Here is a 55862-nt window from a genome sequence, read left to right as displayed (position 1 = left end):
TTCGAACAGGCTGTCGAACGTGGCGGTCCGGGTGCGCAGCAGCGTGTCGCGCATCGCTGAAAGCGCCAGCTGTTCGGAGCGGTCCTCGGCCACCATCACCAGCGATCCGTCCGGCATGGGCTGCGCGACGATACGCAAATGCGTGCCGTCCGACAGCGTCCAGCCATCCTCCTGCGGTGCATCGCGCAGGAACCATCCGCGCAATTCGGCGCGCCATTCGGGAAAGTCGCGTACTTCGGGCAGGCGCGCCTTGTCGCGCGCCATGTCGAGGAAGCGGTCGAAATCGGGCGGGTCGAGTTGCGCCGCCGCAGGCAGGGCGAAGATGCGCTGGAAAGGCTGGTTGGCGAAGGCCAGGCGCTGGTCGGCATCGAACTGCGCCACACCGACAGAGAGCTGGTCGAGCATGGAGCGTTGCGCTTCGCGGAAGGCGCGCAGGGCACGAGCCTGCTCTTCCATTTCCTCGATATCGATGGCGTAACCGGCCACGCCCTCCTCGCCCAGCGGCAGGTCGCTGACCCGCAAGGTGCGGCGCTGATTGCCGATGGTGGCCTGCACGATGCGTTCCACCGGCAGGTCCTTGTCGCGCGATTGCTTGGCCACTTGCGCAGCCGAAAGGCCGTCCACCGGCTCGATCAGCTCGACCTGTTCTTCGACCGCCGTCGCCGCATCCTCGGCCTCGACCGCATCGACATAGGCGCTGTTCACGAGGCGCAGTTTCATGTCGGGTCCGCGGAACCACATCGGCATGGGCGCGGCCTCGATAAGTCCGACAAGCGCGGCGAAATCGTTGCGGGCCCGCGCAGTTTCGGCACGCAGGCGGGAGAGTTCTCCCTGGCTTTCGGAGAAGTCGAACCACCAGATCAGCGCGGATCCGGGAGGAGCGACGGCAGGATCGGCCTGCTGTCCGCGCAGGGCGAGGCTCTTGGTGGAGCCGCGCGGAGTGATGACCATGCGGAAAGGTGCTGCGGTCTTCTGCGTCCGCCGGATCGCCTCGCGCAATTGCTCGAGATCTTCCTCGATCAGCCCGGCATCGCCTGAGTTGAGCTCGCTGACGAAGCCCGGCATGCGGGACAGCCCAAGCCACGCTGCCAGCCTCTCCGGCCCCTCGATCCGCCCATCGCCGCGCACAAGCATGGGAATGGCCGGGGAGTCGTCGATCATGCGCCCAAGGCGCCTTGCCGCCGAGCGCGCCGCCCGCGCCTGTCTTGCGCGTTTTTGCGCGGCGATCACCACCCACACGGCGCCGAAGGTCCAGCCTGCGAGGAGCAGGCCGACAAGCGCCATGGCTGATGGGGAGAGTTCCATGATGTGACAGCTATTGCCGGGGGGGCGGCGATGCAATGGCAGACGGGCGAGACTCCACGAATGTGGAGCCCCGCCCGCCGGTTTTCACGCAGTTACGCGTATCAGTAGCGATAATGCTCGGGCTTGAACGGCCCTTCCACCGGAACGCCGATGTAATCCGCCTGCTTCTGGCTCAGCTTGGTGAGCTTCACGCCCAGCTTGTCGAGATGCAGCGCCGCCACCTTCTCGTCCAGGTGCTTGGGCAGGACATAGACGTCGTTCTCATACTGCCCGGGATTATTGAACAGCTCGATCTGCGCCAGCACCTGGTTGGTGAAGGAACAGCTCATCACGAAGCTGGGATGGCCGGTGGCGCAGCCCAGGTTCACCAGGCGACCCTTGGCAAGGATGATGATCTGCTTGCCATCGGGGAAGGTAACGATGTCCGTACCCGGCTTGATTTCCTTCCAGTCGTAATTGTCGAGGGCGGAAATCTGGATCTCTGAGTCGAAGTGGCCGATATTGCAGACGATGCTCATCGGCTTCATCGCCTTCATGTGCTCTGCGGTGATGACGTCTTCATTGCCGGTGGTGGTGCAGAAGATGTCGCAGCGCTTCACCGCTTCTTCCATGGTGACGACTTCATAGCCTTCCATCGCCGCCTGCAGCGCGCAGATCGGGTCGATTTCGGTCACCATCACGCGGGCGCCGCCATTGCGCAGCGAATCCGCAGAGCCCTTGCCCACATCGCCGAAGCCGGCGACGCAGGCGACCTTGCCGGCGAGCATGGTGTCGGTGGCGCGGCGGATGGCGTCGACCAGCGATTCCTTGCAGCCGTAGAGGTTGTCGAACTTCGACTTGGTCACACTGTCGTTCACGTTGATCGCGGGGAAAGGCAGCTTGCCGGCCTTGGCGAGCGAGTACAGGCGGTGGACACCGGTGGTCGTCTCTTCGGAGACGCCCTTGATGTTCTTCACACTCTCGGTGAGGTAGCCGGGCTTGCGCTTGATGAATTCCTTCAGCGCACGCTGCATCTCGATTTCTTCGGCGTTCTGCGGCTCGGGCATGGTTTCGCCAGCTTCGATCCGCGCACCCCAAAGGGCGAACATGGTTGCATCGCCGCCATCATCGAGAATGATGTTGGCAGTGGTGTCATCGCCCCAATCGAAGATCTTGCCGACATAGTCCCAATATTCGGCCAGGCTCTCGCCCTTGATCGCGAAGACGGGGATGCCCTGGTCGGCAATGGCGGCGGCGGCATGATCCTGCGTCGAGAAGATGTTGCAGGTCGCCCAGCGCACTTCGGCGCCCAGCGCCACCAGCGTTTCGATCAGCACGGCGGTCTGGATCGTCATGTGCAGCGATCCGGTGATGCGCGCGCCCTTCAGCGGCTGCGAGGCACCATATTCCTCGCGCGTGGCCATCAGGCCCGGCATTTCGGTTTCGGCAATGGCAATCTCGTCCCGGCCATATTCGGCGAGGCTGATATCCTTGACGATATAGTCTTTTTCGGCAGCGGCAGTGGCCACGGTCACTTCTCCTGACTCTCTGTTGGGTGAAGCGTCGCCGGGGCTCCATGCAACGCGTTTTGCGGGAACAGCACATAATGAGGTGCGCGCCGCGTAACAACCCCGCCCTTTCGGTTGCACATTGCGGCGGCTCGCCTATCTGTGAGGTCGGACGGGGGACAGGAGGATTATCCCACATGACGATTTCCAAAGGTGACAAGCTGCCCGACGTAGCGCTGGTGAAAGCCACGGCGGACGGGCCGGACAAGGTACAGAGCGGCGATTTCTTCGCCGGCAAGAAGGTGGCGCTGTTCTCCGTGCCCGGTGCCTTCACCCCCACTTGCTCCGCCAAGCACCTGCCCGGCTATGTCGAAAAGGCGGCCGAGCTGAAGGCAAAAGGCGTGGACGAGATTGCCTGCACCGCGGTGAACGACGCCTTCGTGATGGGCGCATGGAACGATGCTTCCGGCTCGTCCGACATCACCATGCTGGCAGACGGCAATGGCGATTTCGCCCAAGCCGTGGGCCTGACGATGGACGGCAGCGGCTTCGGCATGGGCACGCGCGGCCAGCGCTATTCCATGATCGTGGACAATGGCGTGGTGACCGAGCTCAACGTGGAAGAGCCCGGCCAGTTCAAGGTTTCAAGCGCGGAGCATATGCTCGGCCAGCTGTAAGCCCGAGAGCTTCGGAAATTTGCGATGGCGCGCCCGCGGAAAACCCGCGCGGCGCGCCCTTAGCGTTTGAGGCGATAGCTGACGAAGGCGATCCGGCTACTGTCAGGTGACCAGCTGGGCACGTTGATCGTCCCCTGCCCGCCGAACAGCCGCGTCAGGATCACCGGCTCCGCGCTGCCATCGGTCGGCAGAAGGCGCAGTTGCACATCCTCTCGGTTGGGCGGATGGTCGGTGAGCGCGATATCCTCGCCGAAGGAGATGTAGGCGATCCAGCGCCCATCGGGCGAGATATGCGGGAACCAGTCGCGCCGCGCCGGGTCATGCGTCAGCTGCACCGGATTGCTGCCATCGGCATCGGCGCGCCACAGTGCCATCGCGCCTGAGCGAGTGGAGTTGAAATAGAGGTGCCGTCCATCGGGTGAATATTCCGGCCCGTCATCGACGCCCGGCGCCACCACCAGCGGCGATATCTCCCGCGTGTCCACATCGGCGGCCCAGATGTCGTAGCTGTCGTCATTCGCGCCCACGCGGACATAGGCGAGCGTCTGCCCGTCAGGCGACCAGCCATGCCAGTAGCTGCGCGCATCGGGATCGTTGACGATTTCTCTCACCGGCTGCGTACCGTCGAGCGTCACGATATGGATTCTGCTGAGATTGTCCGGCTCGATCTGGTCGGAAATGACCATTTGCGTGCCATCGGGCGAGAGGCCGTGGTCGTTATTGTTGTCGACATGCCGCCCGGTATCGATCTCGACGGACTCGCCGCCACCGACGGGGATCGCATAGATCCGACCGCCCGAATTATAATAGAGCGTTTCGCCATCGAGCGACCAGTTGGGCGCCTCGATCTTGCCATCGAAATGGCGGATCACGCGGCGCGATTGTGCGCCGCCCACTTCCATCAACTCGAGCGTCGCCTCGACCTGCGCCGCGTAGCCGGTGTCGGGCACATAGGCGAGTTGCGGGACGTCCAGCGTGACGTCGGAAAACATCGCAGTTTCACTCACCGCATCGTCATGCGCGGAGACGGCGAGGCCGACCAGGTATGGCGCCTGGAAGGGAATACGGAAGCTGCCGCCGGCATGTTCCAGCGCGCCGTCCTCACCCTCGACCGAGAAATAGACGAAGTCGCCTTCTCGCTCGAGCCGCACGGCCCCGCGATGCGGTCCGGCAGAGGTGATCTGCCGCGTCGGCCCGTCCTGCACTTCGCGATATTGCAGCGCCACCAGCCCGTCACCATGCACCATCACATCGGCATAGGGAGAGGCCGGCGTGAGGTTCTGGCGGATCATCACCCCTGCCTTGCGATGCGGGTCGCCGCCCTCGCCTTCGAAGGCGATATCAGCAGAGATGTGCAGATCGCCCGAGCGCTGCGTCCAGGCATAATGGAAGACGTCCGCCTCGCCCCAGATATTCGCCCCGCCGCCGGTGATGCGATAGCTTTCGCCATCGAGGGTCACCGCGCCTTCGTGCGACGGTTCCCCGATATCAGCATGGTCATCGAACTGGCCCACCGGTTCGGCCGCCAGTGGCGACGAAAATCCCCAAGCCACAGCTGCGGCAACAAATGCAAAGCGCATGATCCCCTCCTCCAAGGAGCAGGGATGATAGCGCTACCACACTCGTAAAGCGAATCTGCTCAGTCTGCCCACTTCACGTTCACGCCCAGGCTGTCGATATTGGGCACGAAGTTGGGATGTGCACGGCGGATCGGGTCGGCATCGAGGATGGTCGATTCGCCGTCGATAGAAGCCGCGACCATCAGCAAGGCGATGGCAACGCGGATGATATAGGGGCTGGTCACCGTCCCCGGCACGAGGTGGTTGCCCCCGAAGGTGATTAGCCGGTGCGGATCGCACAGCAAGGTATGCGCGCCGAACAGCGACAGCTCGGTATGCCAGGTGAGGCCGCCTTCGTAGACCTTGTTCCAGAACATCGTCTGGCCCTTGGCTTTCACGCCTAGCGCGATGAAGATCGGCAGCAGGTCGGCCGGGATATAGGGCCACGGAGCAGCCTCAACCTTCGTGGTGATGTGGCTGGTGAAGTTCTGCTGCACCACCAGCTCGTCCGGCGCGTTAAGGCGCGAGAAGCCGTTGGCGTGTTCCACATGCGCACCGAATTTCTCGAAAGTGCGATCGATCAGCATGAACATTTCGGGCTGCGAATTGCGCACCGAGATGTCGCCGCCGGTAACGGCCGCCAGCGCGAGGAAGGTGGCAACCTCGTGGAAATCCTCCACGAAGGTGTAGTCCGCCCCGCCCAGTTCGGTCGCACCTTCGACCTTCACCGTGGAGGTGCCCTTGCCGCGAATCTTCGCGCCCATCAGCTCGAGGAAGGTGCACATTTCCTGCACATGCGGCTCGCAGGCGGCGTTGACGATCTCGCTGGTCCCGGTGGCGCACAGGGCGGAGATGATGAAGTTTTCGGTGGTGGTGACGCTGGCATATTCGAGCCACATGCGCGTGCCCGGAACCTTGCCGCGATTACGGAAGACGATGTTCTTGCCCTCGGTGGACGCATCGGCCCCGAAGGCCTTGAACACGGCGACATGCGGGTCGATCTCGCGCGCGCCCAGCGTGCAGCCCTTCACCTCATGCTCGAGCCGCGCCTCGCCCAGACGCCACAGCAGGCCGGGAATCATCATGATACTGGCACGCATTGCCTGCGGCAGCGTGGCGCGGGCGCTCATCGAAATCGTGGAGTGGTCGATCTCCAGTACCTGGGCCGCCTTGTCCCATTTCACCGTGCTGCCCAGCTCCTGGAAGAAATCATGGATGCGCTGGACATCGGTAATTTCGGGCACGTTGCGCAGGGTGATCGGCGCATTGCTGAGCAAAGTGGCACACAAGATCGGCAGAACCGCATTCTTGTTTGCTGATGGATCGATTTTTCCCTGCAGCTTCTGTCCGCCGCGCACGTGAAGTGCCGTCATTTCCTACCTTTCAAACAGTTCGATGGCCGCATGCCGGCTCAATAGCCCATCAGCTTGAGGACTTCCTCACGGCTCTTTGAATCGCTGCGGAACAGGCCCATCACCCGGCTTGTGACCATGTTGACGCCCGGCGTACGCACACCGCGCGCGGTCATGCAGGCATGGCTTGCCTCGATAACGACAGCCACGCCGCGCGGTTCCAGATGTTTCCAGATGCACTCCGCAACTTCGGCGGTCAGCCGCTCCTGGATCTGCAGGCGACGGGCATAGCCGTGCAGCACGCGCGCCAGCTTGGAAATTCCGACGACATGGTCATTCGGCAGATAGGCGATCGCCGCCTTGCCGATGATCGGGGCCATGTGGTGTTCGCAATGGCTCTGGAAGGGGATATCCTTCAGCAGCACGATCTCGTCATAGCCGCCCACTTCCTCGAACACGCGGCTGAGGTGGTGGCTCGGATCCTCGTCATAGCCCTGGCAATATTCCTTCCACGCGCGCGCCACGCGGGCCGGCGTGTCCACCAGGCCTTCGCGATCAGGGTTGTCGCCCGACCAGCGGATCAGCGTGCGGATCGCGTCCTGGACATCCTCGGGAACCGGGATTTTGCCGTCCTGCCCGTCAATATCGCAGCTCATTTGCCTTGTCGTTTCCTTGTCAATCTTGCCCTGGCCCTCGCCAATAGGCTGCCCGGACGAAAAAGGCCACGTTTGCGCGGCATTATCTCGAACAGGTCGTCGGGATCCTCGGGATCGAGCATCTGGCGATCGGCCAGTTCGGCTTCAAGTTCGGTGGGTTCGGGTGGATGTAACGCACGCAGCTGGCAGCGCCGCCCGCCTTCGAGCCGGGCGATCATCGCTGCCATCGATCCGGCTTCGCGCAGCATGGTCTCGCATTCGAGTTCCCCGATCGCGCAGTGTTCGGCCAGCAGGGATATTCGCAGCTTGCGGATCTGCTCTTCCGCATGGCCGTTGCCCGGCCGGTTGCAATCGATGAACACGTCGCACTCGCTGTCGAGGCCCATCGAGCGGTTGTTGAAATTGGCCGAGCCGACGCGGAGGATTCGATCGTCGACGATCATCAGCTTGGCATGGACATAGACCGGCGTTTCACCGGTATAGGGTACGTAGAGGTGGAATTTCTCGTTCTGGTCCAGCTCGCGAATGGCGGCGACGAGCCGCGCGCGGGCCGGGCCCATGGCCACCTGTTCGAGATAGCCGTCCGCCTCTTCCGGATGCACGACCACGATTTCCGGCGGATCAGGTTCGGTCAGCCGTTTCGCCAGAGCCTCGCATATGGCGCGAGAGGCGAAATACTGGCTTTCGGCATAGATAAAGCGCTGCGCTCCGGCGATCTGGCGGGTGAAGAGCTGCTCGATCTCGTCGATCTTGGGATCGTCGCCATATTCCGCCATCGTCCGGGCAATGCCGATCTCGACATTCTCGAAATGCGCGACCAGCCCATCGGGCCAGGCCGTATCGGGTGATTGCTCCGGTACGGAGAGCGCCTTCCCGCCCGCCCGCCGCCAGCGCGCCCTGCCCAACTCGCCCAGCGCGGAGGCGACATCGCCCTCCATCACCATGGTTACATCGTGCCATGGCCCATAGGGCTTCCCGCTCGGCTGCCGCCGACGATTGTCGTCTTCCAGGTGATCGCGCGTGTCCCAGCGCCGCGTGGTCATGTCGATGCCGCCGCACACGGCAAAGCGATCGTCGATCACCACGATCTTCTGGTGGTGACAACATCCGACCGGATGCGCGGTGTCGAATTTGAAGTCGATCCGGCGAATCGGCCACCAGCGCATGAGATCCATCATCATGCTGCCGCGGCCGGCGAACTTGATGACACCGTAACTCCATTTGAGGATGCGGATTTCCAGCCCGTCGCGATGGCGCGCCAGCCAGTATATGAAGCTGCCCAACCGGCGGGGGTAATGCTTGCGCCAGCCCTTCTCCCACCAGCGCCGCCCCTTGGAGAGGTGGATGCGCGTATCGAAATCCCACCCGATCAGCAGGATTCGCTGCCGCGCCTTGAGCATCGCCTGCTGGATCAGCTCGAAATAGTTCTCGCCATCCACCACCAGCGTGGCGCGCGTGGCCTTCGCATAACGCCAGACACCGGGCTCGACCGATGAGGGGTCGAGCCCGGTGTCCGTCCTGTTACGCTGTGCCGAGTTGTCGCTCGTCGGCAAATACCTATTCCTTGGCGTCTTCCATCTTTTCCGGCGTCACCTTGGCATCGGCCTTTTCCGCCTTCTTCCGGCGATCGAAGACCTCGCGCATGTGCTGCTCGTCCTCATTCGTAAGCTCGTTCTCGAAATCGGGGAAGTGGTCCTCTTCCTCTTCATCGATATGGTGCAGGTAATCGTGCTTGAGCTGCTTGAACTTGGTCAGCCAGGCGCCAGAGGACATGTCGGTGGCGGCAAGGTCGTTGAGCATTTCCTCGATCTCGTGATGCTCGGCGACGGAGTGGCGCGTCTCGTCCGTGGTCGGGGGCTTGCGCATCATCGTTGAATAGAGCGCCTGCTCCTCGGCGGCTGCATGGCTCTTCGCTTCCAGCGTGAAGCGCTCGAACAACTCCTTGCGCTCCTGGCTCTCGCCATGCGTTTCCTCGAGCTTGTCGAGCAGCGCGCGATGGCTGTCGTGGTCTTCCTTCAGTCGGGCAAAAATATCGGTCGTGCTCATGGGCTCTTCCTTTGATTGCGTTTGGCGAATCAATGGATGGGACGCGCACGCGTTCCGGATTTCCGCGACGAATGGACTAAAAGAGGTGGTGGGTTGAGAGGAGGCCGGGCAACCGAATCCGGGCCAGAAACTTTACAGGCCGCCCCCGCTTTCGCGGAGACGGCCTGTAAAATGGCGCGCCCGAAAGGATTCGAACCTCTGACCCCCAGATTCGTAGTCTGGTGCTCTATCCAGCTGAGCTACGGGCGCGCTTGGAGGGCGCCACATAGGGGGGCTGGCCAAGCTTGGCAATAGCTATTGCGCCATTCTTTTTATGAGGTCGCGATCCATTGGCGCCAGCGGCAGTTCGCCCGCCTCGGCAAATGTGAACCAGCCCCACTCCTGATGCTCCAGCGGACGAATTTCACCGCTCCAGCGGCTGCAATCGTAAACAAACAGTACAGTTGCGCCAAACTCGCCTTCGTCGGCCAAAAGGCCGGGCGTAAGCGACGCCGGATCGATCGTGATCGCGAGTTCTTCCGCAATTTCACGTGTCAGCGCAAGTCGCGGAAATTCATCACTTTCTACCTTTCCGCCGGGTAATTCCCATAACCCGCCATGGTGCTTGTGCGGAGGCCTTTTCTGCAGCAGCAGGCGGCCGGATTGATCGCGCAGGGCGAGGGCCACGACCGGCATCCATGTCGGGTTTTTTTCCACTTGAAGAGCCTCTCTCAACCTTTCGTTAGGAATTGTGGCCAAAAATAGTGAGCATCCGATCTTGAAAGGATGCGTTCAATGTCTGCCACAACGACCTTTTTCAACCTGCTCAAGGACGAACAGGGTGCCACGGCTATCGAATATGGCCTGATCGCTTCGCTCATCGTTATCGCGATGATCGGCGGGATGACCGCTTTCGGCAATTCGGCAATGGCGATGTGGGATCGCGTCCAGACAGCGGTTTCGAACGCTCGATAGAGTTTAGGACTTTATCAATCTTTCGATCTTAGACCTGCGAGTGTCCGAAGCCGGGGAACCGATCGGATCGGGTACCGAAGACTTGAAAACCAGGAGACTGACATGACTTTCTTCAAGAACATGCTGCGCGACGAAGAAGGCGCGACCGCCATCGAATATGGCCTGATCGCCGCTCTGATCGCTGTTGCTGCCATCACCGCCCTGCAGGGCGTTGGCAACGAGCTGAACACCACCTTCAACAAGGTGTCTGAGCAGCTCTCGAACGCCAACACCTAATGGCGTGACCCCGAACGGGGTCTGAGCAAAAGACAGGGGCGGCAGGGAAACCTGCCGCCCTTTTCTTTTGCCCGCAGCGGATAGTTGGCGGGCACGAAAAAAGGGCGCTGCCATTGCTGGCGGCGCCCTTTTGCGTTGACATATCTGGCTCAGTTGGCGCGAACGACGATCTTGTATTCGCGGCCCGGCACCACCGTGGCATCGCCAAACAGGCCATTGAGCACCCGGAAGCGCGCTTCCTGCCCGTCGGAATAGGCCATGCGGCGCGCCAGCGTGGCAACCGTGTCGCTGCGGCCTGCGGTGACGATGTCGATCCGGCGCGGAACTACCTGCCCGGCCTCTGCCGAACTGATACGGCGCATGGAATTATACATGCCGTTGAAAGTCCCGGCCTGGCCCGCAGGCGTGATCGACTGGAAGTGGTACGCCTGGCCATTGCCGAAGTCATAGGCGAAGACAGTCACGTCCACCTGCTGCTGCCCATTGTTCACGCGGGCAGTGCCATAGGTGGCGGGAAGGCCGTTGACGTTGGCCCGCTGCACGGAATCAGGGGCGATCTGCTGCTGGTCCCCGCCCAGTGCGCGGAAGACCGCGCGGACATAGCTGTCGAGATTGCCGTCGAACGGCCCGGTGGTCAGCTGCGAACGCCCGGCATCGCCGTTCACCGATACCGCACGCGTGCCATTGACCATGTAGAAGCCCTGCGGCGCGGTGAAGCGCAGGCGCAATTCGGGGTGGATGAAATCGCTTCCCTCGATCATGCCCTGCGCGGGATCGTCGCCATAGATCAGGCCATCGATGCGGCGCATGAAGGTCTCGCGATTGACCACGCCAGTGCCGCCGCCGGCCTGCGCCAGCGCGTTCTGCACGCGGCTTGCCGGATCAGGGTGGGTCGAGGCCCATTCCGGGATCGTCGCATTGTCGCGGCCCTGCAGCTGCGCATCGAGCGAGTTCTGCGCCGCCAGGCTCTGCAGCAGCGTTGCCATCGAGCGCGGATCGTATCCGGCGCGGGTGAGATACTGCACGCCCAAATTGTCGGCCTCGATCTCCTGGTTGCGCGAATAGCTGAGCGTCAGCAGCTGCGAGCCCTGCAGCGCACCGCGCGCGATGGTGTCGCCTAGCGGGCTGTCGCCAAGCAGCACGCTGGACAGGATCGCGATGCCGAGGCCACCCAGCTGGTTGCGCTGCGCCGCTGCCTGCCGGCGGGCGGAATGGCGCGCAGCGACGTGGCCAATCTCGTGGCCCAGGACAGCGGCCAGCTCCGCCTCATTGTTCATCAGGCCAACGAGCTGGCGGGTGACATAGACATAGCCGCCCGGCACCGCGAAGGCATTGTTGACCGAGGAATTGAGCAACGTCACATCAAAGGCATCGGGTGAAGTGGCGAGGCCCGACTGCACGGCAATCCCCTGCCCCACATCCTCGACATAGGACGCGTAGGGCCCGCTCATCTCGCCACCGAATTCGGCGATGAACTGCGGGTGATACTCAGCCCCCTGCTGCGCTTCAGCCGCGGTGATGGGAGAGCCCGGGGCGATGTTGGCACCAGGTATCGTGGCGCAGGCCGCCATGGCCAGCGATGCTGCGCTCGCCAGCGCCAGACGTGTGAATTGCGATTTGCGGATAGAAGGCATCAAGGGCTCCCAGTACGACCATTATCGGAACCCATGACTGGCCCGATATCCCTCTGAAAGCAACTCGTTGGAACGGCTTTCGTTCCGCCTCGCTAGCGAGCGAGTCCTTCGCCGATCGCCAGGAAGCGTTCCTCCCGCATCGCGCGCAAAGTATCCGCATCCTTGCCGGCAAGCGCGTCCAGTTCTTCGCCAATGGCTTGTGCCAGAGAGGCAGCCGCTGCCGGGGGATCGCGATGCGCGCCGCCCACGGGCTCGGGCACGATCCGATCGATCACGCCCAGGCCCATCAGGTCCTGCGCGGTCATCTTCATTGCCTCGGCCGCCTGCGGTGCCTTTTCGGCGGTGCGCCAGAGGATGGAGGCGCAGCCTTCGGGCGAAATCACCGAATAGACTGCATGTTCGAACATCAGCACGCGCTCGGCGCTCGCCAGCGCCACTGCGCCACCTGAGCCGCCCTCGCCCACAATGGCCGCAACCATCGGCACGCCCAGCGCCAGGCAGGCTTCGGTCGAGCGGGCAATGGCCTCGGCCTGGCCGCGCTCTTCGGCCTCGATGCCGGGAAAGGCGCCCATCGTGTCCACCAGCGTCACCACCGGCAGGCCGAAGCGGTCGGCCATTTCCATCAGGCGGATCGCCTTGCGATAGCCCTCCGGCTTCCCCATGCCGAAATTGTGCCGCATGCGGCTTTCGGTGTCCGAGCCCTTCTCGTGCCCGATCAGCATGACCTTGCGCCCGTCGATCGTCGCTAGGCCGCCCATGATCGCTTCGTCATCGGCGTAGAGCCTGTCACCGCCCAGCAGCGTGAAGTCGCTGAACATGTGCTGGACGTAGTCGCGAAAATGCGGGCGCGCGCCGTGCCGGGCCACCTGCGTCTTCTGCCACGGCGAGAGCGAGGCATAGGTGCTGGCGAGCAGCTCCGCGCTCTTCTTTTCGAGCCGCGCCAGTTCCGGCGAAATGTCGACATCGCCATCTTCACCGGCGGCGGTGCGCAGTTCGGCGATCTTTGCTTCGATCGCGGCGACGGGCTTTTCGAATTCGAGATAGGAAATCATGGCAATCGCGCTAACCGGACCGGGCGCGACCTGCAAGAGGATGTCGCTCGTTTACAAGTGCAACCAATCGCGCTGAATCGACATGCGTATAGATCTGCGTGGTGGCGATATCGGCGTGGCCGAGCAGTGTCTGCAGTACGCGCAGGTCCGCCCCGCCCTCCAGCAGATGCGTGGCAAAGGCATGGCGCAGCACGTGGGGAGAGACCTTTTTCGGGTCCAGCCCGGCGCGAATCGCAAGCTCCTTCACCAGCTGGTAAAGCCGGATGCGGCTGAGATGCGTCTTGCGCGAGGGGAAGAGGAAGGGGGCATCTCCCGTGCGCACTTCCATCCATCGCGCGATTGCCGCCTGCGCCCGGCGCGACACGGGAACCATGCGTTGCTGCGAGCCCTTGCCGGTGACGGTCAGGAACGGCGCATCGCGCGGCACCGCGGAGAGCGGTAGCGCGACCAGTTCGCTCGCCCGGAGGCCCGAGCCGTAGAGCAATTCGAGGAGGGCGAGGTTGCGCAAAGCCTCCGGCCTGCCGCTTTCGGCTTCCAGCTCAACGCGTTCGAACAGCGCTTCCACCTGCGCATGCGTCAGGATCTTTGGCAGCGGACGACGCGCGGCAGGGCGCGGTAAAGCAGGCGACGGATCGTCCCGGCGCATCCCTTCATCGACGAGGAAGCCGTAAAACTGGCGCAAGGCGGAACTCTTGCGCGCGACGCTGGAGGGGGCGAGGTCCACCCACTTCCCGGCCAGCGAACCCAGCTGCGCCCGATCCGCCGTCAGCAGGTCGCCCAGCAGTTCCTCCGCTCCTTCGAGGTCGCGGCGATAGGCAGCGAGCGTATTGGCAGCAGCACCGCGCTCGGCGGCAAGCATGGCAAGGAAAGTGTCGATTGCCGCGGAGATGGCCCTAACCCCGCGCCACTGCCTCCGCCGCGATCATCCGCGCCTCGGCGGAAAGGCCCGCGGCGTTGAGCGCGCTGACGATATGGTAGAGGTGCCGCGCGGTCATCCGGTGCCAGCCATCGCCCTGCATGCCGACACCCGCCAGCAGCGCCACCAGCGCCTGGTTGCGATAGCGCCCGGCCTGTCCGATCCGCTCGCTCCACGCGGTCTGGCGGTTGAAATCGATGCCAAGGTCACCAGCCAGTTCCCCGACAACCGCATTGTCGAGCCGGCCCAGCCCGGCAAGCCCTGCCAGCAGGAACTGTGTCTTGCGCGATTCGGCGCTGCTATCGTCGGACGCGAAGGTCCGGAAAGCGCCTTCATCCACCGCTCCACTCGCCGGATTGGCGAGTGCAAGTAGCGCCCAGCCCAGCGATCCTTCCTCGACCACATCGGCCCAGCGCATCGCATTGGCATCGAGACCAGCGCTGAGCATGGAAGCGAGAACGGGGCCGGCGTCGCCCGCCAGCGCTTCGGTGGCGGGAAGGCGCGCGGCGGCATAGGCGGTCAGCACCATGCGGCCGTAATTGACATCCTCGCCCCACAATCCGCGCATCACTGCGATCCGCGCGGCCGGGTCCTCTGCGACATAGGCTTCGCGCAGGGTCACGGAGGGAACACGCTCACCCGCCTCCACCGCGTCGCTGGCGTAAAGTTGCGAATAGAGATCGACCATCGCCCGCGCGGACAGGATTCCGCGTTCGGCGGCTCGGTCGGCGGATTGCACGCGTTGGGGAAGCGGCGTGGCCGGGATCGTCGCCTCGAACAGGTCGAAGCGCGCAGGCGCATCGGCGCGCAGGGCATCCGGCAATTCGGTGCCGAGGGCGCGGGCCATCGCGAGCCGCCACGGGGTGAGTTCGTCCACACCGTCCCACTCGATCGTCACGCCGCGCCCGCCATCACCGGCGGCGCCGGCGAAAAGCTGCGCCAGGCGCACATCGATCTCTTCCGCCTCACCCGTGCCCAGTGCGCGCTGCAAGCGACGGTCGGCGGCGCGTTCTTCACCGCTGAAAGCATCGCAGATCGCCTGCGTCAGGGTCCATTCCCCACTCTCCAGATGCTCGGAATGCAGGCGCGAGATCGGGCATGCACCCAACAGGTCGCCGGTTTCGACAAAGGCGGTGAAGGCCGCTGCGCTCAGCTCGGGCGTGTAATTGCCGCCATCGACGTCCTGCACCAGCGAGCGGGCAATGCGCACCTCGCCCATCCGGTTGAGGAGAGCGGCGCGCAGGGCGGCGAATTCGGCCGGGTCCATGCCGTCTGGCGCGTCCATGCGGCTCGCCAGCGTGCGGCGCAGCAGGATGTGCCCCCAGCGGGAAACCAGCGGCCCACGCGTTCCTTCGAGAGCCGATCGGACCAGCGCGGCGGGCTGCCCGGCCAGGGCGCGCGACGGAAAGCCGCCCTCGCTGCTGGAGATGACGCCGATGCGCTCCATCGCCCGGCGCGCCATGGGCGGCACGTCGAATTTGGGGCGCAGGCCCAGCAATTCGTTGATCTCGCTCTCGTCCATCTCCTCAAGCTCAGCCAGCGAAGGGAAATTGGCAGGCAGATCGATATCGGCGATAGCAGGCGTCGGGGGTGCGTCACCCGGGAGGGGCTGTATCACCGGCGCAGAGGTCTCCCCCGGAGCTGGCGCCACCGGAGCCGGTCCCGGGGCCGGCTGCGCCCTGGGGGTTGGCGTAGGCGCTGGCGCCGCAGGAGGCGGATCATTGAAGATATCAGGCAGCAGGTCTTCGGGCTGGGCCATGGCCAGCGAGGAGGAAAGCGCCAGCGCGGCGCCCCCCAGCATCAGCATGCGCTTCATTCACCCGGCTCCGGCAATTGCACTTCTTCCACGATCAGTCGCTGCTCCTCTCGCCCGCCATCATACCAGGCCAGCGCCAGCACGGCGGCGGCCAGAACGGCAAGGGCGATCATGACACTCATCAGGCGTTTCGACACCAATTCCTCGATCCCGGCCCGTCGATAGCAGGCTCAGCAAACTTGCACCGGCGGTTAGCGCAATTATAGGCCCAACGGCAATGAACAACGCGCAACCATCCGCGGGACAGGGGCCCGACGATGCACGGGTCAAGGCAATCGCCGCCCGGATCGACCGGCCATTGGTGCTGGTGGGGATGATGGGCGTGGGCAAATCGACCATCGGCCGCAAGCTGGCGCAGATGCTTTCGCTGCCCTTCCACGATGCCGACGATGCGATCGTGGAAGCCGCGCAGATGGAGATTGCGGAAATCTTCGACCAGTTTGGCGAGGCCTATTTCCGTGATGGAGAGCGCCGGGTGATCGCGCGCCTGCTCGATGGCGGGAAATCGGTGATCGCAACGGGCGGCGGCGCTTTCGTGCAGGATGAGACGCGCGAGGCTATTCGCAAGAAGGCACTGACCATCTGGCTCGACAGCGATGTCGATACTTTGGTCGAACGCGTCAGCCGCAACGACAAGCGCCCGCTGCTGCGCGGCGGAAACGTGCGCGAGAAGGTGGAGGCGATGAAGGCCGAGCGTGAGCCTTTCTACAGCCAGGCGCAAATTCACGTGATGAGCGATGCCGGCCCGCATGGCGCGGCGGTGAACCGTATCTTGGAGGCTCTCGAGAAATGTCTGTAACCCGCGTCGAACTGGCCGGACGCTCCTATGAAGTGCGCGTCGATGGCGGATTGCTGGCCGACGTCGCCAACCAGTGCGGGCCGCTGCTGCGCAAGAAGCGCGTGCCGGTGATCACCGATGCCAATGTGGCGAAGCACTGGCAGGAGCCGGTGGCGAAATCGCTGGAGGCCGCCGGGCACGAGCCGCGTTTCCTCGTCCTCGATCCCGGCGAAGGCAGCAAGAGCTGGGCCGTGCTCGAACGCGTGATGGACTGGCTGCTCGCCGAAGAGGTCGAACGCGGCGATCATATCCTGGCATTGGGCGGCGGCGTGATCGGAGACCTCACCGGCTTTGCTGCAGCGATCCTGAAACGCGGCTGCGGCTTCATCCAGCTGCCGACAACTTTGCTGGCGCAGGTCGACAGCTCGGTTGGCGGGAAGACCGCGATCAATACCAGTGCGGGCAAGAACCTTGTTGGCGCTTTCCACCAGCCCAGCCTCGTCTTGGCCGACCTGGACACCCTCTCGACCCTGCCTCAACGTGAGCTAGGGGCCGGTTACGCCGAGGTGATCAAATACGGCATCCTCGGCGATCGCGCCTTCTTCGACTGGTGCGAGGATAACGGCGCGAAGGTGATGGCGGGCGACCGCGAGGCGCAGGAATATGCCGTGACCGAAAGCGTCAAGGCCAAGGCACGCATCGTCGCCGAGGACGAGCGCGAGACCACCGGCACGCGCGCCCTGCTCAACCTCGGCCACACATTCGGCCATGCGCTGGAGGCGCAGACGGGCTTTTCCGACCGCTTGCTGCATGGCGAAGGCGTGGCGCTGGGGATGGTCCTTTCTGCCCGCTATTCGGCGCGAAAAGCTTATATTTCACAAGATGATGCCGCACGTGTTACTGCAGCAATCTCAAGTGCGGGCCTGCCGAGTGAAATTGCCGCGCTGGGCCTCAATTGCTCGGGCGATGCGCTCGCCGCGCATATGCTGCATGACAAGAAGATGGATGCGGGCACCCTGCCCTTCATCCTGCTGCGGGACATCGGAGAGGCATTTGTCGACAAGCAGGTAGAGCTAAGCGATGTCTCCACCTTCCTCGGCGAGCAGCTACAGGCGCATTAGGCGATAGCGGGCTGCAGGTCCGTCACCGCGAAATCATCGAAGGCCGCTTCCACCAGCAGGTGGCGGTGGCATTTCTCCGCCTCGCGGCAATAGCATAGCAGGCAGGTGACCCGCTCCAGCGCCAGTGCGCGCAGCTCAGCCATTGCGGCCAGCGCCTCGGGCAGTTCGAGCTGGCCGGAATAGACTTCGCGCAAGGTTTCCCGATCGCCGCGCCGTGCAGCCGCCCTGCCCTCCGGCGGCGTGCCAAGGTCGCGGAAATGGCGATAGGCGATGCCCTCCTCCGCCAATGAGGCAGCAAGGTTGCTCTTCGAAAAGCCCGGCTTGCGCGACTGCGCCCGCGCCCTGACATCGGCGAGCAGTGTAATCCCATGCTCCTGCAGCAAGGCGATCAGCCCCGGCTGCGTCGCCTGCTGGTAGCCGATGGTGAAGAGCTGCGGATTGGCCATCGCCTTGGCGGCGCTACTTCAGCAGCACCAGTTCCTCCGCCATGCTGGGATGCAGCGCCATCGTGTCATCGAAGGCCTGCTTGGTCAGCCCGGCCTTCACGGCCACAGCGGCCACCTGCAGGATTTCCGGCGATTCCGGCCCGATCATGTGGATGCCGAGGATCTTCTCCGAAGCCTCATCGACAATCATCTTGTAGTGGCCGCGCTCCGCATGCGGGTTGAACATGTTCTTCATCGGCCGGAAGTCGGAGGAATAGACCTTCACATTGCCATACTGGTTCTTGGCGTCACGCTCGGTCAGGCCCACGCCGGCGAGCGGTGGCTGGGTGAAGACGGCGCTGGGGATGTGATCGTAATCCACCGTGCGTGGATTGTTGCCGAAGACGGTGTCGGCAAAGGCATGGCCTTCGCGAATGGCGACCGGCGTCAACTGCACACGGTCGGTCACGTCACCCACGGCATAGATGCTCTGGCATGACGTGCGGTTGTATTCGTCGACCTTGATCGCGCCTTTCTCGTCCATTGCGACGCCGGCGTTCTCAAGCCCCAGCCCGTCTGTCTTCGGCTTGCGGCCGGTGGCGATCAGCACCTGGTTTACGCGGAGCGGATTGCTGTCTCCAAGGTCGACCAGCAGGCATCCATCATCGGTCTTCTCGACCTTCGCAATCTTCGAGTGCATCTTGAAGTTGATGCCCCGCCCCATGGCGATATGCAGCATGCGGTCGACGATCTGCTCATCGTAGCTCCTGAGGATGCGGTCGGTGCGATTGACCACCGTCACTTCGCTACCCAGCGCATTGAAAATACCGGCGAATTCCATCGCGATATAGCCGCCGCCGACCACCATCAGGCAGTTGGGCTTCTCTTCCAGGTGGAAGACCTCGTTGGAGCTGATGCAGTGCTCCACTCCGGGGAAATCGGGCATGGCGGGCCAAGCGCCCACGGCAATCAGGATCTTCTTCGCCGTCACCTCGCGTCCCGAGGCGAGCTTCACCGTGTTCGGCCCGGCAATGCTGGCGCGTTCGGCGAACAGGTCCACCTCATGGCTCTGGAGCGTCTTTTCGTAGAGTCCCTCGAGCCGGTCGACATCATTGTTCACGAAGTCGCGCAAACGCTTCCAGTCGAAGCTCTTGCCCTCGATATCCCAGCCATAATTCTCCGCATGGCCCAGCTCCTCGGCGAACATGGAGCCGTAGACGAGCATCTTCTTGGGCACGCAGCCGCGGATCACGCAGGTGCCGCCGACGCGATGCTCCTCAGCCACGGCCACTTTCGCGCCGTGGCTGGCGGAGATGCGCGCCGCACGCACGCCGCCCGATCCGGCACCCATTACGAAGAGGTCGTAGTCGAAGTCTGACATGAAGCTGGCCCGTTCCTGTTGGATGAGTGGCAATGGAATGCCTGCGCCATATGGCGGCAGTGCATACGCTTGCCAACCGCGAGCGCTTACCGCGCCGTGCTAATCAGCTTTCCAGAAACAGGTTGAATTCGCGCAGCAGCTCGAAACAGCGCATGTCGAGCAGCCCGAGGCGATCGGGGCGCAAAGCCGCGCGATCCTGCAGCATGCGCGTGATCGCATCCTCCATCGCCTCGCTCATCGCACAGGCGGTACCCAACACGTCGGGCTGGCGCTCAAGAGGCTGGTCGAACAGGAATTCGACATCTTGCGGATGGAAATCGAAGCCGAGGAAAACGATGCGCGGCGATGCCGCGATGGTCTGGCGCAGGCCCGCCAGATATTCCTTGTGCTCCTTGCGTTCGGAAGCGGAATCGATGCTCGCGACCAGTTGCTTCAGATCCGAAGGTTCGGTTTCGCCCCACTCGACGCCGCCCTTGCCGGTTGCCCAGGGCAGGTGGCCAGCAACGCCCAGCGGGTGGGTGATGTTGAGCCTTTCGGAAACCAGCTCGCGCGCCTCCACCAGCGTCATGCCGAAAGCCATGCCGATCATATGCGGCAGGAAATGTTCGAGCGAGCGGTCGCGGTTGAAACTGACGATCACCAGGTTCTCGAGGCAGCGGGCAGCTTCATCGCGCGGCACACCATTGGTGATTATCCGTCCGACCTGGAACAGCCAGTTTTCGCTCCCGCGCAACGGCAAGTCACCCTCCACCATCGGCTCGGCCTGCAGCGAGCAGCGGCTCTCCGCCTGCAAGGTGAAGGTCGCAATGGCGAGCTTGATGACGGAGCTGGCATGCGGGTCATGCGCGAGCTGTTCGAGCACGAGGTCGATCGAATCGGCAATGCGCGCGGCGGTGCGCACTTTTTCCGCAGCCTCCATCAGCTCGTGATGCTTGACCTTCGTCTCGATGGCATAGGCCTCGATCCGCGCCGCCAGCGTCTTCATATCGTCGGTTTCGAGATCGCTGCCGAGGCGGCGGAAATCGAGCGCCTGCACTGTCCGGCCGAGCATCTCACGCGCATCGGGAAGATCGATTTCCCCGGCAGCGCCAGGGCCCACGACGAGCGCGGTCTTGGTCCTGATCATCGGCCTGTGCGCCCCCGTATTCCTGCTCATTGTTCTGGTGAATGAGCGGGAAAGGCTAATCTCTGGTGGTTAAGATTTGCCCGTCGCGAGAAGGTAAATACGCCGGTAGGAAGACCGGGGCGGCTACTCGGACAGGCCGGCAGCCTTCAGCAGCGCCTCGGTACTGGCATCGAAGCTCGCCTCGCCGCCCTCGATATCCTTGGCCATCTTCTTGCCCAGCTCCACGCCGAACTGATCGAAAGCATTGATGCCCATCAGCACGGCATTGGCGAAGGTGCGGTGCTCGTGGAAGGCGATAAGCGCACCCAGAGTCTCAGAATCAAGATCGTCGCACAGGATGGTGGCCGAGGGGCGATCGCCCGGGAAAGCGCGCGCCGGGTCCTTTCCATCCGCGCTCATATTCCCGCCCGCCATCAGCGCCGCGCCTTGCGCGAAGCAATTGGTCAGCAGGATCTGGTGATGCGCGGGGTCAAGCTCGTCGCCCGGCGCGATGCTGGCGATGAAATCCACCGGCACCAGATGCGTGCCCTGGTGGAGCAGCTGGAACACCGCATGCTGCGCATCGGTGCCCACCCCGCCCCAGGTGATCGGAGCGGTGGGGAAATCGACCGGTTCTCCCTCGGCAGTCACGCGCTTGCCGTTCGATTCCATCTCCAGCTGCTGGAGGTAATCAGGCAGCAGGCCAAGGCGTTCGTCATAGCAGAACACTGCGCGCGTCTCGCAGCCGCGCAGTCGGGTGTAGAGCTGGTCGGCAAAGGCGGCGCGCAGGCAGACATTGTCGCGCCCCTCCGTGTCGCGGAAATGTGCGTCCATTGTCGCCGCGCCCTGCAGCATCAGCTCGAAATCCTCCCACCCGATGGCGACGGCAATGGGAAAGCCGATGCTGGACCAGAGCGAATAACGCCCGCCTACGCTTTCGGAGAAAGGCAGGATGCGCGTTTCGTCCACGCCCCATTCCACCGCCTTTTCCGGCGCGGCTGTGAGCGCGACCACACGTCCCGAGGGATCGGATACGCCGTTCTGCGCCAGCCATTTCAGCGCGCTTTGCGCATTGGTCATGGTCTCGATCGTGGTGAAGGTCTTGGAGGCAACCGCGATCATCGTGGTCGCCGGATCGCAGGCGGCAAAGGCCGCTTCCAGCGCGACACCGTCGATGTTCGAAACCACATGCACGTCCACCAGCGAAAGGTCGCGGGACAGCGCATCCACCGCCAGCGCCGGACCGAGCGCACTGCCGCCAATGCCGATATGGATCAGGTGTTTCACCTCTCCCAGCGCGCCTTCGTGAATGGCCTCGACCAGCAGCTGCATGCGGGCGCGCAGGGCTTCGGCTTCCTCAACCGAACTGTCCTTGCCCACGCCGCGCAGGGCGGAATGTTCAGCGGCGCGGCCCTCGGTGGGATTGACCACCTCGCCCGCAAAGAGCTTGCGGCGCATCTCATCGAACTGGCTCGCCTCGGCCAGCTCCTCGAACTCGTCGAGATAGAGATCGGTCAGGTGGGTCTTCGACCAGTCGAACAGGATGCCGCCCTCATCCAGCTCCACCCTTGTCGAGAGTTTTTCCACCCGCTGCGGATCATCGGCGAACAGCTCCAGCAAAGGCGGATCGCGATGCAGGGACAGCTTCTTCCAGACGGGCGCGCGCGGATCGGACAAGGACATGCTCCATGGTTCGGGTTTCGCCCCATGGGGTATGCGCTTGGTCGATCAAAGCAAGGGGGCAATGGGCATTTTTCTTGACGTTGCCCCTCCCCGGCAACAAGACCGCGCCCATGAACGAGAACATCCGCGAGATCGAGCCGGCTGAAAGCGCGCCGGCGGCGAAGGAAGAGAACAAGGAAAGCCTCGGCAGCTTCGCGTGGTTCTGCGTGAAGCTGGTGATCATCGTGCTGATCTTCCGCAGCTTCTTCTTCACCAGCTTCAATATTCCCAGCGAAAGCATGATGCCGCGCCTGCTGGTGGGCGATTACCTGTTCGCCGCCAAATGGCCCTATGGCTATTCCTACCGCTCGCTGCCCTTCAACGCCCCGCTGCTGCCTGAAAGCCGCATCCTGGCCGATACGCCTGATCCCGGCGACATCGTGATCTTCGAGCATCCGATCGACGGCAGCGACTATATCAAGCGCGTGGTCGGCGTGCCGGGCGACACGATCCAGTTGGTCAACGGCGTGCTGCACATCAACGAACAGCCGGTCGGCTTCGAGCAGGTGGAGGATTTCGTGCTGCCCATCCGCCCCGATGGCCGCTGCCGCTATGCCCGTTTCGCCGCGCGCGAGGACGATGGCACTTTCGTCTGCCGCTACCCGCAATTCCGCGAAACGCTGCCCAATGGCGTGTCCTACAACATCCTCGATTTCGGGCTCGAACCGCAGGACGTGACCGCGCCCGTGGTCGTGCCCGAGGGCCACCTGTTCCTGATGGGCGACAATCGCGACAACTCGCTCGACAGCCGCTTTCCCGCCGAAGCCGGGCGCGGCATCGGCCTGGTGCCGGTCGACAACGTCGTTGCCAAAGCGAGCCTCATGTATTTCAGCACGGACGGCAATGCCGAATGGGTCAAGCCATGGACCTGGTTTACCGCCGCACGCTGGAGCCGGATGTTCCGCGGCATATGACCAAGCTCGATCCGGCATCGAGGGACTGGCTGGAAGGGCTCGGTTTCACTGTCACACAAGGTGATTTGTGGCATGAGGCGCTGACCCATGGCTCCACCGGCGATGCGCGCGATTATGAGAGGCTGGAATTCCTCGGCGACCGCGTCCTAGGCCTTGCCATCGCCGAATGGCTCTATGCACGCAACAATGGCAGCGAAGGCAAGCTGGCGCAGCGGCTGAACGCGCTGGTCAGCAAGCAAGCCTGTGCCGAAGTGGCCCGGTCAATTGGCGCGTCCGACCATATCCGCCTTGGCCGCCAGGCGCGCGACGATGGCGCGCATGACAGCGACAATGTGCTGGGCGATATCATGGAGGCGCTTCTCGGCGCCGGCTTCATTGACAATGGTTTCGATGCCACGCGCGACGTAATCCGCGTGCTGTGGAATGATGCGGTGGAAGGCCATGTCGGCCACGCCAAGCATCCCAAGAGCGCGCTGCAGGAATGGGCAGCAGGCAACCAGCGTCGCCCGCCTGAATACAAGGTCGTGGACCGCTCGGGGCCTGACCACGCCGCGCGTTTCACCGTGCGCGTTAGCGTGCATAATGTCGGCGAGGTTGAAGCCACGTCCGGCTCCAAGCGTGAGGCGGAAGCCGAAGCGGCCAAATTGTTCATGGAGAAGTTCGGGTGATCCTTCGTCAAGCTCAGGAAGATCGGATATGACGAGTTGCGGCCTTGTCGCGGTGATCGGCGCGCCCAATGCGGGCAAGTCCACGCTGGTCAACCAGTTGGTGGGGCAGAAAGTCGCCATCACCAGTTCCAAGGCGCAGACCACGCGCGCGCGCCTGCTGGGCATTGCGCTGCAGGGCAAGACGCAGATCATCCTTGTCGACACGCCCGGCATTTTCGAGCCCAAGCGTCGACTCGACCGCGCCATGGTGAGCGCGGCATGGGAAGGCACCACCGCCGCCGATGCAGTGCTGCTGGTGGTCGACCCGATGAAGCAGCGCCGGCATGAGCTGATGCCGCTGATCGAGGCGCTGAAGAACCGGCCCGAACGCAAGATCCTCGTCCTCAACAAGGTCGATGCCAGCGCCAAGGAACCATTGCTCGCCCTCGCCGAGGAACTCTCCGGCGAAGTCGATTTCTCGGAGGTCTTCTTCGTTTCCGCCCTCACCGGCGATGGCGTGCCCGAACTGAAGGATCACCTGGCAGGCCTGATGCCCGAAGGCCCGTGGCATTATCCGGAGGATCAGGTCTCGGACGCTTCAGAGCGGTTGCTCGCCGCCGAAGTGACGCGCGAACAGCTTTACCAGCAGCTGCATGACGAACTGCCTTACGACTCAGCCGTGCGGCACGAGAGCTATACCCAGCGCAAGGATGGCAGCGTCGAAATCCGCCAGCAGATCGTGATCGCACGCGACAGCCAGAAGTCGATCGTTCTCGGCAAGGGCGGCAGCCGCATCAAGGCAATCGGCGAGGCTGCGCGCAAGGAATTGTCCGAAATCCTCGGCGTTCCCGTCCACCTCTTCCTGCATGTAAAGGTCGAGGAAAACTGGGCCGAAAAGCGCGAAATCTATGAGGAGATGGGGCTGGACTGGGTGCGCTAACCCGCCTTGCTCGCCCTGAACTGATATCGCGTCAGGCTGCACAGTGCCGCCACTGCAGCAAGCGCGCAGGATACAAACATCGGCACCGGTCCCATGCCGAGACCGCCCGCGAGTAATATGCCGACCGCCACCGCCGCCAGCGTCTGGCCCAAAAGCCGCGAAGTGGACATGAGGCCGCCTGCCGCCGCCGCCCGGTCGCGCGGGGCACGGCCGATCAGCAGGCGTGTATTGGGGGCGAAGAACAGGCCGAAGCCCAGTGCGGTGAAGGCGAGGCGCAGGGCGATGCCCGTCTCGCCCGGATCATCGGGCATGAAGGCGAGCAGCAGCAGTCCGATAATGGCGATGCTCATGCCGGTGACGCCCAGCTTGGTGGCCGCGACCCGGTCGCTCATCCAGCCCGCAAGCGGGGATACCACTAGCATGGTGAGCGGGAAAGGCAGCAATAGCAGCCCCACCGTCTGCGGGTCGTAGCCCATGCCTTCCTCGAGCCGGAAAGGCAGTGAAAGCATCAATGATCCAGCGGCGATGAAGCTCGACATACCCGCCAATGCGGACAGGCCAATCACAGGTTTGGAGAGTAGATCGACCGGCAAAACGGGTGCGGGACTCGCCTTTTCCCTCCGCACGAGTCCGACCAGTGAGACCACACCGGCAAGCGCGAGAAGCACGCCGACCGGCGGATAGCCATGGGTGCCGAGCTGCAGGCCGCCGATCACCAGCAGCATGGTCAGCGCACTCCATACGGAGCCGAGCCAGTCGTTTTTGCGATCCTGCGGCTCCGGTTCAGGCAAGGCTTGCCCCAGTAGCAAGCTGACAATGGCGAGAGGCGCGGCAGCAACGAAGACCCACTGCCAGTCAAGGTGCCCGACGATATAGCCGCCCAACGTGGGTGCCAGAGCGGCCGAGGAGGCGACGATCACGCTATTCACACCCAGCCCCGCGCCAAGGCTCTTCGCCGGATATATCTGCCTCAGCATCGCCGCCGATACGCTCAGCGCCATGCCGGCGCCGATGGCTTGCAAGGCACGCAACAATAGGAGGAGGGTCAGGCTGTCAGCAAACAGGCACAGCGCCGATGCCAGCATGAAAACACCCTGCCCGTATTGATACAGGCGCCGGTGGCCGATCCTGTCTCCCAGCGAGGAGAAGGGCAGCAGCAACATCACCAGCACGAGCTGGTAAACGGTGACCACGTTGGTGACGACCGAATTGCTCACCCCAAGCTCGCGCGCGATCGTCGGCAAGGCGACATTGGGAATCGAGCCGTCAATGACGAGCAACGAGGTTCCGAAACTGATTGCGATAATGGCCCACCAGCGGCGCGGCGTGGGCAAACCGGGGTGTGTATCGACGTGCTGGGATGCGGCCGCGTCTGTGCGCGTTGGTATGTTGGCCGCCTGATCCATCAGCCGCCATCTGGCGTTTGATTCAGACAAACACAAGAGGCGATGACCGGGATTGCCGTGCGGCGCTCCCAGCCCGGGGCTTCGCTTAGCCGGAGCTTTCCAGCTTCAGCAGCTTGGCGCGCAGCTGTGCTTCGTCGAACGGCTTGACGATGTAGTCGTCGGCGCCGGCGGCGATGCCCTCATGAATATCTGAGGCCTGGCTCATCTGCGTACAGAACACCACGGTCGGTGCCTTGTGCGTGGGAATGGCGCGCAGTTCGCCGACGAATTCGATGCCGCTCATCACCGGCATTTGCCAGTCGGTGAGGACGAGGTCGGGCATGTGCTGCTTGCAGCGGGCGAGGCCCTCCTCGCCATTTTCCGCCTCGACAACGCGATAGCCAAGGCTAGCGGCGATCTTGCTGGCGACCTTGCGCACGACACGGCTGTCATCGACGACCAGGCAGGTCTTGCCGCGGCCGATTGCCGGAGCAGTCCCGCCCTGCCGTTGCGCTTTCGCCTGGCGCACGATCTCGTCCGTATCCACCGAATCGGACGACCCGGCGCGCGGTGCAGGACGAGGCTTGGCGGGCTGTTCGGCCTGCGGGGTGCGCTGGCGCGGGGCCTCCGCTGCCGGCGCATCCTTTTCCTCTTCGAACTCCTGTAACGGATCGACGATACCGGGATCGCGCTCGCGATTGGCGTCGGCGATCTTCTGCGCCAGCGTCTTGCCGGCGCCCGGATTGTCGTTCTGATTGGCTTGCGGACCCGTTGTCCGTTTGATCAGGTTCCGAATGGTTCGAACTCCCCTCGCATTCCGTCCATCTCGAACGGCGCCGGATGCGCGCCTTCGCCAGGAGTGATCCTTACATGGATATAGGGAACCCACAGGTCGCCAAAATCCGCCTTTTGGTACCAAACATCGAGCACGTCGAAGCTGGCCCACATGCCGTCGGGACCGCGCAAGCGAAGCCCTTCGCCGATGCGCGGCACAGCAGCAAACCGCAGGCGCTCCTGCGACTGATTGGTCTCGTTCTGAACTTCGATTTCAATCACGGAACCCGTCCTAACCTTGCAGGACGTTCTAGCCGCAAAATATTTACCAAATCCCCAACGCCGTTAAGGACCTGCACGATTTTTCCGGCGGGACGGCCGGAATTTCCTATTTCGTCGCGGCCGCCTTCTTGGCTGCAGGCTTCTTTTTCGCCGCCTTCTTGCGCCCCTTCTTCTTCGCGGGTCCCTTGGCGGCACGTGCCTTGATCAGCTCGATCGCCTGCTCCTCGGTCACATCCTCCGGCTTCACATCCTTGGGGATAGTCGCATTGGTGCTGCCATCGGTGACATAGGGCCCGTAGCGGCCCGGCATCACCTTCATCTCCCCACCCGAATCGGGGTGCTCGCCGAAAGTCTTGATCGGTTCCGCCTTGCCGCGCGAACCGCCCTTGCGATTGGCGGCCTCTGCGAGCAGCGTGACCGCCGCATTCATGCCCGTCTCGAACACGTCGCGCGTCGATTGCAGGCGTGCATATTTGCCATCGTGGCGGAGATAGGGGCCATAGCGCCCGATGGCGGCTTCGATCGGCAGGCCCGTTTCAGGATGATCGCCAATGATTCGCGGCAGCGCCAACAGTTTCAGCGCCCAGTCGAGATCGAAATCGTCGACATCCTTGGGAATCGAGGCACGCTTTGCATCCTTGCCCTCGCCCAGCTGTACATAGGGGCCATAGCGGCCGGTCTTGCGCTCGACGTCGAGACCCGTTTCCGGATCCTGCCCCATCACCGTGTCGTCCGACCCGTCGCCATCGCCTGGCTGGCCGAATTTCCGCCGGAACGTGCATTCCGGATAGTTCACGCAGCCGATGAATGCACCATAGCGACCGCCGCGCAGGTGCAGCTCCCCGCCCTCGCGGCCCTGTTCGGCACATAGAGGGCAGAAGCGCGGATCCTTGCCGTCCTCGCGCGGAGGGAAGAGATAATCGGCGAGGAATTCGTCCAGCACCTCGGTCACTTCGGAGGGCTGGCGCTCCATGACCTCGTCGCTCTTCGGCTTGAAATCGCGCCAGAAATCCTCGAGCAGCTTCTTGTATTCTGCACGCCCGCCGGAGACCTCGTCCAGCTCGTCTTCCATACCCGCGGTGAAGTCATAAGCAACATAGCGGGGGAAGAACCGTTCGAGAAACGCCGTCAGGAGCCGTCCCGAATCCTCTGCAAAGAAACGGTTTTTCTCCATCCGCACATAGGCGCGGTCGCGCAGGGTCTGGATGGTGGAGGCATATGTGGAGGGACGGCCGATGCCGAGTTCCTCCAGGCGCTTCACCAGGCTGGCTTCGGAAAAGCGCGGCGGCGGCTGGGTGAAATGCTGCGTCGCCTCAACCGCCTTCTTCGCCGGGCAATCGCCCTTCGCCATCGCCGGGAGCAGGCCGTCTTCGTCCTCCTCGCGCTTCTCGTCGAAGCTTTCGGAATAGACGGCCAGGAAGCCGGGGAACTTGATCACCTGGCCGGTTGCACGCAGCTCGTGCTGGCCGGTGCCATCGCGCAGGGTGATCGTGGTGCGCTCCAGCTGCGCAGCTGCCATCTGGCTCGCCATCGCGCGCTTGAAGATCAGGTCGTAGAGCTTGCCCTCGTCACCCGAACCCGCACGGTCGCGGCCGAAATCGGTGGGACGGATCGCTTCATGCGCTTCCTGCGCGTTCTTCGCCTTGCTGGCATAGAAACGCGGCTTTTCAGGCATGTAGTGCCCGTCATAACGATCGGCGATGGCCTTGCGGCAGGCGGAAATGGCGCTGCCATCCATCTGCACGCCGTCCGTACGCATATAGGTGATCGCGCCCGCTTCGTAGAGCGACTGGGCGCAGCGCATCGTGTGGCTGGCGGAGAAGCCGAGCTTGCGCGCGGCTTCCTGCTGCAGCGTGGAGGTAGTGAAAGGCGGCGCGGGATTGCGCTTGAGCGGCTTGGTCTCGACGTCCTCGACCGTGAAGCGCCCGTTCTCCACCGCCGCCTTCGCCGCTTCGGCCATGCCCTTGTCGCCGATGGAGAGGCGTTCCAGCTTCTTGCCATCGAAGCGCACCAGGCGCGCGTCGAATGCCGTGCCATCCTGCTCCATCTTGGCGACGACGGACCAGTATTCCTCCGGCTTGAATATCTCGATCTCGTGCTCGCGCTCGCAAATCAAACGCAGAGCGACCGACTGCACGCGGCCCGCACTCTTGGCGCCGGGCAGCTTGCGCCACAGCACGGGCGAGAGGGTGAAGCCGAACAGGTAGTCGAGCGCGCGGCGGGCGAGATAAGCGTCGATCAAATCGGTATCGAGACCGCGCGGCGCCTTCATCGCATCGGTCACCGCCTGCTTGGTGATCGCGTTGAAGGTAACGCGCTCCACCTCGTCAGGCAGCGCCTTGCGCTTCTTCAGCAGCTCCTGCACGTGCCAGCTGATCGCCTCCCCCTCGCGATCGGGGTCGGTGGCGAGGATCAGGCGGTCGGCCTTCTTGGCCGCATCGGCAATCGCCTTCACCTGGTCGCGATTGCGCTTTTCGGCATAGACCTCCCAGTCCATCGCGAAATCCTCGTCCGGCCGGACCGAGCCATCCTTGGGCGGGAGGTCGCGGACATGGCCGTAGGAGGCCAGGACCTTGAAGTCCTTGCCCAGGTATTTCTCGATGGTCTTCGCCTTGGCGGGCGACTCGACGATAACAAGCTGCATGATGTAAAAAGACTGTCCCTACACGTGTACGTACGCGCGAGGGTGGTGCGGCTCGTCAGGATTCGTCAAGCGGTCTTGTATCAGGAAAACACCTCACCCACCTGCTCGGCACCTTCACTCACCGCGCAATAGATCGCGATGCCCAAAGCTATGGTGATTGCGTTGCCCGCAGCCTCCATGAAGGCGGAAACGATGCCCAGCAGCGTCGCGCCGAACAGGCCGAACACCAAGCTTATGATGCCGCCAATGATGATCAGGCCGATGATGAGTACCAGCGCGGCCAGGAAGATGGTCCAGCCATGTCCCTTTGTCGCATCCCAGCTGGCCGAGAGCGAATCCACCACACCGCGCTGTTCGCCGATCACGAAACCCGTGGCAGCCGACCACCGCACGAGCAGGAAGATGCCGGGAACGATCAGCAGGACGAAACCGATCACGATGCCGATGCCTGAAAGGATTGCCATGCCCAGATAGGACCAGAAGCGATTCTCGTCCGACCTCAGCCGGCCCCGCGAGCCAAGGTAACGCCTGGCAAGCCAATACGAAGCCACGATCATCGCGATCAGGCCGATGAGTTCGAACAACCCGCTGCCGGGGCTGTCGTTCGCATCGACCATGAACCCCGTCGACAGATCGAACTCTTCGACCGATGTCAGTCCCGTCGCGACACCCAGCGCACCGATGCCACCTATCACGAGCACATAGAGCAGCGCGTCACGCGAATTGTCCCGAATGAGGTCCGTCATCGACGTGAGCAGACCACCTACATCAACCGATTTTGCCATTCCAATCCCCCCTTCAAAGCACGAGGGATACACGACCACCCGCGTGACGGGCAAGCCGCCCGGAAATCTCCAGCTCGAGCAGCGCCATCTGCACGGCACCCGCGCCCTGCCCGCTCTGGCGCACGATCTCGTCCACCGGCACGGGCGCGGTGGTGAGGAGAGCGGCGATGTCACCGGGGTCGGCAGCTTCGGCATCGGGCTCGAAATCGCCGAGGTCGAAAGGCACGGCATGTTCGCGGAAAGTGGAGCGCGGCGTACCGTCGAAGGAAGAGAGCAGCTCCACCACATCATCGGGTGACTGCACCAGCACCGCCCCTTCGCGGATCAGCCTGTTACACCCTTCGCTGCGCGGTTCGAGCGGGCTTCCGGGGATCGCCATGACCTCGCGCCCCGCCTCGCCCGCCAGCCTGGCGGTAATGAGCGAGCCGGACTTGGGCGCGGCTTCCACCACCAGTGTCCCGGCGCTGAGCCCGGCGATAATGCGGTTGCGCTTGGGAAAGAGCTGGCCGCGCGGTTCGGTGCCCGGCGGCTCCTCGGCAATCAGCAGCCCCTCGCTCGCCACCCGCTCCTGCAAATCGGCATGCTGCGGCGGATAGGTAATGTCGATGCCGCTGGCGATCACGCCGATCGTGGCGGGCAGCGCGCCTTCATGCGCTGCTCCGTCGATGCCGCGAGCGAGGCCGGAGACGACCGTCAGCCCCTCTGCCGCCAGCGCCGTGGCAAATTCGCGCGCCAGCTTCACGGCCGCGGCGGAGGCGTTGCGCGCACCGACCATGGCAACGCAGGGACGTGCTGCCAGCGACAAGTCACCCCGCACCGTCAGAATCGGCGGCGACCCGTCGATTTCGCGCAACAGGGCGGGATATTCCGGCATGTCGTGAAAGAGGTAACGCGCGCCGGCCTTGCGCACCGCCGCCACCTCCGCCTCGATCCGCGATCCGGGTGCGGCGCGGTACTGGCGTTTCCCCTTTGCAGCGAGGTCGGGCAGCGCATCAAGCGCAGCCTGCGCATTGCCGAAACGGGCCAGGAGTTGGGCGTAGCTGACGGGGCCGATATTGGGAGAGCGGAGCAAGCGGATGCGGGCAAAGGCCTCATCCTGACCAAGCGTGGCCGTCGCCATCACTTCTTGCCGCCGATGCGCGGTTCGGTCCCCTCGCGCAGGCGCTTCAAATTCTCGCGGTGGAGGAAGATCACCAGCACCGCGATGGCGGTAAGGACCGGCACGAATGCCATGTAGCCCAGCACGGCAGCGGCAATGGCAGCGGCGACCACCGCGCTCATCCCGGCCACCGAGCTGATCCGCAGTGCCGCCAGCAAGCCCAGCCACACGGCGGCATAGGCCAGCCCAATGGGCCATGCGATGCCGAAGGCGACGCCCGCATTGGTCGCAACGCCCTTGCCACCTTTGAACTTCAGCCAGACCGGGAAACAATGGCCCAGTACTGCGCCCAGTGCGGCGAATGGCACCCCTTGCGGAAAGTACCGCCAAGCGAGGAAAACCGGCAGGAACCCCTTGGCGAGGTCCAGCAAGAGCGTTCCCGCAGCCAGCCACTTGCTGCCCGTGCGCAGCACATTGGTCGCGCCGATATTGCCACTGCCGATCTTGCGTACATCGCCCTTGCCCGCCGCCATGGCCAGCAGCAGGCCGAAAGGGATAGATCCGGAAATGTAACCGAGTAGAAGCGCGTAGAGCCAGTCCATGACCCACCCATAACCGCTGGTGCGCTGATTGGCAGTCTGAATCTGATCCGCGCCGGAGCAACGCGGCGTTAAAGGCGAATGGTACCAACCGACCGCACTTTGGTTTGCCGCTCGTTCCGCCTATCGCTGCAAGCATGGACGAGAGGACACCCATCAACCGCCTGACTGAGCGGGAGAAGCAAGTGCTGCGCGCTTGGCTGCAGCACAAGACCGCCAAGGAAATCGCGCTCGACTTCGGCATTTCATACTATGCGGTCGAGAAGCGGCTGAAGATGGCGCGCACCAAGCTGGGCGTGAGTTCCTCGCTGGAAGCTGCGCGGCTGTTGGCCGATGCGGAAGGGTACCAGCAGCCGGTAGCCCAGTCGCCGGACCTCGAAACAGCGACCCTTCCAGGCAACAGGTGGTTCTCCAGACCACTGGCATTGGGAGTTATGATCATGACTATTTTGGCAGCCGCCCTTCTTGTTTTCAGTCAGCAAGGGGGCACTGACGCCGCCGTGTCGATACATGAAGCTGCCGGGACGACACAGGGTAATCCCGGCAACCCGTCGGAACTCCAATACGCCCCGGCCACGCCGGAGCGTGTACGCGAATTTGTGCGCGGCATGTTCGACAGGCAGGACAAGGACGGATCCGGCTATATCGAGCAGGAAGAGGGACCAGAGTCGCTGGTCATTGTCGGCTCCTCGGAGACGGGCGAGCCTCTCGCCTTCGAAGAGGCCAACATCACTGAGCGGCTCGAAGGCGAGGAGGCATGGGCGCGGTACCTCGCAGATTCCGACACGGACGGCGATGGTCGTGTCAGTCACGAGGAATTTGCCGGCATAATTCTTCCGCAGTTCCTCGAGCGCGGCATTCCCTTGCTGCCCGCAGATTGGGAAAGCCGCCAGTAAGAACCTCCGCTTGACGGTCGGCAGGCCCTCGGCCATCGCTGCGCGCCATGGTCGATCCTGCCGCCCCCATCCTGATTTTCGATTCCGGCGTCGGCGGGCTCAGCGTGCTGGCCGAGGTGCGCAAGCTGCTGCCCGATGCGCCGGTGATCTATGTCGCCGACCAGGCCGCCCTCCCCTATGGCGACAAGACCGAGGCAGAGATTGCTGCACGCGTGGCCGGACTGCTGGGAAGGCTGGCGGAGCGTTATCACCCGCGCCTGATCTGCATCGCCTGCAACACCGCGTCGACCATCGCTCTCGGCATGGTCCGCGAGGTGCTGGAGACGCCGATCGTAGGCACCGTGCCCGCGATAAAACCCGCTGCCGAAATGACGAAGACCGGTGTGATCGGCCTGCTCGGTACGGCGGCGACCATCCGCCAGGCATATGTCGACAATCTCGAAGCCGAGTTCGCCTCCGACAAGACATTGCTTCGGCATGCCGCTCCCGAACTGGTCGGCGCGGCCGAACTGAAGCTGCGGGGCGGCACACCCGACCCGGCCATCTTTGCGCGGGCCGTTGAAGGACTTCGCGCGCAGGCAGGCGGCGCGGATATCGACACGGCCGTGCTCGCCTGCACCCACTTCCCGCTGCTGGAGGATGAACTTGGCGCGGCTTTCGGTGGGAAAGTGAATTTTGTTGACGGAGCGCAAGGTATCGCCCGTCGCATCGCCTATCTCACGCAGGGCCAGTCATTCGACCGGCAGCAACCCGACTTTGCAATCGTGACCGGTGATAAACACGATGACCCTGCTCTCCTTCAAGCGTTCGAACCCTACGGAATCGCAAAAATCTGCTCACTGTGATGCGAATCCTTCGCAAACATCGTTCTTTAAACCGCGGGCCGGATTGACTAAGTCCGCCGGGACTCGAGGCCGCGCACCTGAAAGCGGCGCTGATCGGACAAGTACGCTGAACTACGACCAGATATTCGACCAGGCGATCGACCGGCTGCATGCCGAGGGGCGCTACCGCGTCTTCATCGATATCTTGCGCAACAAGGGCGCCTTCCCGAACGCGCGCTGCTTCGCCGGTCATAACGGCCCGAAGCCGATCACCGTATGGTGCTCGAACGACTATCTCGCCATGGGCCAGCACCCCAAGGTTGTCGCCGCCATGGAAGAGGCGCTGCACGATGTCGGCGCAGGCTCCGGCGGCACGCGCAATATCGGCGGCAACACGCATTACCACATTCAGCTGGAAGAAGAACTGGCGGACCTGCACGGCAAGGAAGCCGCGCTGCTGTTCACCAGCGGATACGTTTCCAACGATGCGACGCTGTCCACCCTCGCCAAACTGCTGCCCGGCTGCATCATCTTCTCCGATGAGCTGAACCATGCCAGCATGATCGCCGGGATCCGCAATTCGGGCTGCGAGAAGCGCATTTTCCGCCACAACGATGTCGAGCATCTTGAACAGTTGCTCGCCGCCGAGGATCCGGACGTGCCGAAGCTGATCGCATTCGAAAGCGTCTATTCGATGGATGGTGACGTCGCCCCGATCCACGCGATTTGCGACCTGGCTGATAAGTACAATGCCCTCACCTATGTCGACGAGGTCCACGCCGTGGGCATGTATGGCGACCACGGCGGCGGCATTTCCGAACGCGACAATGCTGCCCATCGCATCGACCTGATCGAAGGCACGCTGGGCAAGGCATTCGGCGTGATGGGCGGCTATGTCGCTTCGAGCCGCAAGGTTATCGACTGCATCCGCTCCTATGCACCGGGCTTCATCTTCACCACCTCGCTCAGCCCCGTGCTGGTGGCGGGCGTGCTGGCAGCCGTGCGGCACCTGAAGCAATCGAGCGTCGAGCGGGACGGTCAGCAGGCCGCGGCCGCTTTGCTGAAGCAGAAGTTCCGCGATGCCGGCCTGCCGGTGATGGACAGCACCACGCACATCGTCCCGCTGATGGTGGGCGATCCGGTGCGCGCCAAGAAGATCAGCGACATGCTGCTCGCCGAATATGGCGTCTATGTGCAGCCGATCAATTTCCCCACCGTGCCGCGCGGCACGGAACGCCTGCGCTTCACGCCCGGTCCTGCCCATACGGCGGAGATGATGGACGAGCTGACGCAGGCTCTGGTGGAAATCTGGGATAGGCTGGAACTGGAACTGCAGAAGGCGGCCTAGGCGGCCTGCCCGTCACCCCAATGACAAACTGATCTGCGTCAAAGCGGGCTCGCCACGACCCCGCTATCCCTCGACCATGGCCAATGGGCTTGCGAAGCTCGTCGGCCCGACCAAGGGGAGAAACATTATGAAACGGATCATCGCTACGCTTGCGCTTCCGCTCGCCGCCCTGTCGCTCGCGTCTTGCCAGCAGGAAGCGCAGGATGCGGCCGACGCAGAGGCAACGGCGGGCCTGCAGTCGCTACCGGTCAGCATAAATGCCTCGATGGTCGGGATCATCGACCAGTCCGCCGACTTCATCTGGGCCGTGGGCAATGGCGACATGCCGCGTGATGACCATGACTGGGACCAGGTGCGCGGCGCCGTTTACGACATGATCCTGGGCGGCCAGATCATCAAGGTGCCCGGAACCGGCGAATTCGACGAACAATGGGCCAACAATTTCGACTGGCGGCAGCATTCCGATGAGCTGACGCAGATCGGCCAGGACGCCTTGCCGCTGGTCGAGGCGCGATCCGAGGATGTGGAGGCATGGCGCGCCATCGGCGACCGGCTGGTAGAGAACTGCCTCGCCTGCCACGAGCTGTTCAAGCCCGACGTGCCCACCCAGGGCATCCTGCACGAATCCACCGAGCGCGAATCGCGCGGGATCAGCATTTTCGACTGATCGCCGATACGGCTGTTGTGAACGAAGGGGCTGGAGGCGATCTCCGGCCCCTTTCGCTTGTCAGCGCAAGCTCACCACATTGTCGCTGGCAGGCGTCGGGCGATCGCCGCGATAGAGGCTGAACATCGGTTCGTTCTCCACCACATAGCCCTGCGTCGCGCCGAAGCCGTTGAAACGCGTCTGCATCGCCGCGCCATAGGCGCCAAGCATGCCGATCTCGATGAAATCGCCGGCCTGGATATCCTCGGGCAGCAGGAACGGGCCCTTCATGTAATCGGCATCGTCACAGGTCGGGCCGTAGAAGGAGAATTCCGCGACCGGCTGCAAAAGGTCGTCCTCAAGCGCCACGACCGGAAAGCGCCAGTCGACATGCGCGGCATCGAATAGCGCGCCATAGGCGCCGTCATTGATGTAGAGTTCGTTCCCGCGGCGCTTTTCCACCTTCACGATCAGGCTGGAATATTCGGCGCACAGCGCGCGGCCCGGCTCACCCCAAAGCTCCGCCGAATAGGAAATCGGCAGCGCTTCGAAGTGGCGGTGGATCTGTGCGAAATAGTCTTCCATCGCCGGCGGATCGAGATCGGGATAGACGCTGGGGAAACCGCCACCGACATCCACGATGTCCACGGTCACAGCCGCCTCGGCAATCGCGGCGCGCACGCGTTCCAGCGCCTGGACATAGGCAAAGGGCGTCATCGCCTGGCTGCCGACATGGAAGCAGATGCCCAACGCATCGCAATGCTGGCGGGTTTCCTGCAGCAGCGGCGCTGCATCGGCGAGGTCGACACCGAACTTCGCTGCCAGAGAGAGCTCGGAATGTTCGGAAGAAACGCGCAGGCGCACCAGCAGCTGCAGGTCGCTTGCTGCTTCGCCCGCCTCATTGGTCGTCGCGTCGACGATCTTCGCCAGTTCTTCCAGCGTATCGAGGCTGAAAGTCCTCACGCCATGGGTGAAATAGGCCTCGCGAATGGCGCTGGAGGTCTTCACGGGATGCATGAAGCACAGCTTCGCTTCCGGCAGGACTTCGCGCACCATGCGCACTTCGGCGATGGAGGCGACGTCGTAATGGGTGATGCCCGCGTCCCACAGGATGCGAATCAGATCGGGCGAGGGATTCGCCTTCACCGCATACATGGCGGTGCCCGGAAACTTCTCGGCAAAAAAGCGTGCTGCCCGCGCCGCGGCATGCGGGCGGTTCAGAATCACTGCCTCATCCGGCGAAAGGGCGCGGACTACAGCTTTTGCGTCGGGATAACTGTGCAATTCAAGGGACCCCCAGAACGTTAGTACTCACAAGCTGCCTTGCGGTTGGAAGTCCCCTTGGGGCAGCGGAAGCGCGGCATATAAGGAGGCGGATGAATGATGCAATAACAAAACGCATGGTCTTCCCACGCATCATTCGACGAAGTGTTCCGAGAAAATCAGAAGGCGACGTCCGGCACGGCCTCCACCGTGCCCTTCTCACTGTCGTCGAGCCGGTGAAAATCGGCTTCGCGAAAGCCCAGAATGCCGGCGAAGAGCACCGCCGGGAAGCTCTGAATCCCTGTATTGTAACGCGAAACAGCAGCGTTGAGCGCGCGGCGCGCGGCGGCCAGCTTGTCTTCTACATCGGCCAGTTCACGCTGCAATTCCTGGAAGTTGGCGGAAGCCTTGAGGTCGGGATAGGCCTCGCCCAAAGCCAGAAGGCGGTCGAGCGCGACGCGAAGCTGCGCCTCATTGCCCGATTCCAGCGCGCCCTGTGATGCGGTGTTGCGTGCGGAAATCACCGCATCGAGCGTTTCCTGCTCGTGCGCGGCATAGCCCTTCACCGTGTTCACCAGGTTGGGAATGAGGTCATGCCGCTGGCGCAGCTGCGCATCGATATCCGCCACGCCCTGGTTGACGTTCTGACGCAGCGCCACAAGCCGGTTGTAGATGCCGATGAGCATGATGCCCACCAGGACGACGACGCCGATAAGAATCCATTCCATAGGAAGCCCCCTGCCCTATCCCTGTTAACCGAAAGTGTGCCATTGATGTTGCTGGACGGGAAGGGGGAATGGCGGTGATCGAACGGCCGGACGTTGACGCGCTGCTGAATGGGGAGCTGGGCGACTGGCTGCGCGAACAGGCCGTGGTGCGCGACGCGGCGCGTGAAAAGAGCAATTCGCGCTTTGTCCTGTCCGCTTTCTTGGTGTTGCCACTAGCCGCCTTCCTGCTGTTCGGCCCCGCCCTCGACGGGCAGCTGAAGCTATGGATCATCATGGGCACCGGCGCCGTAGCTGCCTGGTGGAGCTACCTTCCGCGCGCGAAGGCGGTGAAGGAGACCAAGGAGGGGATCAATATCGCCCTCGCTCAGGCTCTCGGCCTCGATTACCAGCACGATATCGAACCCGGCTTAGGGTTCGAACGCGCGCAGCACTTCAAGATGGTGCCGGGTTTCCAGCGCTCCAGTTTCGAAGACCTTTGGAGCGGGGAAGTAGGCGGCCGCCGCTTCACCCTGCATGAGGCGCATTTGCAGCAGAAGCGACAGAGCGGGAAAAACTCCCACTACGTCACCGTCTTCCGCGGCCCGGTGATGACGCTCACCTTCGACCGGCAGTTCCACGCCACTACGCTGGTGGAACGGGCAAAGCGGCACAAGAAGTTCGGCTTCTTCGGCGAGAAGGACAGCCTCGGCGTGGCGGGCCTGGACCTGCAGAAGGCGGACATGGTCCATCCGCGCTTCGAGGACGAATTCACCGTTTACACCACCGACCAGGTGGAGGCACGCTACCTCGTCCATCCCAGCTATGTCGAACGGCTGATCGCGCTGGAGGAGGCGTTTTCCGGCAAGAAGGTGCGCGCGCTGTTCCACCAGGGCGAACTGACGATCGTGCTAGAAACATCCAACATGTTCGAAAGCGGAAATATCGATGCAGGCCGCGATCGGGAGATGATCGAGACCTGCATCGAACAATTCATGTCGATGGCCGACCTCGCCGCTTCATTGAACGAACCGGCGAGGGGCTAAGCTCCGCTGAATCACGCCATTGCGAGCGGCCAAAAGTCGCGAAGCAATCCAGGTCCGGACCGGATTGCTTCGCTACACTCGCAATGACGAAAGGATTTTCCCGAGCCTACTTGTCGAACAGCTTGGCCCAGCGGCGCTTCTCGCGCGTCTTCCAGTGCTCGCGGTGATAGGCGTCGGAGGCCAGCAGCGGCATGACCGAGCCGGCCTCGGCAAAGACCATCTGTTCGATCCCGGTGTTGACCTTGCCCCAGCTCGCCGCTTCCTGCAGCGTGGAAGAGGAGCAGGCACCGTCGCGTACATCGGCGACGGTGATCTGCACGGCATATTTGTGGACCGCCACGTCTTCATGGCCCAGGATTTCGGCGCAAACGACCGTATCCTGAATGAAGTTCTTCGGCACGCCGCCGCCGACCATCAGCAGGCCGCTTTCGCCCGCCTCGATCTTGATGTCGGTGAGCTCGCGGAAATCGGCGATCGCATCGATCATCATGTAAGGCTTGCCTTCCTTCATGCGGTCCACCTGGTGCTTCACCAGGCCGAAACCGGCAGAGGAATCGACGAAGGCCGGGCAGAAGATCGGCACGTCATGCTCATAGGCGAGCTTGACGAGGCTGTTCTCCTTCTTGCCGTGCTCGACAAGGTACTTGCCCATCTCGCGGATGAAAGCGCGGCTGGAATAGGCCTTGGGCTCCAGGGCATTCGCGATCTTGTTGATCGTGAAGTCGCAGTCCTGCAGCTGCTCCTCGTCGATATAGGTGTCATAGATGCGGTCGATATAGAGCGAGCGCAGCGTGTCGTCGTCGGGGATTTCCAGCGCCTGGTAGTGCTTGTGGCCAAGGCCCTCGAAGAAATCCATGTCGACGATGGTGGCGCCGGTGGCGACCACGCAATCGACCATGTTATTGCGGATCAGCTCTGCATAGAGGTCCATGCAGCCACCTGCACTGGTGGAACCGGCAATGACGAGGAAGATGGTGCAATCCTTGTCCTCCAGCATCTGGTTGTAGATGCCGGTGGCGCGCGCGAGATCGCGGCTGGTGAAGCTCATCTTGCCCATCGAATCGATGATCGGGCGCGCATCGAACTTCGTGATGTCGATATGCTCGACCTCGGTCGAAAGCAGTTCCTTCTTGCGCGTGTCGTTGATCTTCGTGTCGGTCATTGCATTCCTCCGGTCCACTGCCCGGACAATGGACCCAAAACAGGCTGGTTCCCGGGATGAAGGGCGCGCCCGATAGGCGCTGGCGCGTGTCGCGTAAACATGTATTTCGCAATTGTGATGACGAATGCAAACCAGCTTGTGCTTCCGACAGCCGAAGGCGTGGCCCGTGCGGCAGCGAAAATCGCCGAAATCCTGCCTCCCACGCCGCTGCTGCCGGTCGAGCATGAGGGCCGGAAATTCTGGCTCAAGGCCGAATGCCTGCAGCCGATCGGCGCCTTCAAGATCCGCGGCGGATGGAACCGGCTCAGCGACTTGTCGGCCGAAGAACGCGCGCTTGGCGTGGTGGCGGTTTCCAGCGGGAACCATGCGCAAGGCGTTGCCTGGGCGGCTCGGCGGCTGGATATTGCCGCGACTATCGTGATGCCGTCCGACGCACCGGCGATCAAAGTGAACCGCACGCGCGAGCTCGGTGCGCAAATCGTTTTCTACGACCGCATGACCGAGAACCGCGAGGAGATTGCACTGGCAATCGTCATGAAAACGGGCGCCATCCTTGTCCATGCCTTTGCCGACCGCTGGGTGATCGAGGGGCAAGGCAGCGCGGGGATAGAGATCGCGCACCAGCTCGGCCACCAGCCATCGCGCATCCTCGCCTGCTGCGGAGGCGGTGGCCTTAGCGCGGGCCTCGCCCTCGCCTGCCCCGATGCGGAGGTTATTCCGGTAGAGCCGGAAGGATGGGACGATGTCTGCCGCTCGCTTGAGGCAGGAGCAATCCAGTCCGTCCGCCCGAACCCGCCGCCGACAGCCTGCGATGCGCTGCAAACGCTGGCAACGGCGGAGATCAACTTTGCCGTGCTGAAGGAACGCTGCGTTAGCGGCCTGCGCGTCAGCGAGGAGGAAGTGCGCCACGCCCAGCGCTTTGCGGCGGGGGAATTGCGCCTTGTCCTCGAACCCGGCGGTGCCGTGGCGCTGGCGGCGGCGCTGGCGGGCAAGGTTGAAGTAGACGGGAATACGGTGGTCATCGCCACCGGTGGCAATACCGATCTCCAAGCCATTGCGGCTGTCCTGCAGGACAAATAGGTTTCATTTGACAATCTAATTTCGTCCGACCAGTCTCCGGCCCCGTTGAAGGAGGAGGAATGGTCATGCAGATGGAAATTCTCGCCCCGGCGGCGGTGCTGGTTGCCTGGTCGATCGTCATGCTCGTGTGGATGGCAGCAACGCGGCTTCCCGCCCTCGCCAAACTAAACCTCCCACCGGAACGAACGCGAGGTGGGCGAGGCAGCGACCTTGATGGCGTAATCCCCGATAACATCCAGTGGAAAGCGCACAATTACAATCACCTGATGGAACAACCGACGATCTTTTATGCACTAGTAGCCATCTTCGCGATTGGCGGTGCGACGCAGACCGATGTGTGGCTGGCCTGGGCCTATGTTGCCATCCGGCTTGTCCATTCCTTCTGGCAAGCGCTGGTCAACACCATCCCGGTGCGGATTGCGCTATTCACCATATCGAGCATCGTCCTCGGCGTGATGGCGGTACGCGCCGTCATATTGACGCTTGGATGAGAGCTGCCTTCCGCAACCGTCCCGCCGGGACGCCCAATAGGTAGGAACCCTGAAGGACGGTTTCGGCATTTCCAAGTATTGCTCATGGCAGTTTTCGCAACAACAAGCGGGAGTTGCTGTCATGGCCCATATCCTTGTCGTCGATGACGACGAGATCGTTGCCGAACTGGCCTCGGAAATCCTCATCAGCGCAGGGCATGCCTGCGGTTGGGTGACCGATGCTGCCGAAGCCTTGAAACTGCTACAATGGCGGCGGCCCGACCTGCTGCTGCTGGACGAGAACATGCCGGGCGAGAGCGGCTCCACCTTCCTGCGCCGCCTGCGCCAGTCCCCGAAATTCTACGACCTGCCGGTGATGATGTTCACCAGCGTCCAGGGTCCCGAGGATGAGACGCGCGCCTATTACAACGGTGCACAGGACTATATCCGCAAGCCGGTGCAGCCCAAGTTCCTCGTGTGGCGCGTCAACCAGACCCTGCGCTCTCGGGCCGAGCGACCCAAGCATCGCGAGTTGAAGGACATGGCCGAATTCCAGATGCGGAACCGCGACGACGACAAGCCCCGGCAGGTCTATCTCTGACCCACCAGCTCGCGCCCGCGGTCAGTCGCGCGCTTTCAGGTCGGCGATGAAGTTCTCGGTCCAGACCAGCACGTTGTCATCGCGGACGGTGCCAATCAGCTTCTCGTAGCGGGCCTTGCGCTCTTCCAGCGGCATGTCGAGCGCGAGCTTGATATTGTAGGCGATATCGTCCGGACTGTGCGGATTGATCAGCAGTGCGTCGGGCATTTGCTGGGCGGCGCCGGCAAAGCGGGAAAGGATCAGCACGCCCGGATCCTCCGGGTCTTGTGCCGCGATATATTCCTTCGCCACCAGGTTCATCCCGTCGCGTAGCGGCGTGACGAGGCCGATCTTGGAACCACGGTAGAAGCCGTAAAGCTCGGCCTGCGAATAGCCCCTGTTGACGTAGCGCACAGGGACCAAATCGACCTCGGATCGCGCGCCGTTGATCTGCCCGGTCTTCTGCTCCAGCACAGCGCGGATTTGCTGGTAGGAACCTATGTCCTCACGACTGGGCGGCGCGATCTGGATAAAGACGAGGTCGCGCGTGTGTTCGGGGTAATTGTCGAAGAAGCGGCTGATGCCGTCGAGCCGCTCGGGCAGCCCCTTGGAATAGTCGAGGCGGTCCACCCCGATCATCGCTGTGCGGCGCCGCGTAGATGAAATCAGCCGCTGTTCGGCCTGCCGCGCATCACCGGTGTCGCCCAACCCCGTGAAATAATCGTAATCGATGCCGATGGGATAGGCCTTGGCGAGCGAGGTCCGGCCATCCAGCGTGATCGTCCCGGCGGCCTCATCCACCTCCGCACCCAATTCCTTGCGGCAGTAGTGGAGGAAACTGTCCAGCCAGGTATCGTTCTGGAATCCAATCAGATCGTAGTGCAGCAGGCTGCGCACCAGCCGCTCGTGATAAGGCAGCGAGACGAACAGGTTCGTCGGCGGCCAGGGGATGTGCAGGAAGAAGCCGATCTTGTTCTTGAGGCCCATCGAACGCAGGCGTTCGCCCAGCGGCATGAAATGGTAATCATGCACCCAGACGATGTCGTCTTCTTCGATCAGGGGCTGCGCGGCCTGGGCGAACAATTCGTTCACCCGTTCATAGCCCTTGCCGAATTCGCGCTCATATTCTGTCAAGTCGATGCGGAAATGGAACAGCGGCCATAGCGTGGAGTTGGCGTAGCCGTAGTAATACTCATCGATATCGTGCTTTTCGAGATCGATGGTCGCGGTGGTGACGCCGTCGCCGGATCGCTGGAAGGATACCTGGCCGGAAAACTCGTCACATTCCTGGCCCGACCAGCCGAACCAGATGCCGCCGTTTTCCTTGAGCGCCGCATTGAGCGCGCCGGCCAGCCCGCCCTGGGCCCCGGCCGCACCGCGCGCCTTGGCCACCGCGACACGGTTCGAAATTACGACAAGTCTGCTCATGCTTCCCCTAGCGCACGGTATTCCACGGCCGCGACAGCAGGCCCGCGCAGTTGATTACTCCTACCAGCGAGTAGGTCTGCGGGAAGTTCCCCCAAAGTTCGCCGGTTTCGAAGTCCATATCTTCCGACAGCAGGCCCGAACCTGTGCGATGGTCCAGCATGGTGCAGAAGAGTTCGCGCGCCTCGTCCTTGCGGCCCATCAGCGCCAACGCCTCGATCAGCCAGAAGGTGCAGATGTTGAAGGCGGTTTCCGGTGCGCCGAAGTCGTCCTCCGCGGCATAGCGCAGCATGTGCTCGCCGCGCCGCAGGTCGCGCTCCACCATGGCGAAGGTGGACTGGAAGCGGTCGTCGTCCGGAGCGATGAAGCGTAGCTCCAGCAATTGCAGCAGGCTGGCGTCAAGATAGTCGCTCTCGAAGCTGGCGCCGTAATGCCCGGCCTCGCCATTCTGTTTCCACGCTTCGGCATCGATCTTGCAGCGGACAGAATCTGCGCGTTCCTGCCAGAAGGCAGCGCGGTCATCCTTGCCGCGCAGGCCAGCCACGGTGGCGAGGCGATCACACGCGGCCCAGCTCATCACGGCGGAATAGGTGTGCACTTCCTGCCGCGTGCGGAATTCCCACAGGCCGGCATCGGGCTGGTCGTGCATCTTCCACGCCATTTCGCCGACCTTCTCCAGCGCCTCGAAATCGCTGTCATCGGCGATGCGCAGCAGGCGCTGGTCGATAAAGCCCTGCACGGTCGGCAGCACGATCTGGCCATAGCAGTCATGCTGCACCTGCTTGTAGGCGGCATTGCCGATGCGCACCGGTCCCATGCCGCGATATCCGGCGAGATAGGGCGCGGTCGTCTCGTCCAGCTCCGCCACGCCCATTACCGAATAAAGCGGCTGGATCTGCCCGCCTTCAGCATTGTCGACAATATTGCGCAGGAAGGAGAGGTATTTCTCCAGCACGTCGAGCGCGCCGAGCCGGTTCAGCGCCTGCACCGTGTAATAGGAATCGCGAATCCAGCAGTAGCGATAGTCCCAGTTGCGCTCGCTCCCTGGCGCTTCGGGAATGGAGGTGGTGAGCGCCGCGACGATCGCCCCCGTCTCCTCATGCTGGCAGAGCTTGAGCGTGATGGCGCAGCGGATTACCTCTTCCTGCCATTCAAAGGGCGTAGCGAGGCTGCGGACCCAGAGCTGCCAGTATTTGCGCGTCAGCTGTTCCATCCCCCGCACTTCCTCGCGCAGGTTCCCAACGAAGGGCTCGTCCGGGCCGAGGAAGAAATGCGTATCATCCTCCACCCGGAAGGTGCGGCCTTCAAGGATGTAGCCGATCGGTGCATCGGTGGAGAGGCGCAGCGCCTGCCCGGTGGTGAGGAAGCGGATGTGGTTGGTGCCGTTGGTCGTCTCCGCCAGCGAGGCGCCGTGGTTCTTCATCGGCCGCAGCACCACCTTGATGCGCGGATTGCCGGCGATCGGGCGCACGATGCGCACGAAGGAGACCGGGCGATACATGCGGCCCGAGCGTTCGTAACGCGGGCAGAAATCGAGGATTTCCACCGCGCTGCCATCCTCGGCTTCAAGCGTGGTGACAAGGTTGGGCGTGTTGCGGATATATTCCTGCCGCGCGCTGACCTGCCCTTCCAGCTCGAAGCGCCAGACGCCGGCATCCGGGTTCTCGCCATTGAGCAGCGAGCAGAACACCGGATCGCCATCCACCCTCGGGACGCAGCCCCAGACCAGCCCGCCGCGCCTGTCGATCAGGCCGGAAACCTGGCAATTGCCGATGGGCCACAGTTCCAGATCAGGCTGCATCTTGTCATTCGTCCCCATGTTCACAATCCCAGCCATTTGTGCRCGGCTGCCGGATCGTCCAATTGATAACTCGCCTGCGTCGGCTCGCGGTCGCCCACCAATATGCCCGCCCCGCCCAGCGCCATGACGGCAGCGAAGCCATCCTCGTCGGTCACGTCGTCGCCGAGAAAGAAGGGGCGCGATCCGGCAAAGCTCGCATGCGCCATGAAGGCGCGCACGGCCGCGCCCTTGTCTGCTCCCTTATGCACCAGTTCGATCACGCACTTGCCCCGCTTGATAGCAAGGCCGTGAGTGTCCGCCACTTCGGCAGCGAAGGCCAGCCCCCGGTCTTCGAGCGAGGGATCGGCACGATAATGCAGCGCAGCGCCATGCGGCTTCTCTTCCAGCGAAAAGCCCTGTGCATTGGCGAATGTTTCGAGTTCCTCTCTCGCCGCAGAGGGAAAAGCAGCGGGCGCATCAGCCAGCAGGGACCCGTCGGGCAGGCGCATATCCGCGCCATGCGATCCGGCACGCGCGATCGGCAGCGGACCCGTATGCCCCTCGATATCGGCGATGCCGCGCCCGCTGACCAGTGCGAGACGTCCTTCGAGCCGCTCGGCCAGTACGCGAAGCCCTGACGAAAGCCCCTGCGGCACATGGATGCTATCGGGCGTAGGCGCGATATCCACCAGCGTTCCGTCGAAATCGAGGAAGAGCGACATGGGCCCATCGGACAGCAAGGTGCCGAGGCTGGGCGCATCAGGGATCGTCTTTTTAACAGACATTGCTGCACTGCAATAAAGCGCGAGCCGAATTGGTCAATGCATCAATGCTTTCCGGAACGGCTTCGCCCACAATCCAGCATTTGACCCAGCGCAACGACTCTCACCTTCCGCCGCAGCAAAGAGGCATCATCCAATAGGAGGGTGACCAATGTCCGGACAGGCAAGTCCAGCAGCGCAGGAAAAACGCGCCATTCCCGGCACCATCGTCTTCGATGGCGATGCCGCGCAGGATGGCTATGCGCTCAATGCCATGTGCTATTCCTTCAACAGCGAGCCGAACCGCAAGGCCTTCGTCGCCGATGAAGAGGGCTATATGGACCGCTTCAACCTTACCGAAGCGCAGCGCCAAGCCGTGCGCAACCGTGACGTGCTGGGCATGCTCGCAGCCGGCGGCAACGTCTATTACCTTGCCAAGCTGGCCGGCATCCTCGGCCTCAACGTCCAGGACCTCGGCGCCTTGCAGACGGGCATGACGCTCGAGGATTTCAAGGCCGCGCTGCTGAGCCATGCGATGACCGAAACCCACGTTGCGGACCGGCTGGGAGAAGCGGCATGAGCCAGATTTGCGGTGGCATCTTCACCAGCCACGTCCCCGGCATCGGCAATGCGATCGCCAAGGGGCTGCAGCAGGATCCCTACTGGAAGCCCTTCTTCGATGGCTTCGCCCCGGTCCACAAGTTCCTGGCCGAGGAGAAGCCGGATGTGGCGGTGGTGTTCTACAACGATCACGGTCTCAACTTCTTCCTCGACAAGATGCCGACCTTCGCCATCGGCGCGGCACCCGAATACAAGCATGAGGATGAAGGCTGGGGCATCGCCTTCGAGCGTCCCTATCCCGGCCATCCCGACCTTTCCTGGCATATTATCGAGCAGGTGGTGGCGAGCGAGTTCGATCCCGTCACCTGCCAGTCCATGCTGGTCGATCACGCGGTAGCGGTGCCCTTCGAGCTGTGCTGGCCCGGTTCCGATGCCTTCCCAGTGAAGCTGGTGCCTATCGCCATCAACACGGTGCAGCATCCCCTCCCCAGCCCCAAGCGCTGCCACGAGCTGGGCAAGGCAGTGGGCCGCGCGATCGAAAGCTGGGGCGGCGAGGAAAAGGTGGTGGTGTTCGGCACTGGCGGCCTCTCGCATCAGCTGGAAGGCGAGCGTGCGGGCCATATCAACACCGATTATGACAAGTTCTGCCTGAGCAACCTCGCCCCCGATCCCGAAGCGCTGCTGCAGCATGACACGCTCGATATCGTGGAGCTGGCGGGCAGCCAGGGGGTGGAAATCCTCAACTGGATCGCCGCTCGCGGCGCGCTGGGTGGCAAGGTGCGGGAGCTCGCCAGCAATTACCACGTGCCCATTTCGAACACGGCGGCTGCCACCGTGCTGCTGGAAAATAGCGAAAAGGTCCTGGCCTGACCCATCCCACCAGGACCCTGAGTGGCCGGGCGGTGTGAAGGCACCGACCCGGCCTTTTTCTTGGCCGCAGCACCCCTCTTCTTGACCCCCGTCAAAGAACCCTTCCCGCCACCGCCTATCGTAACGACCGTTAGGAAGATTCGCATTGAGGAGAGGCGAGATGGTGCATTTTCCGCAGGAACCGATTTATGCCGACGTGCTGCGCTTGGTGCGGCTGGAAGGCGATATATCGGACCTCGAGATCGAAGGCGAAGTGCCCGCCGACATGGATGGCGCTTTCTACCGCGTGCATCCCGATCCGCAGTTCGCGCCGCGCAAGCCGGGCGACCAGTTCTTCAACGGCGATGGCATGGTGACGATGTTCCGCGTGAAGGACGGGCGCATCTCCCTGAAGCAGCGCTATGCGCGCACGGACAAGTGGAAGCTGGAAAACGCCGCCGGCCGCGCGCTGTTCGGCTCCTACCGCAATCCGCGGACCGACGACCCTTCGGTCGAGGGGCAGTTTCGCGGCACGGCCAACACCAACGTCCTCGTCTTCAATGGCGACTTGCTGGCGATGAAGGAGGACAGCCCCTGCCTCGTCATGGACAAGGCCTCGCTGGAAACCGACGGCTATACCGATTGGGACGGCGAACTCGACCTGCGCACCTTCGGCGCGCACCCCAAGATCGACATGGAAACGGGGAACCTGTGCAACATCGCCTATGCCAGCAAGGGCGACCTTTCGCGCGATGCCACCTATTTCGAGATCGACCGTGACGGCCATGTCGTCCGCAAGGCCGAATTCGAAGTGCCCTATTATACCATGCTGCACGATTTCTGCATCGCGGGCGATTACATCGTGATCCCGGTCTCGCCCTATAATTCGGACCCCTCGGTGCTCGAGCAGGACCGGCCGCATTTCTATTACGACCGCTCGCTGCCCACCTATCTCGGCGTCATGCGGCGTGACAGCGACGGCAGCGACATGCGCTGGTTCAAGCACGATGTCGGCATCTGTTCCTGCCACGTGATGAACGCCTTTGCCGAAGGGACGAAGGTGCATCTCGACACCCCCGTCTCCAAGATCGGCAGCCTGCCCTTCTTCCCCGACAAGGACGGCGCGCCCTTCGATCCCGAACTGGCGATGACCGAGCTTTCGCGCATCACCGTCGACCTCGCTTCCAACGAAGACGTGGTCGAAAGCGTGACCAAGCTGGGGGAGGCGCCCGGCGAGTTCCCGCGCATCGACGATCGCATGGCGGGCAAGCCCTATCACCACGGCTGGATGATCACCTACGATCTCGACAAGCCCTATAACGGCCCTCCCGGCCCCTTTGCCGGCGTCATCAACACGCTGACCCATTTCAACCTTGAGACGGGCAAGGAGGAGAGCTGGTGGTGCGGGCCTGACGGTTCGATCCAGGAGCCGTGCTTCATCCCGCGCAGCAAGGATTCGCCGGAGGGCGACGGCTGGCTGGTCGCGCTGGTGGACGACCATGTGCGCAACTATTCCGACCTGTGCATTTTTGACGCGACCGACGTGGCCAAGGGGCCCGTCGCGCGCGCCAAACTCCCCATTCGCCTGCGCCAGGGGCTTCACGGCAACTGGGCTGCAGCGGATATGCTGGACGCCGCTTGACGCGACATTCAGTTCCCATCCCAACCTTTCAAAAGGGGCGGCTCGCAAATGCGGACCGCCCCTCTTTTTTCTCGACCGGATGCGGAGAAGTCAGATGGCAGAGCTAAAGCGCGTGGCGCTCTGTTGGCGATAAGGATCGAAGGCGGCGGCAATGCTGCGCGCATAGGGCAAGGCATTGCGCGTAATCACCAGCATGTTGCCACTCTCGATCCGCGCCAGGCCCGGTTCCAGATAGGGGCGCAGCCGTTCGCTTGCGTCTTCCAGCAAGTCGCGGGCCACGCGCGCCCTGCCACGGCAGAGCAATTCCTCGATCACCGCGCCACGCCGGCGATCCTCGATGCTACGCACCTTCCCGTTTGCGGTCGGCATCTGGCTTTGCGACATCAGCATGCGATAGCGACCGGCATTCTTCTCATTCTGCACCAGCAGGTCCGGGAAGCTGGAAATGGACGAGGCGCCAAGACCGATCAGCACTTCGGCCTGGTCGTCGGTGAAGCCCTGAAAGTTGCGCCGGAGACGGCCCGATTCCATCGCCTGCGCCAGCGGGTCCCCCGGCAGCGCGAAATGGTCGAAACCGACCGCCGTATAGCCCGCATCGACCAGCTGCGCATGGCCATCGCGCGCCATGGCAAAGCGCGTTTCGCCATCGGGCAAGGCGCTGGCATCGATCTTGCGCTGGCGCGGCAGCATATGCGGGACGTGGGCATAGCCGAACAGGGCGATGCGGTCCGCCCCGTCCTGCGCCGCGAGTTCCAGCGTCTCGTGCAGATCGTCCATCGTCTGGCCGGGCAGGCCGTACATCAGGTCGAAATTGAGCGAGGTGATGCCCGCCTTGCGCAGCAGATCCACTGCGTTTTCGATCATTGCGCGCGGCTGCTCACGGCCGATGGCGGCCTGCAACTTCGGAGAGAAGGTCTGCACGCCAAGGCTGGCATGGCTGGCGCCGACTGCTCCGAAAACGGCCTCCCAGCCATTGTCCAGCGTGCGCGGATCGAGTTCCACCGACACCAGCGGATCGTCGAGCGGGAAATGCAGCACCAGCTTGTCGAACAGCCGGACGAAATCGACCGGCGAGATCGCATTGGGGCTGCCACCGCCAAAGGCGATGCGCTTCACGCGGGCATTGGCGGGCAGCATCTCGCCGACCAGCTCAATCTCCTTGTGCAAAGCATCAAGGTAGCTGGCGAGGCGCTGCGCGCGATTGGCTGCGGCGGTATTGCAGCCGCAATACCAGCAGATCTTCTCGCAGAATGGGATATGCACGTAGAGCGAGATATCGCCCGTTGCCGTGCCTATCGCATCGCGATGGCGCTGCTGCGTGATGTCAGGGCCGAACTCGGCGGCGGTGGGATAGCTCGTGTAGCGCGGAACGGGCGTTGCGAGCAGGTTTGGATGATAAGGCCACATGCGGTCCATCTGACAGCTCCCGCCGTTCAATTCATTGGCTTGGATCAAGAAGCTTGCGTTTGCCGCTGCTACGGCACCCCTTGGCGCAACATGGCGTGGTGGCGAGAGGCGGCATCGCGCCGTCCTCGCGTTCGAGGCTGATGGTGGCTTCTCCACCGCCGCAAATGGCGAGGACCAGCGCTCGGCTACCCTGCTCCAGCGGGAGCGGGCCAACCATGGCGGGCAGCAGCGCGAAGAGGGCAACGCCGATAGGGCTGCTCATTGCGGTTCGTCCTCGTCCTCGTCGTCGATCAGGATGCGCGCGGCGGCACCGTCCGGATCGTCGAACTGGCCGCTGCGCATGGCCCAGAAGAAAGCGCCAAGCCCGATCAGGCCCAGCCCCAGCGCCACGGGGATCAGCAACACCAGCCCGTTCATTTCGCCGCCCTCACCAGGCGCAGCGAATTGCCGACCACGATCAGCGAGCTGGCGGACATGGCGATCGCCGCCATCAATGGAGTGACATAACCGAGCAACGCCAGCGGCACCGCCAGCACATTGTAGGTGATCGCGAGCGCGAAGTTCTGCTTCACCACCCGCATCGTCGCCCGCGCTGCCCGCACGGCGCGCGGCAGGGCGGAAAGCGATTCCTGCACGAAAACGAAGTCGGCCGCCTGCATGCCCACATCGCTGGCGCTGCCCGGCGCGATGGAGGCATCGGCGGCGGCGAGCGCGGGGCCGTCATTGAGCCCGTCCCCCACCATCAACACGCGGCTACCAGCAGCCTGCAATCGCGCGATAGCCGCCTGCTTGTCAGCCGGAGAGGCCCCGGCCTGACCCGTCAGCCCCGTCTCCCGTGCGACCTGCGCCACGGCCTGGGCATTGTCACCCGACATGATGGAGGAGGAAATGCCCAGCTTCGCCAGCCCGTCCAGAGCCTCGCGCGCATCATCGCGCAGCCGGTCTGCGAAGGGAATCAGCCGTGTGGGCTGCACTTCGATCGCCAGCGCCACGCCCATGCTGGTGGTGCCTTCCGGGCGAGTGAGCGCCACCTTCACGCCCTGCCAGGCCGCTTCGACTCCGACCCCCGGCACCTCTTTCACTTCTTCGAGTGAAACGGGGACCACCCCGCGCGCCATCAGGGCATCTGCAAGGCCCCGCGAGAGCGGGTGGCGGCTATGCGATGCGAGAGCGAGGGCGATGCCCGCCTCCGCCTCCGAAAGGGTATCGAGCGTCACGGCATCGGGTACCGGCCTTCCCAGCGTCAGCGTGCCCGTCTTGTCGAGCAATGCACGATTGACGCCAGCAAGGCGTTCGAGCGCGGAACCGTCCTTCACCATGATCCCCGCGCGCAGCAGCGATCCGCTGGCGACGACTTGAGCCACCGGAACAGCGAGGCCCAATGCGCAAGGGCAGGTGATGATCAGAACGGCAACGCCGATCACCAGCGCTTCGTAAAGGCTCGCCCCCGCCACCAGCCACCCGACAACGGCGAGCGCGGCCAGCGAGTGGACGGCGGGCGCATAGAGCCGGGCGGCACGGTCGGCGATGCGGACATAGCGGCTGCGGTTCTGCGTGCTCGCTTCCATCAGTCGCGCGATCTCGGCCAGCGTCGTGTCGCGGCCTGCATGGCTCACTTCGATATCCACCGGGGCATCGACATTGAGCGTGCCGGCGAGCGCCTTGTCACCCTGCTGCGCGGCGACCGGATCGGTCTCACCCGTAAGCAGCGACTGGTCGAAACGGCTCGCGCCGCGCAGGATGGTGCCGTCGGCCGCCAGGCGTTCTCCGGCTGCGACGCGCATGACCATGCCGGGTTCAAGGTTCTCGGCGGCGATCCATTCGAGCGCCCCGCCCTCGCTCAAGACCAGCGCGCCCTCGGCCGCCTGCCCCAGCAGCGCATCCACCGCATGGCGCGCGCGGTCGCGCATCATCGCATCGAGCACTCGCCCCGCCAGCAGGAAGGCAAGCAGCATCAGCGCGCTGTCGAACCATGCATGCTCGCCGCCCACGATCACTTCGTACAGGCTGAGGCAGCAGGCGATGATCACGCCAATGGAGATCGGCACATCCATATTGGTGCGCCCGTGCTTCAGCGCGCCCCACGCAGACTTGAAGAAGGGCTGCCCGGCATAGGCGACTGCCGGCAGCGCAATCAGCGCGGAGAGCCAGTGGAACAGGTGGCGCGTCGAACCTTCGGCCCCCGACCACACGCTGACCGAAAGCAGCATGATGTTCATCGCAGCAAAACCCGCGACGGCAAGCGGGCCGAGCAACGGCTTGACCGCTGAAAAAGGCTTGGCGTTCTCCTTCTTGCGGCGCTTCGCCTCGAAGCCGATCTTCGCCAGCTCCTCCACCAGCGCATGATCGTCGAGCGAGATGTCATGGGTGACGGTAACGGTGCGCGCAGTGAGGTTCACACGCGCGCTCTCGACCTGCGGTAAAGCATTGAGACCACGCTCGATCTTGCTCATGCAGCCCGCACAATGCGCGCCCGGCACTGCCAGCACGCTCGTCTCCGACTCAGCGGCGGGAATGGCCTCCAGCGCGCTCAAGGCAGTTCGTCCTCGCTACGCCACTGATCGCTGCCCGCAGCAAGCTGCAGGCGCAGGATCCAGCGTCCTCCGGGAAGCGGCTCGGTGGCGACATAATGTCCCTCGGAAACACGCGCGAAGGTAAGCGGACGGTCGGGCTGGCTTCCCAACGGGTGGCGGGCATTTGCGGTGACGGCCAGCGCATCGGGCGCGCCGGTCACGTCGACATGGACGAGGCCCATCTCGTCGCGCGTCGTAGACACGTCCCAGCCCAGCTTAGACTGCTCCTCGGCCTGCTTCAGCCAGCCATTGAATTCCTGGCTGGCGACATAGGAATTCTCGACCACCACGCCGCCGAAACTGCCGATGGCGATGCGCGCCATGGTGACATTGACCGCGATCACCACGCCGAAGAAGGCGACCATCATCGCCGCCATGTGCCAACCGGTAAACCTGCGTTCCATCATGATCCTCCCGACGGGGTTTCGAAGCGCGCATCGACGCTGTCTGTTTCGCGCTGTTCGTCCTGCGCTTCCACGGTGAAGGCGAAGTCCTGTGTCGCCGTTCCGCGTGGGGCGATGACGTAGATGCGCAAAGTCTCGGTCGCATCGGCATCGACGGCGAATTCGAGCTGGCGAGCCGCGTCATCGGCGCTGATCTCGTCGCTCCACATGCTGCCGCCTTCGAGACCTTCGAGCGAGACCAGCATATCACGCGGGCGTGCTTCCATGTTGCGCAGCTTGACCGTGAAATTGTTGCGCACCGATCCGTCGCGCATCACCGTGTAGGCTGGGTTACGATCGGGCGCGGCGGTGATTTCGGTATGCTGACGCGTGCCGAGCAGGAACAGCAGGCCCAGCCCGAGCCCCGACCAGACGATGAAATAGACGATGGTCCGGGGCCGCAGCAGCGCCCTCCACGCTGGCCGCGTTGGCGCGCCCTTGGCCTCCGCCTCAGCGTCGTCCAGCGTGATGTAGTCGATCAGGCCGCGCGGGCGGTCGACATCCTTCATCACCCGGTCGCAAGCATCGATGCACAAGCCGCAGGTGATGCAGGAGATGTCCGGCCCCTTGCGGATGTCCCAGCCCGTGGGACAAACGGCGACGCACATGTTGCAGTCGACGCAGTCGCCATAGGCTGCAGGGTCCTTCGCCGCCTTCTTCACACTGCCACGCTTTTCGCCACGCCAGTCCTTGTAGGTCACCTGCAGCGAATGCTCGTCCATCAGCGCACTCTGGATGCGCGGCCAGGGGCACATATAGATGCACACCTGCTCGCGCATGAAACCGCCGAGGATGAAGGTGGCCGCGGTCAGCACGGCGACGGTGATATAGGCGACTGGTGCCGCCTCCCCCGCCCAGAAGTCGCGCACCATGGTCGGTGCATCGGCGAAATACATGATCCAGGCGCCGCCGGTCCAGAAGGCGATCACGAGGTAGATCGCCCATTTGGCGAGGCGGCGAGTGACCTTGCCCCAAGTCCACGGCGCCGCTTCCAGGCGCATGCGCGCATTACGGTCGCCATCGACGAAGCGGTCGACATGCTGGAAAAGGTCGGTCCACACCGTCTGCGGGCAGCTATATCCGCACCATGCCCGGCCGACAGCGCTGGTGACGAGGAACAGGCCGATCCCCGCCATGATCAGCAATCCGGCCACGAAGTAGAATTCGTGCGGCCAGATCTCGATATCGAACATGTAGAAGCGCCGGTTGGCGACATCCACAAGCACCGCCTGGTCGGGCGCGTAAGGCCCGCGGTCCCAGCGGAGCCACGGCGTACCGTAATAGATCCCCAGCGTGACGAGCATGATCAGCCACTTGAAGCGGCGGAACGGACCGTCGATGCGCTTCGGATGGACCGACTTGCGCGCCTGGTAATCGCCCAGCGGGCTGTGGTGGATGGCCGGGTCAGTCTTGTTCATTGGGTTCAGCTGCCGCCAGTTCGACGGCCTCCACGAAGTCTTCCCCTCCCCCCAGAGAATGGACATAGGCCGCCAGCATGCGGATGGTCGCCGGGTCGAGCCGTTCTTCCCAGGCCGGCATCACGCCGTGGCGCGGCTCGAAGATCTGGCGGCGGATCGCCTCGCGGCTGTCGCCATAGAGCCAGACGGCATCGTTGAGGCTGGGCGTACCGAACTGGCGGAGCCCGCCGCCATCCGCCCCGTGGCACACGGCGCAGTTATTGGCGAACAGCTCGGCACCTGCGGCAGTGGCACTGCCCTCGCCCGTCAACGACAGGACATAGTTGGTTACGCTGTTCACTTGCTCACCCGACAGGATGCCGTCGCGTCCGAAGGCGGGCATCAAGCTGGTGCGTGTCTGTGTAGCGCCCGGATGGCGGATGCCATTGGTTAGCGTGTATTCGATCGCCGCGAGATCGCCGCCCCACAGCCATTCGTCATCGGTCAGGTTAGGATAGCCCTCGCTACCCGCCGCATTGGCGCCGTGGCACTGTACGCAGTGAACGCGGAAGGCCGCGGCACCGCCGGCGACGGCCTGTTGCATCAGGCCGGCATCTTCCTGCAGGCGTTCCAGCGGGGTGGTGGCGACCGCCTCCATCACCGGCGCGCGCGCA

General features: G+C 63.4%; 56 protein-coding genes and 1 tRNA gene (2 of these 57 cut by a window edge). 19 read left to right on the top strand and 38 right to left on the bottom strand.

All coding sequences use genetic code 11. From position 1 onward, the window contains the following. Positions 1–1305, bottom strand: the 5' portion of a protein-coding gene (locus E5222_RS06295) for a PAS domain-containing sensor histidine kinase (protein ID WP_136692816.1). 1038 nt of this gene lie to the left of the window's left edge; only the first 1305 of its 2343 coding nucleotides appear in the window; its start codon is at positions 1303–1305; its stop codon lies beyond the left edge, outside the window. Between the two features lie 101 nt (positions 1306–1406). Further along, positions 1407–2813 (bottom strand): adenosylhomocysteinase, encoded by a 1407-nt coding sequence (gene ahcY, locus E5222_RS06290; protein WP_211196097.1) that lies wholly within the window; start codon positions 2811–2813, stop codon positions 1407–1409. A gap of 176 nt (positions 2814–2989) precedes the next feature. On the opposite strand from ahcY, the gene E5222_RS06285 reads away from it, so the two are divergent. Next, the gene (locus tag E5222_RS06285) at positions 2990–3469 is read left to right on the top strand and encodes a peroxiredoxin (protein ID WP_136692814.1); all 480 of its coding nucleotides are present in this window, start codon (positions 2990–2992) and stop codon (positions 3467–3469) included. 59 nt (positions 3470–3528) lie between these two features. On the opposite strand, the gene E5222_RS06280 is transcribed toward E5222_RS06285, so the two are convergent. The 7 genes from E5222_RS06280 to E5222_RS06250 form a co-directional block, all read right to left on the bottom strand. Then, positions 3529–5049, bottom strand: coding sequence for a TolB family protein (locus E5222_RS06280; RefSeq protein ID WP_136692813.1), 1521 nt, complete (start codon positions 5047–5049; stop codon positions 3529–3531). Positions 5050–5108: 59 nt separating this feature from the next. Beyond that, positions 5109–6401, bottom strand: coding sequence for a UDP-N-acetylglucosamine 1-carboxyvinyltransferase (locus E5222_RS06275; protein ID WP_136692812.1), 1293 nt, complete (start codon positions 6399–6401; stop codon positions 5109–5111). A 38-nt stretch (positions 6402–6439) separates the two neighbouring features. Further along, positions 6440–7036, bottom strand: a complete 597-nt coding sequence (gene folE / locus E5222_RS06270) for a GTP cyclohydrolase I FolE (protein ID WP_136692811.1) — start codon at positions 7034–7036, stop codon at positions 6440–6442. Further along, positions 7033–8589, bottom strand: coding sequence for a phospholipase D-like domain-containing protein (locus E5222_RS06265; protein ID WP_246021556.1), 1557 nt, complete (start codon positions 8587–8589; stop codon positions 7033–7035). The genes folE and E5222_RS06265 overlap by 4 nt, the downstream gene beginning before the upstream one ends. A 4-nt stretch (positions 8590–8593) precedes the next feature. Then, a complete protein-coding gene (locus E5222_RS06260) occupies positions 8594–9082 on the bottom strand; it encodes a hemerythrin domain-containing protein (RefSeq protein WP_136692810.1) in 489 nt (162 codons plus the stop codon). Positions 9083–9254: 172 nt separating this feature from the next. Next, positions 9255–9331 (bottom strand) — tRNA-Arg (locus E5222_RS06255). A 45-nt stretch (positions 9332–9376) separates the two neighbouring features. Next, positions 9377–9820: a (deoxy)nucleoside triphosphate pyrophosphohydrolase gene (locus tag E5222_RS06250; protein WP_136692809.1), complete on the bottom strand. Its 444-nt coding sequence runs from the start codon at positions 9818–9820 to the stop codon at positions 9377–9379. 36 nt (positions 9821–9856) lie between these two features. On the opposite strand from E5222_RS06250, the gene E5222_RS06245 reads away from it, so the two are divergent. Beyond that, positions 9857–10036, top strand: a complete 180-nt coding sequence (locus E5222_RS06245; RefSeq protein WP_136692808.1) for a Flp family type IVb pilin — start codon at positions 9857–9859, stop codon at positions 10034–10036. Positions 10037–10138: 102 nt separating this feature from the next. Beyond that, on the top strand, positions 10139–10312 hold the full coding sequence (locus E5222_RS06240; protein ID WP_136692807.1) for a Flp family type IVb pilin: 174 nt from the start codon (positions 10139–10141) through the stop codon (positions 10310–10312). Positions 10313–10461: 149 nt separating this feature from the next. On the opposite strand, the gene E5222_RS06235 is transcribed toward E5222_RS06240, so the two are convergent. From E5222_RS06235 to E5222_RS16815, 5 genes are all read right to left on the bottom strand, one after another. Continuing rightward, entirely contained in the window at positions 10462–11946 is a 1485-nt protein-coding gene (locus E5222_RS06235; protein WP_136692806.1) for a M48 family metalloprotease, read from the bottom strand. Positions 11947–12038: 92 nt separating this feature from the next. Continuing rightward, positions 12039–12998, bottom strand: a complete 960-nt coding sequence (locus E5222_RS06230; RefSeq protein ID WP_136692805.1) for an acetyl-CoA carboxylase carboxyltransferase subunit alpha — start codon at positions 12996–12998, stop codon at positions 12039–12041. Positions 12999–13008: 10 nt separating this feature from the next. Continuing rightward, a complete protein-coding gene (locus tag E5222_RS06225; RefSeq protein ID WP_136692804.1) occupies positions 13009–13887 on the bottom strand; it encodes a tyrosine recombinase in 879 nt (292 codons plus the stop codon). Between the two features lie 4 nt (positions 13888–13891). Then, positions 13892–15730, bottom strand: coding sequence for a hypothetical protein (locus E5222_RS06220; RefSeq protein ID WP_136692803.1), 1839 nt, complete (start codon positions 15728–15730; stop codon positions 13892–13894). After that, positions 15727–15852, bottom strand: coding sequence for a hypothetical protein (locus tag E5222_RS16815; protein ID WP_281276741.1), 126 nt, complete (start codon positions 15850–15852; stop codon positions 15727–15729). The genes E5222_RS06220 and E5222_RS16815 overlap by 4 nt, the downstream gene beginning before the upstream one ends. Positions 15853–15947: 95 nt before the next feature. Between E5222_RS16815 and E5222_RS06215 the strand changes: the two genes are divergently transcribed. Both E5222_RS06215 and aroB read left to right on the top strand, forming a co-directional pair. Further along, the gene (locus E5222_RS06215; protein ID WP_136692802.1) at positions 15948–16529 is read left to right on the top strand and encodes a shikimate kinase; all 582 of its coding nucleotides are present in this window, start codon (positions 15948–15950) and stop codon (positions 16527–16529) included. Then, positions 16520–17629, top strand: a complete 1110-nt coding sequence (aroB, locus tag E5222_RS06210; RefSeq protein ID WP_136692801.1) for a 3-dehydroquinate synthase — start codon at positions 16520–16522, stop codon at positions 17627–17629. Before E5222_RS06215 ends, aroB begins: the two co-directional genes overlap by 10 nt. Here aroB and E5222_RS06205 read toward each other — a convergent pair. The 4 genes from E5222_RS06205 to pgi all read right to left on the bottom strand — a co-directional run bounded on the left by E5222_RS06205 (position 17626) and on the right by pgi (position 22217). Further along, positions 17626–18075, bottom strand: a complete 450-nt coding sequence (locus E5222_RS06205) for a DUF488 domain-containing protein (RefSeq protein WP_136692800.1) — start codon at positions 18073–18075, stop codon at positions 17626–17628. The two genes, aroB and E5222_RS06205, sit on opposite strands and share 4 nt — an antisense overlap. A 13-nt stretch (positions 18076–18088) precedes the next feature. Beyond that, positions 18089–19435 (bottom strand): glutathione-disulfide reductase, encoded by a 1347-nt coding sequence (gene gorA / locus E5222_RS06200; RefSeq protein ID WP_136692799.1) that lies wholly within the window; start codon positions 19433–19435, stop codon positions 18089–18091. Between the two features lie 103 nt (positions 19436–19538). Further along, positions 19539–20591, bottom strand: a complete 1053-nt coding sequence (locus E5222_RS06195) for a hypothetical protein (protein ID WP_169053502.1) — start codon at positions 20589–20591, stop codon at positions 19539–19541. 93 nt (positions 20592–20684) lie between these two features. Beyond that, entirely contained in the window at positions 20685–22217 is a 1533-nt protein-coding gene (gene pgi / locus E5222_RS06190; RefSeq protein WP_246021554.1) for a glucose-6-phosphate isomerase, read from the bottom strand. 116 nt (positions 22218–22333) lie between these two features. Between pgi and lepB the strand changes: the two genes are divergently transcribed. From lepB to era, 3 genes are read left to right on the top strand one after another with little or no spacing between them, the layout of a single operon-like run. Then, complete coding sequence (lepB, locus tag E5222_RS06185) at positions 22334–23176, top strand: signal peptidase I (RefSeq protein WP_136692796.1); 843 nt, start codon at positions 22334–22336, stop codon at positions 23174–23176. Beyond that, positions 23173–23844 carry a ribonuclease III gene (gene rnc / locus E5222_RS06180; protein WP_211196113.1) on the top strand — a complete coding sequence of 224 codons (672 nt, stop codon included), beginning with the start codon at positions 23173–23175 and terminating at the stop codon, positions 23842–23844. Before lepB ends, rnc begins: the two co-directional genes overlap by 4 nt. A gap of 28 nt (positions 23845–23872) precedes the next feature. Further along, positions 23873–24763 (top strand): GTPase Era, encoded by an 891-nt coding sequence (gene era, locus E5222_RS06175; protein ID WP_136692795.1) that lies wholly within the window; start codon positions 23873–23875, stop codon positions 24761–24763. Here era and E5222_RS06170 read toward each other — a convergent pair. The 7 genes from E5222_RS06170 to plsY form a co-directional block, all read right to left on the bottom strand. Further along, positions 24760–26169, bottom strand: coding sequence for an MFS transporter (locus E5222_RS06170; RefSeq protein ID WP_136692794.1), 1410 nt, complete (start codon positions 26167–26169; stop codon positions 24760–24762). The two genes, era and E5222_RS06170, sit on opposite strands and share 4 nt — an antisense overlap. Before the next feature lie 85 nt (positions 26170–26254). Beyond that, positions 26255–26695, bottom strand: a complete 441-nt coding sequence (locus tag E5222_RS06165; RefSeq protein ID WP_281276740.1) for a response regulator — start codon at positions 26693–26695, stop codon at positions 26255–26257. Positions 26696–26931: 236 nt separating this feature from the next. Then, positions 26932–27204 (bottom strand): hypothetical protein, encoded by a 273-nt coding sequence (locus tag E5222_RS06160; RefSeq protein ID WP_246021553.1) that lies wholly within the window; start codon positions 27202–27204, stop codon positions 26932–26934. A gap of 106 nt (positions 27205–27310) precedes the next feature. After that, on the bottom strand, positions 27311–29848 hold the full coding sequence (topA, locus tag E5222_RS06155; RefSeq protein WP_136692793.1) for a type I DNA topoisomerase: 2538 nt from the start codon (positions 29846–29848) through the stop codon (positions 27311–27313). Positions 29849–29928: 80 nt separating this feature from the next. Further along, a complete protein-coding gene (locus E5222_RS06150) occupies positions 29929–30594 on the bottom strand; it encodes a hypothetical protein (protein ID WP_136692792.1) in 666 nt (221 codons plus the stop codon). A gap of 52 nt (positions 30595–30646) precedes the next feature. Continuing rightward, positions 30647–31753: a DNA-processing protein DprA gene (gene dprA / locus E5222_RS06145; RefSeq protein WP_136692791.1), complete on the bottom strand. Its 1107-nt coding sequence runs from the start codon at positions 31751–31753 to the stop codon at positions 30647–30649. Continuing rightward, the gene (gene plsY, locus E5222_RS06140) at positions 31753–32334 is read right to left on the bottom strand and encodes a glycerol-3-phosphate 1-O-acyltransferase PlsY (RefSeq protein WP_136692790.1); all 582 of its coding nucleotides are present in this window, start codon (positions 32332–32334) and stop codon (positions 31753–31755) included. Before plsY ends, dprA begins: the two co-directional genes overlap by 1 nt. Before the next feature lie 134 nt (positions 32335–32468). On the opposite strand from plsY, the gene E5222_RS06135 reads away from it, so the two are divergent. From E5222_RS06135 to E5222_RS06120, 4 genes are all read left to right on the top strand, one after another. Next, a complete protein-coding gene (locus E5222_RS06135) occupies positions 32469–33227 on the top strand; it encodes a LuxR C-terminal-related transcriptional regulator (RefSeq protein WP_136692959.1) in 759 nt (252 codons plus the stop codon). Between the two features lie 47 nt (positions 33228–33274). Continuing rightward, positions 33275–34072: a glutamate racemase gene (murI, locus tag E5222_RS06130; protein ID WP_136692789.1), complete on the top strand. Its 798-nt coding sequence runs from the start codon at positions 33275–33277 to the stop codon at positions 34070–34072. A 106-nt stretch (positions 34073–34178) separates the two neighbouring features. Continuing rightward, entirely contained in the window at positions 34179–35399 is a 1221-nt protein-coding gene (gene hemA / locus E5222_RS06125) for a 5-aminolevulinate synthase (RefSeq protein WP_136692958.1), read from the top strand. A gap of 127 nt (positions 35400–35526) precedes the next feature. Beyond that, entirely contained in the window at positions 35527–36066 is a 540-nt protein-coding gene (locus E5222_RS06120) for a hypothetical protein (protein WP_136692788.1), read from the top strand. A gap of 60 nt (positions 36067–36126) precedes the next feature. Here E5222_RS06120 and E5222_RS06115 read toward each other — a convergent pair whose 3' ends face one another. Both E5222_RS06115 and E5222_RS06110 read right to left on the bottom strand, forming a co-directional pair. Next, on the bottom strand, positions 36127–37329 hold the full coding sequence (locus tag E5222_RS06115; protein ID WP_136692787.1) for a type III PLP-dependent enzyme: 1203 nt from the start codon (positions 37327–37329) through the stop codon (positions 36127–36129). A gap of 158 nt (positions 37330–37487) precedes the next feature. Continuing rightward, positions 37488–38036, bottom strand: a complete 549-nt coding sequence (locus E5222_RS06110) for a LemA family protein (protein WP_136692786.1) — start codon at positions 38034–38036, stop codon at positions 37488–37490. A gap of 68 nt (positions 38037–38104) precedes the next feature. On the opposite strand from E5222_RS06110, the gene E5222_RS06105 reads away from it, so the two are divergent. Next, positions 38105–39058 carry a DUF3137 domain-containing protein gene (locus tag E5222_RS06105; protein ID WP_136692785.1) on the top strand — a complete coding sequence of 318 codons (954 nt, stop codon included), beginning with the start codon at positions 38105–38107 and terminating at the stop codon, positions 39056–39058. A 106-nt stretch (positions 39059–39164) separates the two neighbouring features. On the opposite strand, the gene E5222_RS06100 is transcribed toward E5222_RS06105, so the two are convergent. Then, positions 39165–40220, bottom strand: coding sequence for a 1,9-bis(guanidino)-5-aza-nonane synthase (locus tag E5222_RS06100; protein WP_136692784.1), 1056 nt, complete (start codon positions 40218–40220; stop codon positions 39165–39167). A gap of 117 nt (positions 40221–40337) precedes the next feature. Between E5222_RS06100 and E5222_RS06095 the strand changes: the two genes are divergently transcribed. The 3 genes from E5222_RS06095 (at position 40338) to E5222_RS06085 (ending at position 42371) form a co-directional block, all read left to right on the top strand. Beyond that, positions 40338–41300, top strand: a complete 963-nt coding sequence (locus tag E5222_RS06095) for a threonine ammonia-lyase (RefSeq protein ID WP_136692783.1) — start codon at positions 40338–40340, stop codon at positions 41298–41300. A gap of 65 nt (positions 41301–41365) precedes the next feature. Further along, positions 41366–41791, top strand: a complete 426-nt coding sequence (locus E5222_RS06090; protein ID WP_136692957.1) for an MAPEG family protein — start codon at positions 41366–41368, stop codon at positions 41789–41791. A gap of 121 nt (positions 41792–41912) precedes the next feature. Further along, positions 41913–42371: a response regulator gene (locus E5222_RS06085; protein ID WP_136692782.1), complete on the top strand. Its 459-nt coding sequence runs from the start codon at positions 41913–41915 to the stop codon at positions 42369–42371. 21 nt (positions 42372–42392) lie between these two features. On the opposite strand, the gene E5222_RS06080 is transcribed toward E5222_RS06085, so the two are convergent. From E5222_RS06080 to otsB, 3 genes are read right to left on the bottom strand one after another with little or no spacing between them, the layout of a single operon-like run. Further along, positions 42393–43778, bottom strand: coding sequence for an alpha,alpha-trehalose-phosphate synthase (UDP-forming) (locus tag E5222_RS06080; protein WP_136692781.1), 1386 nt, complete (start codon positions 43776–43778; stop codon positions 42393–42395). 7 nt (positions 43779–43785) lie between these two features. Continuing rightward, a complete protein-coding gene (locus E5222_RS06075) occupies positions 43786–45594 on the bottom strand; it encodes a glycoside hydrolase family 15 protein (protein ID WP_136692780.1) in 1809 nt (602 codons plus the stop codon). Between the two features lie 2 nt (positions 45595–45596). Next, positions 45597–46340 carry a trehalose-phosphatase gene (otsB, locus tag E5222_RS06070; protein WP_136692779.1) on the bottom strand — a complete coding sequence of 248 codons (744 nt, stop codon included), beginning with the start codon at positions 46338–46340 and terminating at the stop codon, positions 45597–45599. A gap of 148 nt (positions 46341–46488) precedes the next feature. Here otsB and E5222_RS06065 point away from each other — a divergent pair, with 148 nt between their 5' ends. The 3 genes from E5222_RS06065 to E5222_RS06055 all read left to right on the top strand — a co-directional run bounded on the left by E5222_RS06065 (position 46489) and on the right by E5222_RS06055 (position 49368). Then, positions 46489–46896 carry a protocatechuate 4,5-dioxygenase subunit alpha gene (locus tag E5222_RS06065; protein ID WP_136692778.1) on the top strand — a complete coding sequence of 136 codons (408 nt, stop codon included), beginning with the start codon at positions 46489–46491 and terminating at the stop codon, positions 46894–46896. Beyond that, on the top strand, positions 46893–47747 hold the full coding sequence (locus tag E5222_RS06060; protein WP_136692777.1) for a class III extradiol dioxygenase family protein: 855 nt from the start codon (positions 46893–46895) through the stop codon (positions 47745–47747). The genes E5222_RS06065 and E5222_RS06060 overlap by 4 nt, the downstream gene beginning before the upstream one ends. 160 nt (positions 47748–47907) lie before the next feature. Beyond that, positions 47908–49368, top strand: coding sequence for a lignostilbene-alpha,beta-dioxygenase (locus E5222_RS06055; RefSeq protein WP_136692776.1), 1461 nt, complete (start codon positions 47908–47910; stop codon positions 49366–49368). Positions 49369–49458: 90 nt separating this feature from the next. Here the strand turns inward: E5222_RS06055 and hemN are convergent, their stop codons facing one another. The 7 genes in view from hemN to ccoP are tightly spaced (at most 31 nt apart) and all read right to left on the bottom strand, a layout consistent with a single transcriptional unit that may run on beyond the window. Further along, positions 49459–50775: an oxygen-independent coproporphyrinogen III oxidase gene (gene hemN, locus E5222_RS06050; protein ID WP_136692956.1), complete on the bottom strand. Its 1317-nt coding sequence runs from the start codon at positions 50773–50775 to the stop codon at positions 49459–49461. 31 nt (positions 50776–50806) lie between these two features. Continuing rightward, entirely contained in the window at positions 50807–51037 is a 231-nt protein-coding gene (locus E5222_RS06045; protein WP_136692775.1) for a hypothetical protein, read from the bottom strand. Next, positions 51034–51192: a cbb3-type cytochrome oxidase assembly protein CcoS gene (gene ccoS / locus E5222_RS06040; RefSeq protein WP_136692774.1), complete on the bottom strand. Its 159-nt coding sequence runs from the start codon at positions 51190–51192 to the stop codon at positions 51034–51036. The genes E5222_RS06045 and ccoS overlap by 4 nt, the downstream gene beginning before the upstream one ends. Beyond that, a complete protein-coding gene (locus E5222_RS06035; RefSeq protein WP_281276739.1) occupies positions 51189–53309 on the bottom strand; it encodes a heavy metal translocating P-type ATPase in 2121 nt (706 codons plus the stop codon). Before E5222_RS06035 ends, ccoS begins: the two co-directional genes overlap by 4 nt. Continuing rightward, the gene (locus tag E5222_RS06030) at positions 53306–53752 is read right to left on the bottom strand and encodes a FixH family protein (RefSeq protein ID WP_136692773.1); all 447 of its coding nucleotides are present in this window, start codon (positions 53750–53752) and stop codon (positions 53306–53308) included. The genes E5222_RS06035 and E5222_RS06030 overlap by 4 nt, the downstream gene beginning before the upstream one ends. Further along, a complete protein-coding gene (gene ccoG, locus E5222_RS06025) occupies positions 53752–55209 on the bottom strand; it encodes a cytochrome c oxidase accessory protein CcoG (RefSeq protein ID WP_136692772.1) in 1458 nt (485 codons plus the stop codon). Before ccoG ends, E5222_RS06030 begins: the two co-directional genes overlap by 1 nt. Continuing rightward, a protein-coding gene (gene ccoP / locus E5222_RS06020) for a cytochrome-c oxidase, cbb3-type subunit III (protein WP_136692771.1) crosses the window boundary here: on the bottom strand, positions 55196–55862 show its 3' portion. The gene runs 263 nt beyond the window's last position; 667 of the gene's 930 nt are visible here — the last part of the coding sequence; its start codon lies off the right edge, out of view — the gene reads right to left on this strand; the stop codon is at positions 55196–55198. The genes ccoG and ccoP overlap by 14 nt, the downstream gene beginning before the upstream one ends.

This window comes from Alteraurantiacibacter aquimixticola, from assembly GCF_004965515.1.
In the GTDB taxonomy this organism is placed as follows: Bacteria; Pseudomonadota; Alphaproteobacteria; order Sphingomonadales; family Sphingomonadaceae; genus Alteraurantiacibacter; species Alteraurantiacibacter aquimixticola.
This window is presented reverse-complemented; position numbering and strand designations above follow the sequence as displayed.

Excerpts from the sequence above, each read along its gene's own strand:
- E5222_RS06285 (WP_136692814.1), top strand. The coding sequence starts at position 2,990 with ATGACGATTTCCAAAGGTGACAAGCTGCCCGACGTAGCGCTGGTGAAA.
- E5222_RS06280 (WP_136692813.1), bottom strand. The coding sequence starts at position 5,049 with ATGCGCTTTGCATTTGTTGCCGCAGCTGTGGCTTGGGGATTTTCGTCG.
- E5222_RS06275 (WP_136692812.1), bottom strand. The coding sequence starts at position 6,401 with ATGACGGCACTTCACGTGCGCGGCGGACAGAAGCTGCAGGGAAAAATC.
- folE (WP_136692811.1), bottom strand. The coding sequence starts at position 7,036 with ATGAGCTGCGATATTGACGGGCAGGACGGCAAAATCCCGGTTCCCGAG.
- E5222_RS06260 (WP_136692810.1), bottom strand. The coding sequence starts at position 9,082 with ATGAGCACGACCGATATTTTTGCCCGACTGAAGGAAGACCACGACAGC.
- E5222_RS06245 (WP_136692808.1), top strand. The coding sequence starts at position 9,857 with ATGTCTGCCACAACGACCTTTTTCAACCTGCTCAAGGACGAACAGGGT.
- E5222_RS06240 (WP_136692807.1), top strand. The coding sequence starts at position 10,139 with ATGACTTTCTTCAAGAACATGCTGCGCGACGAAGAAGGCGCGACCGCC.
- E5222_RS06235 (WP_136692806.1), bottom strand. The coding sequence starts at position 11,946 with ATGCCTTCTATCCGCAAATCGCAATTCACACGTCTGGCGCTGGCGAGC.
- E5222_RS06230 (WP_136692805.1), bottom strand. The coding sequence starts at position 12,998 with ATGATTTCCTATCTCGAATTCGAAAAGCCCGTCGCCGCGATCGAAGCA.
- E5222_RS06220 (WP_136692803.1), bottom strand. The coding sequence starts at position 15,730 with ATGAAGCGCATGCTGATGCTGGGGGGCGCCGCGCTGGCGCTTTCCTCC.
- E5222_RS16815 (WP_281276741.1), bottom strand. The coding sequence starts at position 15,852 with ATGAGTGTCATGATCGCCCTTGCCGTTCTGGCCGCCGCCGTGCTGGCG.
- E5222_RS06215 (WP_136692802.1), top strand. The coding sequence starts at position 15,948 with ATGAACAACGCGCAACCATCCGCGGGACAGGGGCCCGACGATGCACGG.
- aroB (WP_136692801.1), top strand. The coding sequence starts at position 16,520 with ATGTCTGTAACCCGCGTCGAACTGGCCGGACGCTCCTATGAAGTGCGC.
- E5222_RS06205 (WP_136692800.1), bottom strand. The coding sequence starts at position 18,075 with ATGGCCAATCCGCAGCTCTTCACCATCGGCTACCAGCAGGCGACGCAG.
- gorA (WP_136692799.1), bottom strand. The coding sequence starts at position 19,435 with ATGTCAGACTTCGACTACGACCTCTTCGTAATGGGTGCCGGATCGGGC.
- E5222_RS06195 (WP_169053502.1), bottom strand. The coding sequence starts at position 20,591 with ATGAGCAGGAATACGGGGGCGCACAGGCCGATGATCAGGACCAAGACC.
- lepB (WP_136692796.1), top strand. The coding sequence starts at position 22,334 with ATGAACGAGAACATCCGCGAGATCGAGCCGGCTGAAAGCGCGCCGGCG.
- rnc (WP_211196113.1), top strand. The coding sequence starts at position 23,173 with ATGACCAAGCTCGATCCGGCATCGAGGGACTGGCTGGAAGGGCTCGGT.
- era (WP_136692795.1), top strand. The coding sequence starts at position 23,873 with ATGACGAGTTGCGGCCTTGTCGCGGTGATCGGCGCGCCCAATGCGGGC.
- E5222_RS06170 (WP_136692794.1), bottom strand. The coding sequence starts at position 26,169 with ATGGATCAGGCGGCCAACATACCAACGCGCACAGACGCGGCCGCATCC.
- topA (WP_136692793.1), bottom strand. The coding sequence starts at position 29,848 with ATGCAGCTTGTTATCGTCGAGTCGCCCGCCAAGGCGAAGACCATCGAG.
- E5222_RS06150 (WP_136692792.1), bottom strand. The coding sequence starts at position 30,594 with ATGACGGACCTCATTCGGGACAATTCGCGTGACGCGCTGCTCTATGTG.
- dprA (WP_136692791.1), bottom strand. The coding sequence starts at position 31,753 with ATGGCGACGGCCACGCTTGGTCAGGATGAGGCCTTTGCCCGCATCCGC.
- plsY (WP_136692790.1), bottom strand. The coding sequence starts at position 32,334 with ATGGACTGGCTCTACGCGCTTCTACTCGGTTACATTTCCGGATCTATC.
- E5222_RS06135 (WP_136692959.1), top strand. The coding sequence starts at position 32,469 with ATGGACGAGAGGACACCCATCAACCGCCTGACTGAGCGGGAGAAGCAA.
- murI (WP_136692789.1), top strand. The coding sequence starts at position 33,275 with ATGGTCGATCCTGCCGCCCCCATCCTGATTTTCGATTCCGGCGTCGGC.
- E5222_RS06120 (WP_136692788.1), top strand. The coding sequence starts at position 35,527 with ATGAAACGGATCATCGCTACGCTTGCGCTTCCGCTCGCCGCCCTGTCG.
- E5222_RS06110 (WP_136692786.1), bottom strand. The coding sequence starts at position 38,036 with ATGGAATGGATTCTTATCGGCGTCGTCGTCCTGGTGGGCATCATGCTC.
- E5222_RS06105 (WP_136692785.1), top strand. The coding sequence starts at position 38,105 with ATGGCGGTGATCGAACGGCCGGACGTTGACGCGCTGCTGAATGGGGAG.
- E5222_RS06100 (WP_136692784.1), bottom strand. The coding sequence starts at position 40,220 with ATGACCGACACGAAGATCAACGACACGCGCAAGAAGGAACTGCTTTCG.
- E5222_RS06095 (WP_136692783.1), top strand. The coding sequence starts at position 40,338 with ATGACGAATGCAAACCAGCTTGTGCTTCCGACAGCCGAAGGCGTGGCC.
- E5222_RS06090 (WP_136692957.1), top strand. The coding sequence starts at position 41,366 with ATGCAGATGGAAATTCTCGCCCCGGCGGCGGTGCTGGTTGCCTGGTCG.
- E5222_RS06085 (WP_136692782.1), top strand. The coding sequence starts at position 41,913 with ATGGCCCATATCCTTGTCGTCGATGACGACGAGATCGTTGCCGAACTG.
- E5222_RS06080 (WP_136692781.1), bottom strand. The coding sequence starts at position 43,778 with ATGAGCAGACTTGTCGTAATTTCGAACCGTGTCGCGGTGGCCAAGGCG.
- E5222_RS06075 (WP_136692780.1), bottom strand. The coding sequence starts at position 45,594 with ATGGGGACGAATGACAAGATGCAGCCTGATCTGGAACTGTGGCCCATC.
- E5222_RS06065 (WP_136692778.1), top strand. The coding sequence starts at position 46,489 with ATGTCCGGACAGGCAAGTCCAGCAGCGCAGGAAAAACGCGCCATTCCC.
- E5222_RS06060 (WP_136692777.1), top strand. The coding sequence starts at position 46,893 with ATGAGCCAGATTTGCGGTGGCATCTTCACCAGCCACGTCCCCGGCATC.
- E5222_RS06055 (WP_136692776.1), top strand. The coding sequence starts at position 47,908 with ATGGTGCATTTTCCGCAGGAACCGATTTATGCCGACGTGCTGCGCTTG.
- hemN (WP_136692956.1), bottom strand. The coding sequence starts at position 50,775 with ATGTGGCCTTATCATCCAAACCTGCTCGCAACGCCCGTTCCGCGCTAC.
- E5222_RS06045 (WP_136692775.1), bottom strand. The coding sequence starts at position 51,037 with ATGAGCAGCCCTATCGGCGTTGCCCTCTTCGCGCTGCTGCCCGCCATG.
- ccoS (WP_136692774.1), bottom strand. The coding sequence starts at position 51,192 with ATGAACGGGCTGGTGTTGCTGATCCCCGTGGCGCTGGGGCTGGGCCTG.
- E5222_RS06030 (WP_136692773.1), bottom strand. The coding sequence starts at position 53,752 with ATGGAACGCAGGTTTACCGGTTGGCACATGGCGGCGATGATGGTCGCC.
- ccoG (WP_136692772.1), bottom strand. The coding sequence starts at position 55,209 with ATGAACAAGACTGACCCGGCCATCCACCACAGCCCGCTGGGCGATTAC.